The organism is Bifidobacterium olomucense, assembly GCF_012932375.1.
Classification (GTDB): Bacteria; Actinomycetota; Actinomycetes; order Actinomycetales; family Bifidobacteriaceae; genus Bifidobacterium; species Bifidobacterium olomucense.
Genome location: NZ_JAAIIG010000001.1, coordinates 1 through 57671, shown reverse-complemented (window position 1 = coordinate 57671; position 57671 = coordinate 1). Strand labels below are relative to the sequence as shown.

Genomic DNA, 57671 nt, shown 5'->3' with positions numbered 1-57671 from the left:
GGCCATCAGCATCTCAAGAATGAGATCCCAGCCGATGATCCATGCCATGACCTCACCTACCGTGGTGTACGTGAAGGTGTAGGCGGAGCCGGCCACCGGAATCATCGAGGCGAACTCGGCATAGCACATCACGGCAGCGCCGCACACCACGCCTGCGATCAGGAAGCTGATGATGACGGCCGGGCCGGCGTGGAAGGCGGCGGCCTGCGCGCCGACCGAGAAGATGCCGGCGCCCACGGCTACGGCCACGCCCATGATGGATAGATCCCACCATGTCAGGTTGCGCTTGAGCTTGCGCCCTTCCTCACCTGTTTCGGCGATGGTCTGTTCGACGGATTTCGTGCGGAACAGTTGCATAAAGCCTTCTCTTTTCTCTCAAGCGCGCCCAGGCACGCAAAAAACATCGAGAAACGAGTATAGAAGAGGCCACGTGACTTGTCTATTACCTATTGGTAACCGCACTTCATCCCCGACTATGCGTCGACAGAAGATATGGAATCCGAAGATTTCCAGCTTCAGCGCTCCAGAACGTTGACGCAGACCGGCTCGGGCACCAAATCGATACCGAACGCATCATGCACACGCTGCTGCACCGCACGGGCCAACTGTTCGATGTCCGCAGCCGTAGCTCCCCCACGGTTGGTCAATGCCAGTGTGTGCTGAGTAGACAGGCTTGCCGCCGCATGGTCATCGGCTTTGAAGCCCTTATGGCAACCGGCGTGGTCGATCAGCCATGCCGCAGAGGTCTTGACACCCGGCGTGCCATCCGGCAGTTCGGCCGCAAAACGAGGAGCGTCCTCAGGCAGACGAGCAGCCTGATCAGCAGGCAGAATCGGATTCATGAAGAACGAACCGCAACTGTGGCGATTGTAGTCCGGGGCCGGCAGACCGTTCGGCTCAGGAGCGATGCTCGCACCCTCATTGAGTGCGAACAGACGTTTGAGATCCTTGAGGATGTTCTGCTCACGCTTAGTGCCGGCCATCGCATCCGATGCGTAGCGCGTAGGATCCTCCAGCATGCCTTTGGCGGCACGTACCTTGAGCACCGCATCGCGAATCGTTGCGGTATCCATACGGTCCCCGACCTCAACGCCAAGCGCCTTGGCGAGCTGTCCATAGCCCACTGTGCCTTGCTGCGAATGGGTCAAGACAAAGGTGACCGACAGCACCACGTAACGCGGGGTCGGGAAGAACTCATCGGCCGGCCGGCCGGGGGCCTGATACATACTGGATTTCAACGCGGAGGAACGGTATCCGAACTGCAGGTCAGCCGCCGTCATCTCGCTGGTGGTCTTGGTTTTCCGGTCCCATACCTCCACCGACTCCACCGATGTGGCCACTTCCTGCCCATATGCGCCGATGTTCTGCACCACCGAGGCACCGACTGTGCCCGGAATGCCCGAAAGCCCTTCGATGCCCTCCAGACCGAGCTCAACGGTAAACGCCACAAGATCATCCCAATTCACGCCGGCTTCGGCACAGACATGCACGGTACGGTCCCCGCCCTCGACCGGGGCGGCCTCATCCGGTACGGTGATTTGGCGGCGCGCGTCACGCACCACCACGCCGGCGAAGGGCTCGTCGGCAATCAGCATGTTCGAGCCGCCGCCGATCACTATAAGAGGCAGACCTTTGGAGTCGGCATCCTCCACAGCTTCGATAAGCCCGACACGCGTGGTCGGTTCGATGAAGTGGGCGATGGGACCGCCGACGCCCATGGTGGTGATATCTGCAAAGCTGGTCATGATGTTTATCCTACTGGTGTTCTAGACCATCATCGGGGGTTGACGCGTGGGTTCTTGGTAGGTGTTGTGCGACCGTGGGAATCATCGTGGGAATCATATAGGAGCGACACAGCTTTGAGACGGGAGCGGAAAAAACAAAAAACCCGACCGGATGGTCGGGTTTCGAAGCTTGATGCTCTGCGATCAACGGGTCTCGCGATGCAGGGTCTGCTTGCCGCAACGAGCGCAGAACTTCTTGAGCTCGAGACGATCGGGCGTGTTACGACGGTTCTTCGTCGTGATGTAGTTACGCTCCTTGCACTCGGTGCAGGCCAGCGTGATGCCCGGACGGATGTCGGCGCTCTTAGCCATTGTCATTCACCTCTGTGTTCTAGGTCTAATGGGCGCGCCCACCATATGGCGGGCGCAATTTGTAGCGAGGAAGAGGCTCGAACTCTTGACCTTACGATTATGAGTCGTACGCTCTAGCCAGCTGAGCTACCCCGCCAGAGAGCCCCGAGTGAGAATTGGACTCACGACCTCTTCCTTACCAAGGAAGTGCTCTACCACTGAGCTATCGGGGCGTGGCGGATAGTGGATTCGAACCACTGAAGCACGAAGCGGCTGATTTACAGTCAGCTCCCTTTGACCGCTTGGGAAATCCGCCAGTCTGTTTCCCATCTTGGTCTCACCACTTGGCTTGACCTCGTCAGGCAACTTGGCTATCTAAACATAGATTTCCCACTAATGCAAATCAGCACTGCGAAATCATCTACAAACCGTTGCAATAACAGTGTTTTCACGGCGTGTCGTTTCGTTGCGCAAAGCACCGGCTTCCGGTATCCATCGAGGTCCCGTTGCCGCGCGCTGCCGCCGGCACCACCCCACACGAGGTCTTCGCGTTTCTTATAAACGGCTCTTAAAGCCTGCAATAGCGCAGTTTGTCGGCATTTCACACAGCTTGCGCGTCATAACGGGGGACGGCATGCTTAAGACATGACTTCAGATCTTGTACATCATGGACAATCCTTCGATGATCAGCCGCTCGGCTTCGGCACGCTTGCCATCCATCTCGGCAACGGCATCGATGCGGAGACCGGCGCGATTCGTCGCCCGATCACGCTCGCCAACGCCTATGCCCTGCCATACGACCCGTCCGATATCAACTGGTCAAGTTCGGATGTGAATCTCTACACCCGCAACGGGCACCCGAATCAACGGTATCTGGAAGAAAAACTCGCCCGTCTCGAAGGTGCCGAAGACGCAGTGGTGCTCGCTTCCGGAGTCGCAGCCCTCGCTGCGACATTCACCACGTTCCTGAATCGCGGCGATCACGCGATCTTCTCGGACACCACCTATATCGCCGCCTACCGTCTGCTTAACCAGATCCTGCCGGAGAAGTACGGCATCGAGACCTCGATCGTGGACACTTCCGATCCGGAAAACGTGCGCGCCGCCCTCCGACCCAACACCAGGCTCGTACATATCGAGACGCCGGCGAATCCTACACTCAAGGTTTCGGACATCCGCGCCATCGCGCAAATCGCACACGAGGCGAATCCGGATATCCTGGTCTCGGTGGACAACACATTCAACTCGCCGTACAACGTGCGGCCGCTTGATCTGGGCGCGGATATCGTCATCGAATCGCTCACCAAATACATCAACGGCCACGGCGACGCGCTCGGCGGCGTGATCGCCACCACCAAAGCGCGTACCGACGAGATTCGATTCACCGCACAGGTGAACTTCGGCGGCATCATCTCACCGTTCAACGCATGGCTCATCAATCGAGGATCAGTAACGCTTCCCTTACGTATCCGCCAACACAACGCTTCCGCTCTGGCGATCGCTGAGCATCTGGAACGAATTCCGTCCGTGCGGTTCGTCTCATATCCGGGTCTTCAATCGCATCCGCACCATGACGTCGCCGTCCGTCAACTGGCGCGCTCGGATTCCGGATTCGGCGGCGTGCTGGCGTTCGGTTTGGACACCGACCACGAGGGCCACAATAGGTTCGTCTCCAAGCTCAATGTCATCACGTCGGCCGTTTCTTTGGGCCATGATGAAAGCCTCATCGTGTTCCTTGGCGAGGACGACGAACGCCAGTACCTGTATCCGCCGGAATTCCATCGCGGTTTCTTCCGGCTGGCCGTGGGGCTTGAAGACACGGACGATCTCATCCGTGATATCGACCATGCGCTCGTTGCGGCCGGGTTCGAGGTGTGACCTTCTCCAAAAAGCGATCAAAAAAAGCGATACTGCCTCTTCTGGCGCTTCTGCTGCCAAGGCCCAAGGCAGGAGCGCCTTTGTTGTGTCGGTTGTGTCGCGCTCGTTATCGCAAGAAAGCTCTGAACCGACTCGCCAGCCCCTGCACTGAATCGGTGGTGCCGCGGAAGGCGGCGGCCGTGGCGTTACGGGCCGTCAACAGTATGAAATCGGACTGTTCGGGGCATCGCTCGGCAAGGATGCGGGCGATATCCATGTCGGTCTGGCTCGGCTGGAATATGAGACTGGACTTCGCCTGAGTTTTTCCTGAAGACTTTGTCTTGGCCCGCGCTTGCCTTTTCGCCCTAGCTCGCGAGGTCAGAACCACCTCACGCCATGTCATGCGCCAAGCTCTGGCAGACGAATCGCCGTTGTCCTGATGCGCTTGAGCCTGCGCGATAGCCGCCAGCACACGACGCCGACGCATACGACGCCATAATCGCGGCACGCCCAAGCACAGGCCAACCAGCGCAACAGCCGCAAGCAACCCGAGCAATATACCGCGTGTCACCAGCCGCGCATCGAGATCCAGCATCCGCCACAGCATCCATCCGCCATCGTTGCCAGCGTTGCCAGCGGCGTTGTTCGCATTCCGGCGTGAGGCGGAACCACGTGTATCCGACGCATCAGACTGGTCAGAGGCGTCGCCGGAACCATCGGCCGAATCATCGGCGGATGCATCCGGCGTGGCGGTGCCGTCGGCTCCATCGCCGGAATCGCCGGTACCATCGGACGCGCTATCGGCCGCGGCGGAAGCAGCATCGGACGCGGCCGACCCGTTTTCCGCGGTGGCGGGCGTCACGTCAAACGGCACCCAACCCACACCGTTGAGATACGCTTCGGTCCAGGCGTGGAGCTGCTTGGATTGCACTACGAAGAAGCCGTTCTTATCGCGATTGGATACGCCGGCGTTGTAGCCGAGCACAATACGCGTTGGAACGCCGAGAGAGCGGCCAAGTACGGCGAGCGCGGAAGCGTAATGCTGGCAATAGCCCGCATGCCCGTTGTCCGGGTCCAGAAAATCATCAAGTACATCGAGATTGTCTCGCCCGTCGCCGTCCGGCGCATCGAGCGAGTAGGTGAACGCGTTGTCCGGATTGGTGAAATAGTCCACAAGCCAGCGCATGGCACGCACCTGATCGTCATAGGTTCTTCCCTTGATGGGTATGCCGGCGGCTTGCGCCTGGTCGATCACGGATTGCACGTTGGCGGGCAGTTTCTCGGGCAACGAAGTGTATCGGCTCTCGTGGGCGCGTCTGTCGCTGGCGTCCACGTACCACTGCATGCGCGCGATCGACTGATTGGCCCGTGGAATACTGCCGTTGACCACGGTATAGACGGACAGGCTGGTGTTCTTATGCAGGAAGGAGAACACGCGGCCGGCCCATGCATCGGTATCGCGAGACGAGCTCGCAGCGCCGGGAGCGCCAGACTGCGCGTCCGCATTCGCGCTGGACATCGAAGCATCCAGCGGAGTGACGATTACCATGCTGCCGCCCGAGCCAAAGCCGAGTATGTAATTATCCTTGCCGAAGCCCAACTGTTCCACAATCGTATCGTCGAATACCACGCTGGACGGCGTGGGCGCGGACGTACCATCCAGGAACGTCGCCTGTTCGCCTTGGAAACTGCCGGCCCCCAGCCGCCATCCGTTCGCCCCCGTCACGCTGCCATCGCCATTGATCGTGGCCCTGATGACGAGGAAGTCACCGTCCGTATCGCGATGGACTTCGGCAAGACCTGTATCCGCCAGATCACGACGGGCCTGATACCAACGCTGCAGGTCGTCATCGGTGACGTCCGCGTCACCTAACAGGGCGCTCTGCGCGCTTGTGATCTGGGATAGTTGACTGAAACCGGACGATGTGGTGATGGGGTCGATTGCATTGCCGTCTGCACCATATTCGAGGTCCGACGAGGTACCGGTGGTGCGGTTGTACACCGTGCCGTCCTGATAGAGCAGCCAGTCGCCGCCTACGCCATTATCGAGGTGCGTGACGTTTCCGGGCACAGGCAGGAAGCGTGATTTGAGGGTGTCGATGCGAATGTTGGCGTTGACCATGAACCGTTCGAGTGAACTCGTGTCGGTCACTGCAACGTCATATCCGGTATAGCCGAGCGCCGCCATGTAGGCTCCTAACGGGTTCATCATCATACAGTCGTAGCGGGAAAGCTCATCTTCGCTGTTGCGACCGAGTTGGATGCCTGAGCCGTAGAGCCCGGCATCGAGCGCGAATTGACGGTCGTATCCCCAGGTGTCGCCATCGAAATTGTCGAGCGTGGTCAGGCGCAGGTAAAGACGCTTGTAGGACCGGTATGTCAGTACCGTCTCGTCCGAACCGGCGGCAATGTTGCGCTTAAGGTCGATCATCGGATTGACGGTGTTCGAGGTGAACATGCCACCGCCTTCTCCGATGGACAGGGGCACTCGGTACGCCAGCAGCGCGGCAGGACCGGTCAGAGGCAGAGTGATGGCGGCGGCGAGCACGGCGACGGCAAACGAAGCGGCGATGAGCGTGCGGCCGGCGTTGGTGCCGGATGCGCGGATGGTTCCGGACCGTTTCGGCGAAATACGAGGCCTTTCCAGACGCAAAGCGGGATATGACCGCCCCGGATGGGCGGCGAACAAGGCCAGAGGGAAGGCCGCGACGGTCAAACCGATCGCCCACAGCGGTGCCAGATGCCCCACCAACGCATAATCGGCGGCGAGCGCCGCCACCGGCAGCACGACCATGGTAGGAATCAACGGCCGGAAGACGAGAAGGCACCGCACCGCGACGGCGAGCGCCGCCACCGCCAAGATGAGGAACAGGTCGCTGGCTTCGGAGACCTTGAGCGGCGGCAGTTGGATGTTGAGTTGGTCGAATCCGGTGTTGACGACGCCGCCGAACAACTTCCATAGAGGGGAGGAACCGGAAGCGAGATCCGGCGCAATGCTGTATTGCGTGGCCTGCGAGGTCTCTTCCTCGGCGATCTGGGCGTGCGCGGCGGAGGCAATCTGCCGGAAACGCACCGCAGCCAGTGCCGCCGTGGCGAGCAGCACGAACATCGTATAGGCCACGAATCGCAATACGGAACGTATGCGCGTGGTGGATTGTACGACGGCTCCCAGCGCGGCCAGCCCCAGCAACGCAGCCGCGAACCATATCCACATGCCGTCAGGGGAGATAAGGCCGGAAAGGCCTGTGAGCGCCACACCGAAGAACGTCGTCAGCGCCATAGCGCCCGCGAAACGAGGCAGGAGCCGATATGCCAGCCGTGACAGCCGAACACGGCCGACGTTGTCGGGGGACGTCCGTTGCTCGGGAATCTTGTTGAAACCCATTCGCATCGTACGGCCGGCGGGCGAAACCGTCTGCATATCGATATGCCGATATGCAGATGTTGCAGTCGGCTTTGTATCGGCCGGGGCGAGCACCGTGAGCCTGTCGGCGATCGGGCTGTGCCGTAACGCCGTAGCAAGCGCTTGACTGTCGGTGCCGTCGCAGATCAGCACTCGCACCGCTCCCTGTCCGTTCATGGCCGTTCGCACGATGGCGGATGCACGTTCGGGAACACTTGGCAGCTCAGGCTTCTTCACACTGTTCGCTTGCGAGGGCCGCCGGTCTCCGGATGCAGACGATGCCGCCGGTGCAGCATACGGCTGCACGGCCGCGAAAAATCGCTCGAGATTTTCGTCCCCCTCGAACGTCTGCATACCATCGGTGGCAATGAGCCGCTCCGTACGACCGGTGTCTCGCGAAGCCTGTACGTACGGCAGCAGCGCGGCGACCTCGGCATCAAGCTCTTTGACGGTCACGCCGCCCGTGTTGGGCACCAGCACAATGGTGGCGCTCATGTCTCGACTGGATTCGCGGGTCATCAGTTCGCCGCGATGGGCGGTTTGCCGCCAGGAAATAAGCTTCAGCGGATCGCCTGGCGCGTAGGCGCGCACGCCGCCGGAATGCGCGGACTGGTTGGAGCCTACCTGTCGTGCGTTCATCACGGACGCATCGCCCGAAATATGTTCGTCCACGGCGGGCACAATCAACGTCTGTCCTCCACCGGGGACAACTTTGCGAGCCGCAATCAAGCCCAACGGCGACGTCCATCGCACCACAGTGCTTACGGTGACGTACCAGCCGCGACGCTCGGGAAGATCTCCCACCACCCGGCTTACCACAGTACCGTAGCTGTCTCGTTGTTCGATCTGATTGGAAAGGACGGATTGGCCGATGGCGATCACACCGCACCATTGCAGCATCACCAGCACCAATGCGCATACGAACACCACCACGAACGCGATGCTGACATCCATCAGCGTGCGTTCGTCAAGCAACAGTCCACCGAAACAGCATCCGCCTGCCGCCGCAAGCAGCAATGCCCCTCCCCATGTGGGACGAATCAGACCGTGCCGAACCAGTCGGCGATCAGTCAATTCGTGACGGCTTGCGCGGGTCATAGTCACACCTTGGGCACGGAGGTGGCGGATACGATGTCAGAGATGATGTCTCGGGCCCGGTCAAGCGACCCCGAATCGAAGCCGACGTCCCTCAGCACCAGACGATGGGCAAGCACCGGTACGGCCGATGATCGCACATCATCCGGCAGCACAAAATCCCGCCCGTCGATAAACGCATAGGCACGGGCCATAGCCGCCAAATGCAGGCTGGCACGAGGAGAGGCACCGTAACGGATATCTTCACGTGATCGAGTGGCTTGGACGATGGCCACCAGATAATCGGCCACCGCATCACAGAGCGCGACCCTACGCACGGCGGCGCGAATGGCGATCGCCTCGTCTGCGGTGCATATCTGATGCACTCGGTCAAGCGGCCGCGACCAGTCCGAGGAGACGAGCATCGCGGCTTCGGCTTGCGCGGACGGATAGCCGAAGCTGGCACAGGTCATGAAACGGTCAAGTTGCGCCTCGGGAAGCGGGTACGTCCCCTCAAGCTCGATAGGATTTTGCGTGGCGATAACGAAATATGGGTCCGGCAGCACATGGGTGATGCCGTCCACGCTGATCTGGCTTTCGTTCATAGCCTCCAGCATGGCGGATTGGGTTTTGGGATTCGCACGGTTGATCTCGTCGGCAATGACGATATTGGCGAACAACGGCCCTGGATGAAACGCAAAGTCACGCGCGTCCTGCGAATAGATGCTCACACCGGTCAGGTCGCTGGGCAGAAGGTCAGGAGTGAACTGGATCCGGTTCGTCTCGCCGCCGATGGCGCGCCCCATGGCGCGGGCGAGCGTGGTCTTGCCGACTCCCGGCACATCTTCAAGCAGCAAATGCCCACCGGCCGCAAAGGTGGTGACCACAAGATCGATCACCTCACGCGAACAGGACAGCGCCCCTTCGAGCGTATCGGCAAGATGAACCAACATGGACGGACGGGCGATGACAGTTGCGGTGGCAACGGGCGCATCGATCATGACAGCCTCTTTCATAGCGACTTCGATCTGCCCTCCAGTGTACGTGCGGCGTACCGTCATACTCAAATACGCCGAGCGCTAATTGCACTGGCTGCACCGGCCGCAATGTCCCTGTCCGAATACAACAAGACCCCGGCACCAGTCCGGGGTCTGAACGATCACTGCGCGTTCGCTACTCAGCCAAGAATGGCCAGCACGTCACGGGCACCGATGATGAGGTAATCCTCACCCTCGTAGTGCACCTCGGTGCCGCCGTACTTGGAGTACAGCACCTTGTCGCCGACCTTGACATCCATCGGGATACGCTCGCCCTTGTCATCGCGACGGCCCGGGCCAACGGCCAGAACTTCGCCCTGCTGCGGCTTCTCCTTGGCGTTGTCCGGAATGTAGAGACCGGACGCGGTCTGAGTCTGGGCCTCGGCCTGCTTGACGATGATCTTATCTTCCAACGGTGTGAGATTAATCGACACTGTGGGTCACCTCGTATCTGCTTGTAGTTCAGTTCGATAATGCCGCGCCAGAACGCCTCAAGAGGCTGACGATCACTTGCGTTGTCCCTTTGCGCTAGGACACATGGTAGCGCGATTGTTAGCACTCTGCCAACTTGAGTGCTAACGCTGTGAGAGAAAACGACTGCTCAGTTGCCGCGGCGGGCCAGAATGGAATCCAGTCCCATGCCCAAGGAATCAGCCGCCGCCTGTGGCGCATCGACGTCCGCCTGTTCCTCGGTCTTGTGGAAGGCTGCGCGATCCGCGCCGTCGGCGGCCTCGATGTTCACCGCCGTTTCGCTCGCCGCATTCGCCGTGGCATCGGATTCGGCAGCCTGTGCGGCGGATGCCTTGGCATCGTCGGCAGCCTTGACGGCACGTGCCTCATCGACCAAACGCTCCACGACCTCAGGTTCGGCCGGCGTGGCCTTCGACACCTGACGGGTCGACTTGATCTCCAGGCTTTCCGGAGCGTGACCGGACTGGCCGCCCTTGTGCTGTTCACCACCCAGGGTGAAGGAGATGAGATCCTGCGATGTGGCCATGTCGAACACATCCAGCGCACGGGAGGGGTGTACCGAAGCCAATTCAGACGTTGCATCCGACTGTGCCTGATCACGTTCGTCCCGCACGGTCAGGGATGCAGCGGAAACTGCGGCCCTTGCCGCCGATTCGCCCTGGTCGGAAGCGTCGGAAGCGCGATGTTCCGCCACCTCAGAAGGCGTTGATGCAGCGACCGCTTCACCAGACTTGTCCGAGGAGGCAGAGTCATCGTCTGATGCTGTGGAACGGTCGGCGACGGCCTTGCGCATCGCCTTGGCCTTGGCCTGCTCCTGTTCGGCCTGTCGCAGGGCACGACGGATCTCACGCTGCTCCATCACTTCGGTCGAAACGCCGGACGCAGGTGTTTCGTTGCGTGCGACCGCGTCCGACGAGGCCTCGTTGCGAGAGGTCTGCGGTATGGCACCGCTAGCTTGCGCATGAGCCTGAGCGATCTTCGCCGCCTCGACGCGCGCCTGATTCATGGTCTTTTTCTGCGCCGCACGCTTATGCTCATACCGCGACACCCGACGTTCCCAAAGACGAGCATGGCGGGCCGCATTGGCTCCCAGCGCCAGCACACCCGCCAGCAATGCCAAGGGAACCAGCGCGAACCAGGGACTGAACTTCAGCGGAAAGGCGGCGACAAACACCAACACCGTCACGGCAAGCAGGCCGGCCGCCAACATTCTGCGACGACGAATGGAGGCACGACGCAGCTCACGCACATGAGCGATATGCTCAGGTGTCAGCCTCGCTGACGGTGTTGATGCTGGCATTGCTGCCCCTTTCGCCTTGTGCGGCTTGATGTCCCCGAACCGCTCGCCGTTTTCGGCCTCAACAATATGCAGGGACGGCGAATATCGATCCTGCCGGTGCTCGTCCACACGCTTCATGCCATTGGCCGTGCGCACAGGCAACCATACGACGATGATAATCGTCACAATCACCAGCACGATGACAGTGCTTAGTGACTCATAACCCATAGTGTCAAGAATAGGAGAGGTGCCGACGAACTTGAACCTTCCATCCGGGCGTGTCGGGTTCAGACCGCGTCCGGCGCGGGCATCAGCTTCGTCCCCCGGCGAGTCGCGAGGCGAATCCCGAACCTATATCCTCGGCGAACAGGGCGAACGTCACATGGTCACGCCACCTACCATTCACATACATATACCGTTCACGCAACCCCTCATGATGTGCGCCGACCTTACGCACCACGGCCAGCGAGCGCGCATTGTCCGGCAGTATGGCGATCTCCAGCCGGTGCAGGGCCGGCCCGAAAGGATCTCCTAACGCCCAATCGGCGAGCATGGCCAAAGCCATCGGCGCGAACCCGTGCCCTGCATAGCGCTGGTCCACCCAATAGCCCACCACACCGGTGCGCATGGCCCCATACGATATGGCTCCCAAGGAAATCTGGCCGACGATATGCATCTGGTATTCCATGGCGAACAGGGCACCTTCGCCATGCTGCTCGCTGAACCGCTGACGCTGAATCCATTGGTTGAACGTGATGGAGCCGGAATGCATGGGGTCGCCCGACTCCCATGGGGCAAGCCAGTCATTGTTCCGCCAACGCACCTCGTTCCAGTCTTCTTCGTCATCCATGGTCAGCGGACGCAACGCGATGGGAAAAGCCGGGTAGGTCAAGCGAGGCATCCGAATCTGATGCGCCGGATGAAACGCCTGCTTCAGAGACTGATTGATGGACTGGAAAACTGACACGGACCTTATTGTAGCCATCGGTAACATGCTAGGTTGTGCCATATGAGTGCGCATGAGCAAAACGACCGGAACGGATCGGCTGATAACACCGTAGCGACGATTGGCATGGCCGCCGTCGACAACGGTAGCCCCGGTAAAACCATGCTGCGGCATAGGGCGCTTGCACGACGGAAGTTGACCACGCCTGAAGAACGTCGCGAAGCCGGCGAACGATTGGTTCGCCACCTGTCGGGGGAATTGGCATCGCTTTCATCTCATGGCGCACCGTTGACCGTGGCCGCCTATGTATCCATGGGAACGGAAGTGGAGACGCGTCCCCTGCTGCGATGGCTGTTGGAACGCGGGTGCACGGTATTGGTACCGAGGTTGGGCAGCGGTCTGGAGATCGGCTGGAGCAGGCTGGCCTCGGTGGATACGTTGATGACTGTGCCGGGCAAATCTGCGGCAGATGGGGCACATGCAACGCATCTCCGCCCCGATGAGCCGATGGGAGCCGTGCTTCCGCCGGAGGCGTTGCACGAGGCCGATGTTGTGATAGCCCCGGCACTGGGAGTTGATCCACAGGGCTACCGTCTTGGACGCGGTGCCGGCTGGTATGACCGCGCGCTGACCTTGCGACGGCAGGGATGTCCTCTGATCGCCGTGTGCTGGCCATGGGAGGTCATGGACCGGCCGCTGCCCGTTGAACCGCATGATGTGCCGGCCGATGCGGTGCTGACCCCCGACGGCTTTCGTCAGCTGCAAGACGTGCATCGGTCCGGTTCCGGCATCCCGGCCTGATAATCCATCGGCGAAGTGTCATGGCGACGACTAGGATGTGAACGGTTGTACGGCACGGCGCTATCGCGCTTCATGCCCGGCAAATATATGACTTCAACACTTGTGGAGGAATCCGATGCCTACTTATCATTACCGCTGCAAGAACTGCGGCTACGATTTCACCGAACAGCAGTCGTTCACCGACGATCCGATTACCGTATGCCCCAAGTGCGATCAGGAGCAGGTGCGCAAGGTGTTTTCGGCTGTGCCGATCGAGTTCAAGGGCCACGGTTTCTATCGCACGGACAAGTCGTCCAAGTAATCGGTCGGGTAGTCAGCCAGGACAACAATCGCGCCGCACCGCTGTTCGATACGCATCGGACCGGCATTGTGGATAACTCGGGAAGCTGGAACCACATAGGTCCGTTTGGCTTGCGCTGGCATGAACGCCTAGGTCACCATGGTTTGCATGGTGACCTTTTCTGTACTCGGTTCCGCATTTGGCGCGAACCGCATGAAACGTTCGCAGGGATCGTTGCGGCAGCGCCGCGCGCTTCGTACTCTGCGCCGATTGACTGCGGCCATGTGCGTGGGATTCGGCCTGCTGTTCGGGCTTGAAGCCGTGCTGGCCGCAGTGCAAACCGCACCGCTGGTAGTCGCCGTCGAAGACATAGCGCGAGGCGAGACGATTCAACGCGCCGATGTGCGGCTGGTGCATGTCGCACAGACCGCCGCCGGGGTGTCAATGGCTTCGGATTGCACACAGGTGATCGGAAAGATCGCACAGATCGAGATTCACGCTCAGGACCCTATCTCCACTCATATGGCTCGCGATGCGCCGGTAGTGCCGGCCGGGTCCACCGTTATCGACGTGCAGCTGGCAAGCAGCATTCATGGGCTTATCGCGGGCGATTGCGTCGATCTCGTGTCTGCCGCAAGTTGCGATAGCGACGAATGCATACTCGCCGAGAACGCGATGGTGATTCAGGTAGGCGGCGAGGCATCACAGGACGCCATGTCGAATGATGCGCTCGGCGACGCCAGTCGTCATGCGACGATGTCAATGACGCCGGAGCATGCAAGCAACGTGATGCACTGGCAGCAGAACGGCGCGGTTATCGCAGTGATGCGATAACCGCGGGACACGACAGACATGCAGGGCAATCACTGCTTTTCGCTGAAGATGCCCCAATGCGGCGGCAGCTCGCCGAGAATGCGCCGATCATCCTCGGCCTGACGCTGCTGGGCGGTTTGCATGTCTCCAGGTTCGAGTTTCACGCCGTCCGCATCGAAACGTTCGGTTCCTTTCATCACCACGCGTTTATGCGTGCGTGGGGTGCGACGGGTAGCGCTGTACTCCGCCATGATCACTTGACCTCACCGTAGATTTCACCGATGCGAGCCACGATGCGGTCCACTTCCTTGTCCGGGTTCACGAACGCGGCGACGCTCCATACCGTCATCACGTTCCAGCCGAGAGAGACCAAATCCTGGGCGGACAGACGATGACGACGACGTGTGGACTGTACGGACATGAAGTTCGCGTCATCGGTCTGGACGGCCAGCGCGAATGGCCTGTCTTTCACACTGACCACCAGCGGAATGCGGATACCCTTGTCGAACCCGTACTCCACTGCGGCCTGCAGACCGCGAGCGCGCAAGCGTTCAGCGATGTCGCGGAACAGCACATTATCTCCGGCTGCATCGCGCAACGGCAGCACCGGCCTATCGTCGAGCTGTTCGGCCCAGCTCAGCATGGTTTTGAGGAACTTGGGGCCGGACTGGTGCAATCGCTCGGCATCAAGCTCATCTGAGCCAAAGGCCGAAACGATATCGAGATGGCGATCGGCCAATGCCAGCGCATCCAGCAGCAGCTCACGACCACCATCATGCTCCAGCACACCGAACTGCTGGAGCAGACGACCGTGGGAGGTTTTCGCGTAGCACAGCGACAGAATCACGTCGGTGGCTCGCAGACCGGCGACGTCACGCAAGCAGATCAGACGCACATGGCGAAGGAACCGACCCATCGCAGCGGATTTAGCGGCCAACGACTTCAGTTCGGCACCGAGACGAGTACGGAACACATCGGTCAGGCAGACCACAGCCAGACGATAGCTTGACGGCACTACGGCGAATCCGGAGGCGCGCTGCGTAATCAGACGGATCACCTCATCGATCTCCTGCTGGCTCGATTCCACCAGTCCGGAAGACATCACCGGCACGCCGTTGGCTTCAATACGGTGGAACCGCACCTCGCCACCGGACGATCCTGCGGTCACATCATATCGGACATGACCGTATCCTTCGGATTCCAGGAATGCGGCCAGGCGAGGAGCCCGGCGCGACGGCGAGGACGTCACCTCGACCTTGGGCAGCATGCCGATCAGACGTTTGATGCTTTCGCTGGTCACCGTGGCGCAATGCGCGATCACCACGACCTGACGGGCACGGCCGAGTACGGAGAGCAGTTCAATGGCGGGAATATGAGCGCAGGCGTCCAGAATCGCCACATCCGCGAGCGGCGACGGTTCGGTCAGCGAGGCCAATGTGCCAGCGGAAGCCACCAGAATAGGCTTGGCCGCCGCCAGGATCTCAGGATGATCATGACGAATACGGCTCAACGGCACATTGGCGCGTCCGGCGAGCACCGTATGCAGCTGGTTGGCTTCCTGCGTGCGCGAGAATAGCATGTCGCACAGGCGGCGCATCGATTCCTGGGCCACCATCGGACCGATGGAGCGCACATGTTCCACATCGACTTGAGCGAACCGATCGGAGGCGGTCTGCAGCACGGACCCATCCTGATTGGAGATGATGGCGGAAGCCCGCACGATGTCCTCAAACACGGTGGTCCACCATGCGAGTTGGACCTCGCCGCGTACCTGTTCGACGCTCACGCGGCGAGTGCGCAGGTCCTCAACCAATTCATTCAGACCAGCGGCAGCGAACTCCTGTTCCAGACGGCAACGTTCCGGCAACGTATCCAATGCTTTACGATCGTCCAGCAGCGACTTGAGTCTGGCCTCCACGGCGTTGAAATCCTCGGACTCAAGATTGCCGCCGCCCGGCGTAGTGGTGAGCACCGCGTTCAACGCAGTCATGTTGCTCACCAGGGCTTCCTGAGTGGCGATGATCTCATCCAGTTTGACAGGCAGCACCGGCCATCCGCCGTGAGGTACGAACTGATGCCACTGCTCCCCCTGCTTGGCCACCACCTTGAGCGCCTCATGCAGGTCTTCGACCTGTGCGCCCACACGGAGCAGAGCCTTGGCTTCCTTGACATGGCGGCGGCGTTCCCAGAAGCCCATCGAAGTGCCTTCGGCCTTGCGCTGCGCCTTGGGTTTGGTCGCCTCGATCATCGAATCGATGTCACGTTCGAAAATCTCCGGCTGGAACACGTCCAGCACACGCCTGAGATTCTTCAGCACTGTGACCTGACGTTCCCATTCACGTGTGGTCGGCGGCACCGGGAAACCACATTCCCGTACCGTGCGCGCCACCTGTTCGCGGGTGGCTGGCAGGAAACGACGCAGCAGATCATCGACACGCTGGTAGGCGTCCACTGCTTGCTCTTCAGTGGTCAAAGAGGCCTTGTACCAAGCGGTGTCGTCCGGACCGATCGTGAATTCGCCGAGTTCGCCGGCGCGCTCCAGCTTGCCGATCCACGATTCGATGGAGCTGGCGATGCCCAAGGCACTCTGTTCGCTCAGCCGCACATGCGTAGCCGGATGCGTAGGCAATGTGGAGATGCGAGCTAGATTCTGAATGGTCTCGTATGCCGACACGCCCCACTTATCGTTGCCGCCATGCAGATCACCCAGATAACGGGTCAGGCGCGAGCGGACTCCCACCAATTCGTCCGCCAACTGGTCGAACCGCTGCGTGGCGACCCCCGGCTGGAAGCCGACCGCCGCGATCAGCTGCTTGTCGATGGCGGCATTGACATGTTCATCAGCCACATCGAGCACCTGAGCCTTCAGCTCATTGGCGCCGGCCGCCTGCATAAAGGCTCGCTTCTGCTCGGCGGTGCCCGGCACATACAGCACGGAACGACCGCTCATCACGCAACGAGAGGCCACTGCCAGCGCTTGTTCGGCAGTACCCTTCGGGAAAGTGCCGTCCATCACCACGCTGCGGCCGGATGCCGCCAACGACGCGACATAACGCACCGTATTATCGACATCCCCCACCTCGTATTCGGAGTGCGGATCCACATCAAAGGGGCTGTATTGCGGCGCATCGGCGTCGTTCAGCGCAGCCTGTGAAGTCTCGCTACCGGCGAGAGCGTCCAACAGCACATTGCCGGTGGGACCGTTCTCCAACTGGTCGATAAAGCGGCGGCTTTCGCTGATCATCTGCGAGGAAGGATCCATAAAGCAACCGAGCACGATCTGGCGCTCGATGTTGAAATCGGCGATGCGTTCGCTTGCCTCGGCGGAGATTCTGGCGAACATGGCCGAGGTCTCCGGCGTACCGCTTTCATAGCTGGAGCCATCGAACAGGGCGTCCTCGTCGAGGAACACCCCTTGTTCACGCAGCGCATTGACAAACGCCGTATTCAGCGCGACCCGTCCGGTGAACTGAATCAGCATGGACGGATTGTCTGCGGAGGTACTCACATCCACCGGATACAGCAGCACCGGCAACGCATTGCCTTTCCACGTGGCCACGCCCACCACCAAAGAGAGCTCCGCCACACCGGAGACGCGACGTTTGGCGCTCTGATCATCGAGCACACGGCCGACATGGCGCTCGGCCGCTTTCAGCACACCACTATCGCGGAACAGCGAATCAAGACGCACGTGGCCTGAAGCGAACAGCTGGGCGATGCCCGAGGGATGGGCATGGGTCATTTCCAGTTTCGCCGCCAATTGATTGACATCTTCCAGCGGAGATGGCGGTTGCATGCTGCGATACTGATCACGCCAACGGCGAATACGGTTCAGGCCGTCCGTGAGATTTGTGTTCTGGGGCTGACTTTGGGTCATTGCTCGGCTCACTTTCCAACCGCTTCACGGTATTCGCGATAACCTTGGTTATGCTCCAAGGCCTCATCGATGTCGGCCTCGCCGCGGGCTGCGAGCCAGGCATACATATCGTCATACAAATAAGGATTCATGGCAAGGAATGCCATCAGCTCAGGGTGACGGGCGGCTTCGAACTGCACATTGAAATCCTGCGTGGTACGCGCCTCGTCAGAGGTGATGCCGGCAACTTCAATCACCGGCTCGGCGGCCTTCAATTCACCTTTGGCCACACGCTCGAACACGGATCCCGGTTCGAATGCCGGCGTATAGGTACCGGTCGTGTCGGTTTCGCCCACTGCGGCAACGGGACGGTATGCGTCATCCGATGCGCGGTCGGGCATTGCCGCATCGCCATTCGATGCATCCTGCGCATTCAGCGGCGTCTCCTCCGACGATTCCGACGATCGAGCAGCATCTGCCGAAACATCATCGGTTTCCTGCGCGCCCGCTTCCACCGTTGCGGCAGCAGGAGTATGCACGTCATCGGCTGGCGCGGCACCTTCAGCCACAACCATCTCAGACCGTTCCGATTGACTATTCTGTCCAACGTGTGCATCGGTGTGCGGCGTCTCGTCACCCTCCTTGGACGAAGCCTCGGCCGCGGCATCCGGCTCGGCCGCCTGAGTCAGAGCGACGGAATCGGGCATATGACGTACCACGGGATGGGCAATGGCATCAACCGGCACCACGCCAGAAATCGTCACCGGACGTGCATGCGCCGGCTGCGTAGATGCCGGCTTCTGTTCCGCCGGCGGCGCATCATGAGAATCCTCGTTCTCCGCAGGTTTCGGCGTTTCCTGCGCATTCGCATCATCGAGATTCTGGGCCAACGCATCGGCGAACAGGTCACGCGGCAGGGCGGGCTCCTCGGGCTTCACCAGCGGTTGAGTGACGGTAAGCCCTTCCAAAGAGAGCTCCCCCACTTTGCGCCTGACATTCTCGGCGCTGAAAATCGCGGTCGGCTCACCGGCGCGCAAATCCAGAATGTCATCCACGGACATATCGGCGGCATCCGGTTCCTGAGGCGCCTCCCCAACGGCATACCCGAACAGATTCGGTACCGAATCGGGTTCCTGCGGCACATGTTCGAGCTCAATGAAATCGGCAGGCACATCACCGAACTGCATACGCATCGGAGAAGACGGCAATATGAACTCGGCGTGGGGCGGCAGACGCAGCAGATCGCCATTGTCTCGTACCACGTACGATCCATTGGTGGAGCCGAGGTCACGGATGGATGCCGTACCGTCCTCTTTCACCTCCAGCACGGCGTGACGCTTGGACATCGACTTGGTCCGATCGGCGACATCGAGACGAGCGTTGCCGTCACTGGCAAGGGGACGTAACGGTTTACGACCGATTTCCAGACGCTCACCCGGCTTGACATTCGCCTGGTCCACACCGTTGATCCTCACCGTCCACTCACTCACCGTGGCTGCCTCCCTCAACACGCTCCGGGCCAACATGACATAGGCCAAGTCAATACACTATGAGCCATTGTGTCATCTTTTACCGGCTTTCGGCGTATTACCGAATACGGAATCAACAACTTCCACTCATTGTCCGACGGCGATGCGTCCGTCAATTGCTTACGTTCCTTCAGTCTACTCAGTGATATCTACGCTGTGGCACGCATGCGCACCGTACAGGCTCCACAGATTAGCTCAAGTCAGATCACGGAAAATGCGAGAAACCCCGCAACCTGCATATACAGGTGCGGGGTTTCTCGAAAGCTGATGATTCGCGGCTGATGCCGCACAAATCACTTGAGCTCGACGGTGGCGCCAGCCTCTTCCAGCTGGGACTTGGCCTTCTCGGCGTCTTCCTTCTTGGCCTTCTCCAGAACAGCCTTCGGAGCGCCGTCGACGAGAGCCTTGGCCTCAGCCAGGCCCAGGTTGGTGATGGCGCGGACGGCCTTGATGACCTGGATCTTCTTGTCGCCGACGGCGGAGAGGATGACGTCGAACTCATCCTTCTCTTCCTCAGCAGCGGCAGCAGCCGGAGCAGCGGCAACGGCAACAGCGGCCGGGGCAGCAGCCTCGACGTCGAACTTCTCCTCGAAGGCCTTCACGAACTCGGAGAGCTCGACCAGGGTCATCTCGCCGAAGGCTTCCAGCAGCTCATCGTTGGTGTACTTAGCCATTATGGCTTCCTTTCAAATCTTGGCAGTGAACGAAGTGGAGATTCACCGCCTAATAAACCTTGTGTATTGAATTATCGAAGCATCTGATTCAAGCCGCGATGGCGAAAATCAGGCAGCCTTCTCCTGCTTTTCGCGCAGGGCGTCGATCGTACGCACAGCCTTGGTCGGCAGGGCGTTGAACAGGTACGCGGCCTTGGCCATCGTAGCCTTGACGTCGCCGGCGAACTCGGCGAGCAGCTGCGGGCGGGACTTGAGGTCCGCCAGCTTCTTGGCACCCTCAGCATCGTAGACAGTGCCGTCAGCGGCAGCACCCTTGATGATGAGAGCCTTGTTATCCTTGGCGAAGTCACGGATGACCTTCGCAGCCTCAATGAAGTCGCCCTTCACGAAGGTGATGGCGGTCGGGCCGGACAGGATCTCATCGAGACCCTCGATACCCGCTTCCTTGGCGGCGATGCGAGCCAGCGTGTTCTTAGCCACAGTGTAGGAAGTATCGCGGCCTAGCTTTTCACGCAGATCGGAGATCTGCGGAACGGTAAGCCCGCGGTACTCGGTCAGGTAGACAGCGTCAGCGTTACGGAACTGTTCCGTAAGCTGGGCGACCACCACTTCCTTTTCGGGCCTCTTCATGGCGTTCCTTCCTTAGTCGGCCGTTGACTTTTCGGGTTCGGAACGTGCTGCTGGGCAATAAAAAAGCCCTGCGCACAGGCAGAGCAACATAAGCTCGCGAAGCGAACTTGTCAGCCCTTAACGGGCTTACATCTCTCAACCTGCGCTGGCTTGGCGAACCAAACTTCGGAACTGCGCTTACGCACACTTCAACCAACGGTCTGTGGTTTACGGTCTGATAATTTACGTGCGGCAGACGACAACATCACCCTTCGGCGTGTCGCGAAGCATAAGTCCCCTCTGGAAAACGTACGACAACAACCCGATCACAACGTAGCGGCGTACTGCGCCACCGAAGCGGTGACTTCCTTGAGATAATCCAGCGAGCGACGCCAATGGCCCGGCACCTCGATGGAATGATTGGCGTCCGGATATTCATGCACATGCGGGGTCAAGGCGTTGGCACGGATACGATCGAAGAACGGGTCGGCGGTGCCGGCGCAGATCAATGGCGCGGGGCCTGCGTACCGTGAACCACGCGCATGCGAATCCCCGGCATGTTCCGAACGAATCACCTGAGCCGCATCGTCCACGCTCGGCGCTTCATCCTCGCCCACAATGTCATCGCCCACAGCCGGCACCGGAATTACGCGGGCGGACGGATCGAAATCAGCGTGATGCAGCACAGGAGTCAGCAGCACAAACGGCAGCCCATAGTGCGAAGCCACATGCGGATAGGTCATCGTAGTCAGCGATTTGCCGATCAGCAGCAGTCGCTCGGCCTTCACCGACGCAACCCAACCATCAATGGCGTCGTTCAACACGGGAATAACGGTGGACAGATCGTCCGAAGCATTGCGCACATTCATGCGGTCGATGCGCCATCCGGACTCCGCCAGAGCTTGAGCAGCCCAATAGAGCAGCGGACGATCACAGTTGTATCCGGTACCCGGCATCAGCAGCACCCGTCCATGCTCCTGCCCTGCCTTGACCGTGTTCTTACGCCACGAAGTAATACTGACTTCCACCGGTGTCTTCGTCATCTTCCGCCTCGCATTCCAATCCCCTGTGTTCTATTCGCACGAAAAGTACGCAAAACGGCCTCATTCCGCCTATTTCACGTACGATTCGCGCGAAAAGCACGCAGAGAGGCTCATATGCACATGCCTCCCGCACTTTTCGCGCGAAAACGCAATAGATGGATTTCAGTGTAGCTCGGTTTTTCGCACCGCGGTTTCACGATATGCACACAGGCTATAATCGGCGATGGTTCTGATTGGGTGGCTGTGCCGCACGCGCGCAGACAGGTCGATCAGGGCGAGTCGCAATTCTCGCCGGGGCAACCACGTCCAGCACCACCCACGCAGTATCCAAGCGGTCGAACAGCCATTGGCGCAACAGCACGATTCCATGGATCGGCCTCTGCGTGCCGTGCCCGCTTCACGCGCGGACCCCGCACAACCCAAGGAAGTAGAGAGCAATGGAGAAGTTCTTCCATTTGAAGGAGAACAACACGACGGTCTCGACCGAAATTCTGGCCGGCCTGACCACGTTCTTCGCGATGGCGTACATCATCGTCGTCAACCCGCTGATCCTGTCCCAGACCGGCATGCCCTGGGGCGGCGTGTTCCTCGCCACCATCATCGCGGCCATCATCGGCACCCTGGTCATGGGCCTGTTCGCCAACGTGCCATATGCACAGGCTGCCGGCATGGGCCTCAACGCATTCTTCACCTACACGGTGTGCTTCGGCCTGGGCTTCACTTGGCAGCAGACCATGTGCATGGTGTTCCTGTGCGGTCTGATCAACATCATCATCACCGTCACCAAGATCCGTAAGATGATCATCATGGCCATCCCCGAGGTGCTGCAGCAGGCCATCGGCGGCGGCATCGGCCTGTTCGTGGCGTACGTGGGCATGCTGAACGTCGGCCTCATCAAGTTCACCCCGGGTGATCCGAAGGCCGCCGCCAAGGGCGGCGCCGTGGCCGCGACCCCGGGTCTCGCCACGTTCAACGACAAGGTGCTGTGGGTCTTCCTCATCGGTCTGGTGCTGGCCATCGTGTTCACTGTGATGAAGGTCAAGGGCGGTCTGCTGCTGGCCATCGCCATCACCACCGTGATCGGCATCCCGTTCGGCGTGACCAACTTCGGCTCCTCCGTCTCCATCTCCGAAACCTTCTCTCAGCTGCCGCAGACCTTCGGCGCCATCTTCAGCGCCGACGGCTTCCCGGCCCTGTTCTCCGACCCGGCCAAGCTGCCGCTGGTCATCGTGACCATCTTCGCCTTCTCGATGTCCGATACGTTCGACACCCTAGGCACCTTCATCGGCACCGGCCGCCGCACCGGCATCTTCTCCGCAGCAGATGAAGCGGCTCTGGAGAATGGCCACGGCTTCTCCTCCAAGATGGATAAGGCGCTGTTCGCCGACTCCATCGCCACCTCCATCGGCGCTATCTGCGGTACCTCCAACACCACGACCTACGTGGAGTCCTCCGCCGGTATTGCCGCAGGTGGCCGCACTGGTCTGACCTCTGTGGTCGTGGCCGTCTGCTTCGCGCTGTCCGCATTCCTGGCCCCGCTGATCTCCGCTGTGCCGTCCGCCGCCACCGCAGGCGTGCTGGTGATCGTGGGCTGCATGATGGCCGCTTCTCTGAAGGAAATCGATTGGGCCAACATCGATGACGCGATTCCGGCGTTCTTCGCAGCCGTGTTCATGGCCTTCTCCTACTCCATCTCCTACGGCATCGCCGGTGGCTTCATCATGTACTGCATCGTGAAGACCTGCAAGGGCAAGGCCAAGGAAGTGCACCCGATCCTGTGGATCGTCTCCGCACTGTTCATCCTGGACTTTGTATGCATGGCGATTCTGTGATGTTCATGGTCGCGAATCACTAACGATTCGCGCTATGGACTGCTACACGGCTGGGCTCCTCAATGAGTCCAGCCTTTTTTGATGCGCAAGAGGTGATTTGAAGGGAGTTCTGTGTAATTCTAGACTGCCGAGACCGTCAATCCCTGTCTCAGCAGTAACGGCAAACGATTGATTCTGGGATCGGGACAATACGTTGTGTCACAACACTAGTTTTGGACGATTCTGGCGAGTTGTGGCAATGCCCTTCCAACTACGGTAACCATTTTCCGCCGTTGTACTTGCCACAACAGCCATGATTAGGCTGAATGAATCGATTGTGGCAAAAAGAATTGTCACGACCTTGCAAAGCATAGGAAATCCGTAAGTTGTACCACAGCATATTGCCATAACAGCAACATCGAACGATTGATTCCAAGGTTGTGCCAGAGACTGCGCCAAACCGTTGAATCTTCGCACCAGCAAACCTCGCAGAAGGACCGCTTGCGAATAAAAGCGACTACCTGCGAATACGGGAAGGTCCCGCATGGAATAACCATACGGGACCTTCTATAGCGATGAACCTTCGAGTTGCACAATTCATGCCGCTCGAAGGGACGGATCAGCCAAAGCGGCCGGAGATGTAGCGCTCGGCTTCGTCGTTCTGCGGGTTGTTGAACATCGTGGTGGTGTCCGCGAAGTACTCAAGGTGACCGGGCTGGCCCACGGCCTTCAGGTTGAAGAAGGCGGTGTAGTCGGCGATACGGGCGGCCTGCTGCATGTTGTGGGTCACGATCACGATGGTGTAATCGCTCTTGAGCTCGTTGATCAGATCTTCGACGGCCAGCGTGGAGATCGGGTCGAGAGCGGAGCACGGCTCATCCATCAGCACGACCTGCGGGTGCACGGCCACGGCGCGTGCAATGCACAGACGCTGCTGCTGACCACCGGAAAGACCGATGCCCGGGTTGTCCAGACGGTCCTTGACCTCGTTCCACAGGTTGGCACCACGCAGGGCCCACTCGACCAGATCGTCGGCGTCGGACTTGCTGATGTGCTTGTTGTTCAGGCGAACACCGGCGAGCACGTTCTCGCGGATGGACATGGTCGGGAACGGGTTCGGGCGCTGGAAAACCATGCCGACGTCACGACGCACGGATACCGGATCCACGTCCTTGTCGTACAGGTTCTTGCCTTCGAGCAGCACCTCACCTTCTACACGAGCACCGGGAATAAGCTCGTGCATACGGTCGAGCGTGCGCAACACGGTGGACTTGCCGCAACCGGATGGACCGATGAAGGCGGTGACCTTGTTGGCCTCGATGTTGATGTTCACATCTTCTACAGCAAGGAAGTCGCCGTAGTAGATGTTCTCGTGGTTGACGTCAATACGTTGTCCCATGATGATTCCTTATTTCTTTGTCTTACGGTTACGGCTTAACGCTCGGTCTTGACGGCGAAGACCTTCGCCACCAGACGGCCGATGAGGTTGAGCACCAGAACCACGATGATCAGCACCAGAGCGGCGGCCCACGCGCGTTCCATCGGAATGGTGGTCACGCAGGTGGCGTCCGCGTTGGCCGGGCAATTCGCGGAAAGCTTGGAGTACTCCTGATAGACATACACCGGCAGCGTGGTCATCTGCCCGGAGAACAGATTGACGTTCGTGCTGGCGATGAAGCCTGCGGTCATCAGCAACGGTGCGGTTTCGCCAATCACACGCGCGATGGCAAGAATGCAGCCGGAAACGATGCCGGGCAGGGCCGTACGCAACACGATCTTGGTGATGGTGCGCTGCTTGGTGACGCCCAGAGCCAACGACGCCTCACGCAGGTCGTTCGGCACGATTTTCAGCATCTCTTCGCAGGACTTGACCACAGTCGGCAGCATCAGCAGCGAGAGTGCCACGGAACCCTCAAAACCGTTGATGGTACCGGGACCGAACGCGATGGTGAACATCGAGAACGCGAACAGACCTGCGACGATGGATGGAATACCACTCATCACATCGACCAGCAGGGAGATGGTCATGGCCAGCTTGCCGCCATGCGCATATTCGACCAGATACACGGCGCACATCACACCGATCGGAATGGAGATCAGCATGGCGCCACCCGTGATCTCCAATGTGCCGATGATGGCATGGAGCACGCCGCCGTAACCGCCGGACGGGGTCTGGTTGCCACCGATCACGCCGGTCATGTTGTAGGTCAGGAAATTGAGGTTGAGTCGCTTGATGCCGTTTTTGATGGTGGTATACAGTACGGAGATCAGCGGAAGGCAGGCGATGACGAAGGCCAGGGCGATCAGTCCTGCCATGAACAGGTCCTTGGCCTTACGACGCTTTTCGGTGCTGGGCTTGACACGGAACTTGTCGAAGTCGATAACGGGCGCACCGTCCAGATTGCTCTTTGGCGCTTGAGCTTGTGCTTCAGTCATCATGCACTCGCTTTCTCGGTGATCTTACGGGCGACGAAGTTCACGACGAAGGTGATGAGGAACAGGATCAAACCGGTTCCGATCAGCACGGATACGCCGAGGTCGTCAGCTTCCGGATACTGCGCGGCGATGTTGGACGCAATGGCGTTGCTCTGCGAAGCCTGCAGAATCTTGAAGGAGTAGCCGGTGACGCTCGGGGAGAGAATCATCAAGACAGCCATCGTCTCGCCCAACGCACGGCCCAAAGCCAGCATGGAAGCGGAAACGATGCCGGACTTACCGAACGGCAGTACGGCAAGCTTGATCATCTCCCATTTGGTGGCACCCAATCCATAGGCGGCTTCCTGCTGCAGGGACGGAGTCTGCAGGAAGATGTCGCGGGACATGGAGGTGATGATCGGCAAGACCATCACGGCCAGCACCACGGCCACGGTAGCTACCGTACGCTGCGGGTTGGCGGCCGGGCCGGCGAACAGCGGGAACCAGCCGAGGTGGTTGGCCACCCAGTTCCAGAACGGGTAAATGGCCGGCACCAGAATCAGACCGCCCCACAGACCGTAGATTACGGAAGGGATGGCGGCGAGCAGATCGATGACGTAGCTTAGCGCAGTGGCGACCTTCTTCGGCGCGTAGTGCGAGATGAACAGTGCGATGCCGATGGATACGAAGAAAGCGATAAGCAGCGCCAGCACGGAAATCAGTACCGTACCGAACAGCAACGGCAGCACGTAGCCCCAGAAGCTGGAAACCTTGCCACCGGTGAAGCTGGAGATGGTGGCACTGTTGGCGGCCTGATCGCCACCGATAAGCGGCCATGCGCGGAAGAAAAGGAAGAGGAACACGGCGGCCAGTACGACCAGGATCAGGATGCCACAGGCATAAGCAATGCCTTTGAACACCTTATCCGCCGTTTTGCCGCCGGCCGGCGCCATAACCGCCGGTGTATCTTGCGAACTCACGGATTCTCCTTAGAGGTTGGAACAAGCAACAGTCTGTAGTGGAGCGACACACGCCGTACAAACCATCATGCGTGGCCTCCCGTAGGGCGCATATGCCCTGACCCGCTTTGAGCCGCAGCCGTTATGCTGACGACTGCGGCTCAAAGACTGGCTGCAGAAATCTCCACAGCCGGATATTCAGTTATCGATCACGAGGTCAGGGCCTTGCAGCTATTGCGCCCTCACGCTCACTTGGTCTTGATGGCCTCGATGGACTTGGTGACCTTCTCGGTCAGGCTGGACGGCAGCGGAGCGGAGCCGGCGGCGTCCTGAGCAGCCTTCTGGCCCTCAGCGGAAGTGACGTAGGTCAGCCAAGCCTTGGCGAACGCACCCTGCTTGGCGTCCTTGTAGGCCGGGCACACGATGTCGTAGGAGACCAGCACGATCGGGTAAGCACCGTCGGCAGTGGTGGAGTGGTTGATCTTGACAACCACGCGGTTGTCGCCCTTGGCGGAGTCATCCAGCGGGGAATCCTCGATAACCTTGGAGCCGCCCTCAGCGGAAATCTCGTTGTACTTGTCGCCGACCTTGATGGCGGCGGTGCCGAGATCACCAACCTGGGAGAAGTCAGCGTAACCGATGGTGCCATCGGCCTGCTTGACGGTGGAGATCACGCCGGAAGTGCCCTTGGCGCCCTGACCGACCTCGTTCGGCCAGTTCTCAGACAGGTCGTAGGTCCATGCGTCCGGAGCCGCATCCTTGAAGTAGGAGACGAAGTTCTGAGTGGTGCCGGACTTATCGGAACGGTGCACCACAGTGATGGCGGTATCCGGAAGGGTCAGATCCTTGTTCTGATCGGCGATGGCCGGATCGTTCCACTTGGTGATCTTGCCGTCGAAGATCTTGGCGGCGGTAGCGGCATCGAGGTTGATGTGCTTGCCGGCGTCAGACACACCCTTCAGGTTGAAGACGATGGCGATCGGGGAAATGTACACCGGCACGTCGAAGGCCTCGCCCTCGGCGCAAACGGCCTTGGACTTGGCCAGATCATCGTCGGACAGGGCCTTGTCCGAGCCTGCCCAAGCGGTAGCGCCAGTCAGGAAGGTAGTCACGCCTGCACCGGAACCGGTGGGGTTGTAAGCGATCTTGGCGCCATCGTTGGCGGCTTCGAAGCCGGCGATCCATGCTTCGGTGGCAGCCTGCTGGGAGGTGGCACCGGCACCCTGATAGTTGCCAGTGACCGGAGCGGTCTTGGAGGCGTCGGTGGAAGTGGAAGAGCTGGAAGTGGAGGCAGTGTTGTCGCCGCAGGCAGCGACAGTGGCGAGCATCGCGATGCCGGACAGAGCGGCAAGGGAGCGAACGAAAATGTTCTTCTGCATGATTGTTTCTTATTCCCTCTATCAATTAAACACGGGCTAGATTATGAAGCCCGGTCAACTCATGACATCTACAAGCGTATGGGCGATTGAACGGGCTGAGAGACGAAATCAGTAAACGGAAGATGAACACTTGCTAATGAATACGACTACGTCCGCACTACGTAGTTTGGGAGACGGTCGATCCAGCTGTCGTAACGCTTGTCCGGCCGCGCTCGCCGTATTCATCTGGATTCGCCGAAGGAAGGAACGACGACAAAGGGCGGCCCACCAGGGCCGCCCTCGCATTGTCCTATTTGTCCTATATCGCGTCCGATTTCACTCGGCAGGCGTATCGATTTTGTATCCAAGGCCGCGCACGGTGGTCAGATACTTGGGATGCGCCGGATCCTCCTCGATTTTGGAGCGCACGCGCTTGACGTGTACGTCGAGGGTTTTGGTGTCGCCCACATAATCGGAGCCCCAGATGCGGTCGATCAGCTGGTGTCGGGTCATGACACGGCCCTTGTTCTGCATCAGGTATTCCAACAGCTCGAATTCCTTCAGCGGGAAGAACACGGTTTCACCTCGCACGGTGACCTGATGCTGACCCACCTGCATGGAGATATCGCCACACACCAATGGAATATCGTCGTCCACCGAACCAGGTGCTTCTGCGGAAGCCTGATTGCGGCGCATTACCGCACGAATGCGGGCGAGCAGCTCACGGAACGAGTACGGCTTGGTCACGTAATCGTCCGCACCGATCTCCAGACCCACCACCTTGTCGATTTCAGCGGATTTCGCCGTAAGCATGATGATCGGCACACGGCTCTGTTCACGAATACGACGGCACAAGGCAGTGCCATCGATGCCGGGCAGCATCAAATCGAGCAGCACCAAGTCGATACCGCCCTTGGTGAACAGCTCCAATCCTTCTTCGCCGGTAGCCGCAGCAGACACGTCATACCCCTCACGTGTAAGCTGGTATACCAACGGTTCACGATAGGATTCCTCGTCTTCCACGATGAGAATACGTGTCATGCTGGCCTTTCTTGGGTATGTGCCCGTACGCGACAATACAAAATTTCCTGAATCCATCGTAATCATCCGTTTCCCGTTCGCCTGTTGTTTGCCTGAAGTTGCCTGAAGTACGTAATTTCTTTGCTTCGACTACACAGGTAGGTTATGGCCGAGGCGAGATTGAATCAGTCGGTTCAACAGTGTCGCCCGTGTCATCACTTGCGTTACCGCCGGCGTCTGTCGGTGCCTGAGGCATCTCGATGGTGAACGTGGACCCCTCCCCTTCACGGGACCATACCGAAATCCGTCCACCGTTCTCCTGTACGCAGTGCTTGGTAATGGCCAATCCCAGACCTGAACCGCCGGTGGCACGAGAACGGGCCGGATCAACGCGGTAGAACCGTTCGAAAATACGATCGAGGGACTTTTCCGGGATGCCGATGCCTTGATCGACTACACGAATAATCACCTTGCCATCGTGTTCGCTGACGCCAACAGCCACCGTGGTGTGTTCAGGAGAGTAATGGATGGCGTTCTCCACCAGATTCTTGACGGCGGTACGCATCGCCTCGCGGTCAGCCATGATCATCGGCTCAGACTTGACCGACTCGTTTCCGCCTTTACCTTCTGTGGTCGGAGTTTCAGGCTGTTCCTCATCATCCTCGGATGCCGACACCGGCCGGCCGTTAACGCTCAACCGAATATCCACATGCCGCGCTTCGGCCTGCACATGATTTTCGGCGATGGCGGCACGCGCCACGTCCACCGCGGACAAGCGTTCAACATCCATCACCCCCTGCGAGGCCTGCGCACGCTGCAAATCGATGAGGTGTTGCACCAATTCGGTCAATCGCTTGGATTCCTTGGTCACACGGCCGGCGAAATACCGCACGGCATCCGGATCGTCGGCCGCATCTCCGATGGTTTCGGCAAGCAGGGCAATGGCCCCGGCCGGAGTCTTCAGCTCGTGCGACACATTCGTGACGAAATCACGGCGCACAGCCTCGAAACGACGCTGCTCAGACACATCGGCAATAAGGATGACATACAGATCGTCGCCGATATCGCCTATGCGCACGCGCAGATACAGCGTATTTGAGGGCAACGATTGCCCGGCTTCAATGCCTTTGCCGTCAAGCGGAGGAAAGATGCTGCGCTTCAACGGCAGCTGGACCTCACGCTCACGTACGCCGCCGTCGGCCGCAGCCTGGGTAAGAATATCCTCGATCTCCCGGGAATTGAGGCGTCCGCCCGATATCAACCCCAGTTGCACCGAACCTGGACTGGCATAATGAACCTGCCCGTTGCGATCGGTGACGATCACCGCCTGAGGCATCACCTCAATCAATCGCTGTTCAGTAGGCCGCACAGGCACGTCGTCGCCGAACAGCGAACGCGTGTCTTGATTCTCGGCCGCCATCTCCTGAGCAGCCGTCCGCCCGGCTGCGCGGCCCTTGTTGTAGGCGATGAGCGCGGCCCACGCCACAACAAGCACGGCGAGCGCCGTCAATACCACGATCTTCCAGATACTCATGATTCTCAAGAGTAGAACGCGGAGTATGTAGCATCACTGTGGAACTACGTAAGTTCGCCTATTGTTCATTTTTATCTGACGCTCATTGCGCATATACGTCGAATGGCTCTCCTCGGGTGAGGAGAGCCATTCGACTATGCCAAGTTATCAAGTCGCGCCTTATCAATCGCGCATCGCTGACAACTCTATGCTCTATGCCTTGCGTTCGGCTGAGAGCTCGCGGATCGCATCACAGCTCGTAATCCTTGTCCTTGCTTTCCTTGATCAGGAACAGCGCAAGCAGGGCGAGGGCGGCCATGATGGCCATGTACCAGCCCACACCGGCCACGCCGAACTTGGAGGAAACCAGGGCCTGGGCGATGGTCGGGGCGAATGCGCCACCGAAGATGGCGGCGAGGTTGTAGCTCAGGCCTGCGCCAGAGTAGCGCACGTGCACCGGGAAGAGCTCAGGCAGGTAGGCGCCGCATGGTCCGAACAGACCGCCCATGAGCACGAAGCCGACGCACAGGAAGATCATGATGTGAGCCGCGGAGTGCACGAGCAGCAACGGGGTGAAGAAGCTGAAGATCAGCGTGCCGGCGGTTACCAGCATGAGCACCTTCTTACGGCCCACCTTGTCGGCGTAGACGCAGGAGACGATAATGAAGATGGCGAAGAAGACCACGGAGGTCATCTGCATGAGCAGGTACTCGCCCTGGGTGAACTTCAGGCCCTTGACGCCGTATGCGAGGGACCAAGTGCCGAGCACGTAGAACAGCGTGTAGGTGATGCCCATGGCAACAGTGCCGAGGATGACTTCCTTGGTGTACGGCAGCAGGTCACGCAGCGGGTGCTTGGAGGTGCGCTTCTCCTCGGAGGCCTTGCGGAACACCGGGGTCTCAGACATGCGGGCACGCACGTACAGGCCGATGATCACCAGCACGGCGGAGCACAGGAACGGGATGCGCCAACCGAAAGCCACCATCTGCTCCTGGCTCAAGTTGGATTCGAGCAGCAGGTTCAGGCCGTAGGCGCAGAAGAAGCCGATCGGAGCGCCGAGGTTCGGGAAGGAACCGTAGAGAGCACGCTTGTCGGCCGGAGCGTTCTCGGTGGCGACCAGCGCGGCACCGGACCATTCGCCGGCGAGACCCACACCCTGGCATGCACGGCAGATGCACAGGATCACCACGGACCAAGCACCGATCTGGTCATAGCCCGGCAGGCAGCCGACCAGGAAGGTGGCGATGCCCATGGTCATCAGGGCGATCACCAGGGTCTTCTTGCGGCCCATCTTGTCACCGAAGTGGCCGAACAGCATAGAGCCGAACGGACGGGCCAGGAAGGAGACAGCGAAGGTGACGAATGCCATCAGCGTGGCCAGCGCCTGATTGGACTTGGCGACTTCGGTGAAGAACACCATACCGAAGTAGCTGGCGGCTGCGATGGAGTAGCAGTAGTTATCGTAGAATTCGATGGCCGTACCGACCATGGAGGCGGCGATGATATCAGGAACCGAATCCTTCTTCACCGTTTTCGTCATCGCCGCAGTTGCGCTTGCAGACATGTTCTTTCTTCCCCTCATGCTGCGCGTATTCCGCCTCATTCATGCGGAAATCCGTATTCATTGAAAAAATGAAGCACAACGACCGGCATGCAGAGGAAGGGTGGTATGGCTTGTGGCCCCAGCGACATCCCCCACACATCGCTGTGCCTGACGCATGAGTATGGCGCAAGCGACGGTGGAGGTGGCGGGAACGCTCACATAGTGAACATCACATCTATGAAACGGACAGTAGCTACAGCCGCTTCACGATATCCACGGCCAGACGGGCGGCGGTATCGGCGTACTCGGAAATATCGAACTCCTTGAACACCTCATAGTCGGTGTCTGCGTTGTCGGAAAGCGCGCGGATCACCAAGACCGGCACTTCGTTGCGCGCGGCCACCTGAGCCACCGCAGCACCTTCCATTTCCACGGCATCCGCGCCGGTCAGGCGAATAACCTCTTCGACCTTTTCCCGAGTGTCTACGAAATAGTTACCCGAGGCGATAATGCCGGTGATATGGGTGATGCCGGCGGCGGAAAGCGCCTGATCGGCCACGTCGAGCAGTCGGTCGTCGGAGTGGAATTCAGTGACGGGCTCTTGGGCAGTACCCGGCTTCCACTGCCCCACCAGACGCATATCGGTGTCGAGATAGCGCAGCGTGCCGCCGAGCACCACATCGTTGATATGCAGGTGGGTGTTGAGGTTACCGGCGATGCCGGAGAAAATCACGGCATCCGGAGCGAACTCGCTGATCAGCAGCTGAGTGGTTGCGGCCGCGTTCACCAATCCCATGCCTCCCACAGTGGCGACCACCTTGATCACATGAGCGCCAAAGGAATCCACCGTGCCGGAGACGATGTCGAGACTGCCTTTGGCGATGTGGGTGACATGTGTGAGCGAACCGGCGATCAACGCCACTTCCTCATCCAACGCGCCGATGATCACAACGGTTTTCATACCCATAATGGTTCCTTTCGCGAAAGAGGTAGCAGATGTCCCGCCGTCCAATCCGGCAGGGGCATCGCTGAAATCGTTTACTTCCAGCGGCGAGTGGCCACAGCTTCGGCAAGCTCGCGCAACAACGACTCAGTGTCGGGCCAAGAGATGCATTTGTCGGTAATGGACTTGCCGTAGACCAGCTGATCGAGCGGCGCGGCCTTTTGATTGCCTCCCTCGATGAAGCTTTCCATCATCACACCGGTGATCCCCTGCTCCCCCGATGCGATACGCGCGGCGATGTCGCGCACCACCTCGGCCTGACGATGCTCATCCTTGCCGGAGTTGCCGTGCGAACAATCCACGATCAATCCATGGGCGGCAGCGGATTCCTGCGGCATCAGCGTACGGATCGTCTCCAGCGCTTCACTGACCGAAGCGGCGTCATAGTTCGGGCCATGGCTCGAACCACGCAGGACCACATGACAGTCCGGGTTACCGAGCGTTTTGACCACGGCGGCACGACCCATGTGGTCGATGCCGAAGAACGTATGCTGCTGAGCGGCGGCAAAACAGGAGTCGGTCGGCGCCTTGATGGAGCCGTCGGTGGCGTTTTTGAAACCGATCGGCATCGACAGGCCGCTGGCCAGCTGACGATGCACCTGACTTTCGGTGTTGCGCGCACCGATGGCGCCCCAGCTCACCGCGTCGGCGATGAACTGCGGACTGGTGGGTTCCAGGAACTCGGTGGCGGCGGCCAAACCGGTACCCAGTACATCAAGCAACGTCTTGCGGGCCAGCAGCAGACCCTTCTTGATATTGCAGGAGCCGTCGATATCCGGGTCGTTGATCAGACCCTTCCAGCCGACCGTGGTACGCGGCTTTTCGAAATAGACGCGCATGACGATCAGCAGTTCGCCGCCGAGCTCATCCTTCAGCTTGGCGAGACGACGGGCATAGTCCAGTGCCGCTTTCGGATCATGGACCGAGCAGGGGCCGACGATCACCAGCAGACGATCATCCTGACCGTACAGGCAAGCGCGAATCTCATCGCGTGAATAAGCCACGATCTCCTGTGCTTCAGGCGTCAGCGGCTGATCAGCCAACACCTGTGCCGGGGTGGGCAGTACCTCGAATTCCAGCACACGACGATTGACGATGCGACTGATACCGACCTGATCCTCCCAGCGCGGCACATCCGTGGCGATAAGCGGGTTCTTGCCCTCTTCCATCGCCTCACGAATAGCCTTGAGGTCCTCCGGGCGGTTCAGCGGCCGCATGTGGGCGTCCTGTTGTTGCATGGTTTGCTCTCCTTGGGAATACTGCTCCCCAAGAATACCCAACAGTGACGGCAAGCGGCACCGACATGCACGATGGCATCCGCCTATGCAGTGTGCAAGCGACTAACGGATGCCGTGCGTCAGACGTCGTATCAGGAACGATTCTCGCCTAGCGCACGACGAGTGGCGATGGCGTCGGCGAGCGTGTGCAACAGCTCGTTGGTACGATCCCACGGCACGCAGGCGTCCGTCACGGACTGACCATAGACCAGCTGATCGAGCGGTGCCGGCTTTTGATGACCGCCCTTCAGGAAGCTTTCCATCATCACACCGGTGATACCAGGCTCGCCCGCAGCCAAGCGAGCGGCAATCTCCTCGACGACCTCAGCCTCACGATTCTCATCCTTGCCGCAGTTGCCGTGCGCGGCATCGATGACCAAGCCATGCTCGCTCGGACCGGACGCTTTGGAGGCTCGCAAGGCTTCCAGCGCTTCGCGAACGGATTCGGCATCGTAGTTCGGGCCCGAACTGGAGCCGCGCAGTACCAGATGGCAGTCCGGGTTGCCTTTGGTTTCGGCGGAAATCACGCGACCGTCCAGATTGATGGACAGGAAGTGGTGCTCGAAAGCGGACGTATAGCAGGAGTCCGCGGCGGCCTTGATGGAGCCGTCGGTGGAGTTCTTGAAGCCCACCGGCATCGACAGGCCGCTGGCCAGCTCGCGGTGCACCTGGCTTTCGGTGTTGCGCGCACCGATGGCACCCCAGCTGATGGCATCGCAAATGTACTGCGGCGTGATCGGATCAAGCCATTCGGTGGCAGCGGGCAGGCCGAGGCTCAGCACATCGGTCAGCACCTTACGGGCCAGCCACATGCCTTTGCGGATGTTGAAGCGGCCATCGAGATCGGGATCGTTGATCAGGCCCTTCCAACCGATCGTGGTGCGTGGCTTTTCGAAGTAGACGCGCATGACGATGACCAGACGGTCTTCCAGTTCGCGCTTGACGGCAGCCAGCTTTTCGGCATACTCATGCGCGGCTTTCGGATCGTGAATCGAGCAGGGGCCTACGATTACCAGCAGTCGGTCATCGCGACCGTTGAGCACGTCGCGAATCTCCTGACGCGAGTGGAGCACCAGTTCACTCATCGCATCGGTCAGCGGCTGCTCTTTCAGGAATGCGCGCGGCGCAGGAATCGGGTCAAGCTGACGGATGTTGATATCGACCGTCTCCGGAAAGACGGCCTGCTCCCCCAAACGACGTTCGTCCTCGGAACTATCCGGACCACGAAGTGCTGCCATGCCGACTCTCCTCTCTTGCCTTGACGTATCGGTACGCATACAAAGGCGATAGTTTACCTATGGATAGCGGGATATGGAAACCACCCGGCCGTTTTGTGGACGTCCTCAGGTGAATGCCGGGACGGGAGCAACGTTGGTTGGGTTGCGGCGCTGTTCTTCAGCCGGCCCGGACTATTCGAACCATTCGCGAGAACCGTTCATAAAGCTAGCTATATTCAGTTATATAACGTGAGAGGTGCCTGCACCCATCGGATCGATGGACGCAGGCACCTCACGCTGATCACGGCAACGACTCAGGCGTCACTTGAGATGATGGCGACGAGCCAGTACAAAGGCGAGACCGGCCACGGCAAGCATGACAGCCGTTGCGGCGGCGACAGCCACCGAGGTACCGGAGATTGCCAAATGTTGGCCGTTCCCGTTGACGGCATTGCTCCCGTGCTGGTTTCCGGTCGGCTTGGAGGCGCCGCTCTCGGAAGTGCCATTCCCGGAGTTGCCATTCCCGGAATTGTCAGGAGTGGACGGCTCCTCGCTGGGCTTGTTCGTGTCATCCTTATCCGTGTCGCCAGTGCCCGGCTTATCGGGGTCCGGCGTGGGCTCGGGGTTCGGCTCCGGATTCGGGTTCGGCTCCGGCGTGGAATCAGCCTCGAAGTAGACCTTCACTACGCCATCTACGGCCACCGCGCCCGGCACCGACGGATCGGTGGAAACCAGATGGAAGCCGGCATACTTATCGGACTGCACATCGGATGCCGTGACGGCAATCAATGTGTCCGTACGCTTCACCGTCTTCGTGATCTTCACCGTATCGGCTTGTACGCCATTCTTGTAGTACACCACAGTGAACGAACGCTCCACGGTCTCCGGTTCAGGCTCCGGATCGGGATCCGGAGTGGGATCCGGGTCGGGATCCGGCTTGGGCTCGGGATCGGGAGTCGGATCAGGATCAGGAGTGGGATCCGGGTCCGGCTCAGGCTCGGGGGTTTTGTGTTCGGTCCAAGAACCGGTAAACGAGACATCCTTGGCGGGCATCACGAACACGCCACCAGAGACGGTCACATCACCGCTCTTCCAGCCGTCAAACGTCCAACTGCTTAACTTCGCCCCGACGGCATCCGGAGCCGAAACCTCGGGAAGCGTCACCGTCTCACCGAACTTCGCAGTGACATCCTGCGGTGCAGTCACGCCATCGGGAGCGTTCCGGTAGGAGAACGACACCTTGTACGAGTTGCGCGTGTAGTACGCCTTCAATACCAGCGAACCATCAGCGGCAACCGTACCGGACAGCACGTTGCCGTCATGATTTGCGGCAGCCGAGAAGCCTTCATAATCCTTGTCCGGCACCGTGACCTTGGCATCGGTGGTACCGGTCAGCCGCTCGACCGACACCATGAACGAACCGTCGAGCTGCTCCAGATACCGTTCGACAACGTATCCGGTGTCGGTATTCGGCACGAAGTAGGCCTTGACCACGCCACCCGAAACGGCGACGGTACCCGGCACGTCAGGGGTGACGGAATCCAGATGATACCCGGCGAACTTCGCTCCATCGACGTCCTGAGCGGTGACAGGAATAGTGTCGTCATGGAAGCCGATGCGCTTGGTGACCGTGACAGTGTCCGTCTTTACGCCGTTCTTGTAGTACTCCACGGTGAACGAACGCTCCGCAGTGGCATTGGTATCCTTCGTCCACACGCCGGTGAGCGTCACGTCCTTGTCCGGCATCGTGAACGCATTGCCGGAGATAGTGGCGTCATCAGTGGTCCACCCTTGGAAGATATAGCCGGCAACCGGCTGCACTTCAGGAAGCTCGGTCTTGTCGCCGAACTTCACCTCCGCGGACTGCGGAAGATCGGGGGCACCCTCCGGCGCATCCTTGTATGCGTAGCTCACCGTGTGCTCATTGGCCTCGTAATAGACCTTGACCACGCCATCCACGGCCACCACGCCCGGCACCACCGGATCGGTGGAAACCATGTGGAAGCCGGAATACTTATCGGACTGCACATCGGCGGCCTCGACAGCGATGGCGGTGTCCGTACGCTTCACCGTCTTCGTAACGGTCTGCGTATCAACCAAAACGCCATTCCTGTAGTACGCCACCGTAAACGAACGCTCCACAGTCTCCGGCTCAGGCTCCGGGGTCTTGTGCTCGGTCCAAGAACCGGTAAACGACACATTCTTCGCGGGCATCACAAACGCGCCGTCAGCAACGGTCACATCACCGCTCTTCCAACCGTCGAACGTCCAACTGCTCGACCCACCGGCATCCGGAACCTTGACATCGGGAAGCGTCACCATCTCACCGAACTTCGCAGTGACATCCTGCGGCACGGACGCGCCGTCGGGAGCGTTCTGATAAGAGAACGACACCTTATAGGAATTGCGCGTGTAGTACGTCTTCAACACCAGCGAACCATCAGCGGCAACCGTGCCAGAGGACACGCTTCCCTTGTGATCCTTATCGAGGGAGAATCCCTTATAGTCCTTGCTCGGCACCGTGACCTTGGCATCCGTCGCACCGGTCAAACGCTCGACCGACACCGTGAACGAACCGTCAAGCTGTTCCAAGTACCGTTCGACAACGTATCCAGTGTCGGTATTCGGCACAAAGTAGGCCTTGACCACGCCACCCGAAACGGCGACGTTCCCCGGTACCGACGGATCGACGGAATCCAGATGGTATCCGGCATACTTCGCATCATCAATGTCTCGGGCGGTCACGGGAACCGTCGTGTCATGGAAGCCCACACGCTTGGTGACCGTGACAGTATCCGTCTTCACGCCGTTCTTGTAGTACTCCACAGTGAACGAACGATCCACGGTAGCGCCGTCATCCTTCGCCCACACGCCGGTAAGCGTCACGTCCTTGTCCGGCATCGTGAACGCATTGCCAGAGATGGTGGCGTCACCGGTGGTCCAGCCCTGGAAGACATAACCGGCCACGGACTTCACCTGAGGAAGCTCGACCTTTTCGCCAAACTTCACCTGCGCGGACTGCGGCAACGCGGGCGCGCCGGCAGGTGCGTCCTTGTACGCATAGCTCACCGTATGCTCGTTCGCCTCGAAGTAGGCCTTGACCACGCCGCCCTCAGCCACCGTGCCCGGCACCGCAGGATCGGTGGATGCAAGATGGAAGCCGGCATACATGTCGGACTGTACGTCGGACTCTTCGACCGGGATTGACGTATCCGTACGCTTCACCGTCTTCGTAACGGTCTGCGTATCAACCAAAACGCCATTCCTGTAGTACGCCACCGTAAACGAACGCTCCACAGTCTCCGGCTCAGGAGTCTTGTCCTTCGTCCACGTACCGGTAAAAGTGACGTCGGTGTTCGGCATGACGAACGTACCATCAGAGGCGACCGTCACATCGGTCGTAGTCCAACCACCGAACTGATAGCCGGACACTGCCTCCGGATCGTTCGCCTTGGCGATCTTGGCCCCGAAACGTACGTCCTGAGTCAGGACCTTATTGGCTCCTTCCGGCACGTCACCGGTGGATTGATAGGTGACCGTGTGCACATTGCGGTTGTAGTACACCTTGAGTACGAGATCATCATTGTCCGGCAGTACCGAGGATTCCACAGACTGCGCGATATCCACCTTGGTGAAGCCCGTGTAATCCTTTGCCTTGGCCTTGACGAGATCTCCCGTAGTGGCGGTCAGACCGGTTTCGGTATCGGCGAGCGTATAGTCGTCGTCCTCAGCATTCTGCTGGTAGTGCTCCACCTTGTAGGCGTGCTGCTTGGGAGCCGGCTTCGGAGCAGGGAACTTACGCACGGAAACACTGCCGGAGTTGCTGCTGCCGGACACCACGATCACATTGCCGCCAACGATTTGGCTAGAGACACTGGATCTGCCAGAGTCCACTTGTTCGCCAAGCTGCTTGGGACTGATAGAACCGGCGTTGAACACTTCATCCGTCAAATCGCTGAGTGCAATCGTGTACGTATGGACTGCGCCAGTGCTTTCCACACCGGTTACGTACAAGTGATCGGCGTCTGCGGTGAGGCTTCCGTCACTCGACAGATTCACGTCCTTGAGCGCAAGTGTCTGCTGCTTCAAGGCACCATCGACGTTGGTGAGCTTCACCAGAACCGGGGATTTCCCAAATGCAGAGAGCACGGTATACGTGGAACCGCCTACCGTTGCGCTACCGGTAATGCTGGCCGCGCCATTGAAGCCGGAGATGGTTGCGATGTTCCACGCGCCATTGATGTATCGTGCGACTTTGGTTGCGACGATCCAAGGATTCACTGTGGTATTAGTGTCCCCATAGATTACAGCCGGAACACCGTCCATCTCCACGATAGAGGGACCAGATACCGAAGCTCCTAGCGCATCGCCCATCTTGACGAGTGAACTGCCGCTCAGCATATATGCATTAGCATCGGCAACCACTACCAGATTGCCGGCTGCAGACGCCAGCGACAGCGCATTAGTGAACGAAGCATCGGGCAAGGTGGTAACCGTATCCCACTTGCTGCTTGACGTATTCCAAGCAAACAGGCCAATCCCCTTGCCGGTGTACGAAGCGGCAGCCAAATACAGTTTGCCGTCGTGCCAAGCCAGGGCAGCGGCGTTGTATCCGGTGATCGATGAAGCATCAAGCGTAGTCCAGTTGGCACCGTCGAACTTACGCACCTGAGGTATGGCAGGATTCGTCTGACTCATGCCCAAAACATAAAGATTCGTGCCATCGGTTGCGCTGCTGGTTTTCGGCGACTGTATCGTAGTGCCGTCGAAGCCCTGTCCATTGTTGCCATCGGTCACGTGATTCCACAGATCAAGGTTGTTGTAATCGACGTGGGTCACCTTGAAGGTAATCGAGCCATCATCCTGTCCGGTGACTTCAAAGGCCAAACCGGAATTGCTGCCATCGGCAAGCGTCACCGCGCCGTCGGCAAGGCCCTTGCTCATATCAGTAGTGCCGATGGTCGTGCGCGTGGCACCGAAAGCAGGCAGACCGGCCTGCGCATTCAGCGCATCCGCGTTCTTGTAGCCGCCGTTCGGGCGGAACACGTACTGGTAGTCCTTACCTTCGATATTGGTGTGGTTCTCCACCTTGGTATCGATGCGGTAGACGATGATGCCGTTACCCTTGAGCGATCCATCGGGCTTGGCGATGGAACCCTGCTTGGTGCGGTATTCGACCACGAAGTATTCGCTGGACGACAACGGCGAGCGGAAGATCATGGCCTGACCGGATTTGGTCATCGTATAGGATTCACCGTCTGCGGCACCGAGCGTTTGCTCGGTCATATCGACCGGCCAGCCGATGTCTTTCTTGGTTTGCGCGGTGGGCCAGGATAGACCGTTGGCGGTGCCGGCCATGATATCCCAAATACCCACAGGAATATCGGCGGATACGTCGGAGCTGTAACGATAGAGGTCGGGGGCACCGAACGTATGAATGAACTCGTGGGCCACCAGTCCGGAGGTGGGACCGTACGGGCGCAGGCTCAAGGCCGTCGACGGGCTGTACAGCGAGTAGACCATGTTGTAGGAACTCACCTTGAGCCCGGTGGTGCCGATGGTCTGGCTTTCGTCGGAGAACGTGGCCTCGTGGCCGAAGAATCGTCCGACATTGGGCGTATTAGTGTTGGCGACCGAACCGATGATGGTCAGGTTGTCCAGATAACCGTCACCGTTGCGATCAAGATCGGCTTTGGTGAAGCCCATGGCTTTGGACTTGGCGACGACCTCACGAATGATGCTGTCGTCTGCGTTCTGCTGAATGTAGTAGTCGGCATCATGGTCGAGGGTGATGTATTGGACCTTGCCGTCCTGCTGAGTCTGCGGGAAGGAGTTCTTCACGTCGACCGTACCGCCCGATGCTTCGGCGATGTATTCCCTGAGGCTCGGAGGCGTGTTGACGCCCGACGTCTCGGCATCGTAGGTCTCGTCGGTGAACCGCTGCCAGTAGGTGTCGCCGGCATGGGTGAATCCGTTGGGTACGATCGCGTTGAAACCGGTGGCATTGTCGCCTACGGTGTCGCCTGGGTAACGCACCACGAACACCAGGTTGCCGACCTCGGTAGTGCTGGCGAAAGCGGTAGGCGCGATGAATGCGGTGGCCATGACGGCCAAGGCCGCAAGGAATCCTATTATGGCGTTGGGAATATTACGAATGCCGTGATTGGCGCGTGCAGCATTCACAGTGGAAACGCTGGTGCCTTCGACATTGCCATTCTGCTTCTGCGCATGATGCATGGTCATACTTGCGCTGCTCTTTCTTCTTCTCTGCACCCTTGTGCAAGGGCAATCTGCCCATCTGCGCTCCATAGTAGCGATAGGTCTAGGAAAACGGGGACAAAGAGGGGGCAGCGCAGTATGAACGAGGGCTGTCGATGAGACCTCCCGTGGCGAACGTATCGATACGTTACTTATCGATGGAGCAAGCGGCGGTGTCAGTGGTGACGCCGGGATCGGCCCAGCCCATCGGCGTTTGGTCAACGGTCAGGTCGGAGACGGCCTTGGTGGAGGTAGTCACGTCGAAGGAGTAGGTGACGGATTCGCCGGGAGCGATGGTGGCGATGCTGGCATACACCGTCTTTCCGTTCAATGTTTCCTGGCGGCTATCGGTCACCGATCCGCCGGAGGTTTGTAGATTCGTCAAGCTGCCGCCGGCAGGGGCATAGATAAGCGTCTTCTCTACGCCTTTGCCATACTGGTCCTGATTTGCGCCACGGATATAATCGATCAACGACCAGACCTGATCGCTGGTCAGCACATTGGTCATCGTGTATTCCACATGGTAGGTCTGTGAGCCATCGCCATTGCAATTGGAACGCGTGATCTTGGAAGTACGGTGGATATACCAACCCATCTTTGACGGATTCTGCTCCGTGATATACACACCCACCTGCGGATGTTCCTCACTGCTCGGGGTCTGCGCGGTGAATCCGGCTTCGTTGATGGTTTTCTGTACGGTCTCATCAAACGAGTACATCGAGAAATGACGTCCCTTGGCCATGCTGCCCATCAGCTGGGCCACCTTGGTCAGACGGGTCAGATCGATATTGGAGAACATGCTGCCCACCGTCTGTTCGGCCACTTGCTGGAAGTAGGCATCCGTCTCGGCGATCGGATAATCCATATACACCGTATTCAACAGGAACTCGGCGGTGTTGCTGCCGTCCAGCACACGACCGTCAGACAAGGTGATGTTGCCGCTGATATTGGTGAGCTCCTGCAGGAACACCGGATCCACCAGCAGCACGCCATCCAGCTGAGTCTCGGCGCCCCACGGCGTGCGCTGCCAGATGGCACGCATGCCTTCGGCGGTGCGTGAGGTGTCCGGATAGGCAGCCAAATCACGCACGTCGAAGGACATATGCAGAGGTCCCCATGTGGTGAAGATACGGCTCTCATCACTGGTGGGATCGCCTGAGCCATAAGGCACGTAATCACTGTTGGAGCGGAAGTCACCAATGCTGATCTTGCCGTTATCCGTAGTGACCATTCCCACGGAACCGATCAAACCGCCGGAGGAACGTTCCTCAGACGTGGTCATGGCCATCAGCGCATAGTGGCGAGGCTCGCCGGAGCCCAAGAAATCCGGCAGAATCTGGAAGGTTTTGGACATCTGATCGATGGTATCCGCCATCTTGGTGAGCTTCGTGTTGCCCTGCTCATAGGCGCTTTTCACCATATCGATATGGGCCGTAGGCAAGTCGCGGTAGCGCTGTACCTGCTTCTGTAGCGACGTATTCGCCGCGGTGATGCTCTTCTGCGCTTCGAGAATGGGCTGCAGGTTGAGCTGCCCGTCACCGGAGGTCAGCTGCGAGTTCTTCAACGTGTTCAGCGTATCCATGAACTGTGGCACCGAATCGCTGACCAGTGAATCCACCACGGAAGTCATGCCCTGTACGGTGGTGATGTCGTCGCCATATACCGGCAGCTTCGACGCCAGATTCCAGAGGCTGCCGTGTGCAATGGTGTTCGCGGCGGAAGTCTCAGCTTGCGCTTTAGTGACCTGCTGGCTGACCGCGTCGATGTTGTTGAGATTACTCAGATCGGACACCTGTCCGAGCAGCTGCATCGCCTGTTCTTCATGCACCTTGACCTGCTTGGCCTCGTTGTAGAGCTTCCAGCCGCAGCCACCGACCACGGCCAGCACCAGCATGAGCAACGCCAGAATCGATACCACCCACGGCCATACGCGATGCCTGGTGTGTCGTGCCACCGCCATATGGCTTGCCCTACGTCTGCTCATATTCTCGTCCTCGTTCCCGAAACCGCTGTTTTCCTTCATATCGCTATCAATGCGCGACCACGATTCGCGGCCGCATTTACCGCCTACGCAGAACCTACGTATTCTCTTACGCGGCACACCAATCGCCTATTATGCCCCGAGCGGCTGAACAGATACATGCTGCTCGCCACTTCTGCACATATTCGGAACCAACCCGGCACCGACGGCACCCGCCGCCCACACGAACATCGGCAGAGCGTAGAACGCATATCCCTCGAACTGCACATACAGGTAGATCACGAGCACAAGCCAGCACACCATGGTTTTATTCCATGCGCGATTACGCCCCACATGCCACAACACCATCACCACCAGCACCAGCGAAGCCAACGCCCCGAATTCCACGAAGAAACTGGTATAAGCGCTCATAGTGAACATATTGGTGGGCGTCACCTGCGCATACCACCCTTTGGGAGCCGATGCATTGAGACCCAATCGTTCCAACGCATGCACTGCAGCGTCGGCACCTTCATGGGTGGCATCGGAAAGATTGCCGGCACCGTACCCGAACAGCAGCCGCATCGGATGCTTCAGCACACCGGCCGCCGGCCCCAGAGACTGCCACAGACGGGCATAGAACGAACCATCACCGTCAAACCCAAGCTCGGCAATCGAACTCAACCGATGATTCACAGATACACTGAGCGCGCCCAGCACCGCCGTACCGATCAGCTCAGCACAAGCCATAAGACGTCCGCGCCACGTACGCCAAGCGTTCGCCTCGATAATCACAATCATCAACGCGATAATCGAATCCAAAATGATCCGTACGCCAGCGCCCATCAGCACCGAGCCCACGGCGAATACCACCACCAGTACACGCAGACGGTTCGCACGCGCGCGATCACGCCCACGCAACAGCCAAATCAGCGGCAGCAGAATGCCGAACAGATGCATGCCGATATAGCTGGGCTCGGCAAACAGGAACTGTGGGCGGCCTCCTCCCCACTGCGAGGCATCCGTCAAATACTGCCGACTCATCAGACGCACGAAGAAATCACGCACGTAAGTCCAGTCGAACATAATCGACAGCCGTTGCAGTACACCCACGGCGAACGCGAACCAGTAGACGATAACCAGCAGATCCACCATGCGACGCCAGGACAGTCGCTTGATACGCAGCGCAATATCAAGCGAGATCAGGCAAGCCAGCGCACCGATCACACCGGAGAACGAGATGATCACCGGCAGTCGGTGGAAAGTCACCTGACTCCAGTCGAATACGGACAATCCGACCAACAGTAGTGGAAACAGGAAGAACACACGGAACCGGTGCCAGACTTGCGGCAGGCGACGCCAGTTGGCCACCGCATACGCCAGAAACAGCCACGGGGAAAGCGGAGTCCAGAACGGCATATACGGCCCAGCCACCGTGCCATCGATCGGCAAAGCCGCCAGTGCGGCATAGAACAGGAAGTCGGAGGCGTCGGTCAGTACCGGCTCACGATCGAGCGAGACACCGGCACGGCTGAAATCGGCTTCGACAAGGTCCGTATCGACGGTATCCGCACCATGGCTCGCTGCGGATTGTGGTGTGGCCTGCGTTTCGTGTTGCGTTGCGGTTCGTAGTTCAGTATTGGTCACTGTAGTCACCGATCAATTCCCGTCATTCATCGTTCGTTCTCGCCCGTTCATCAATATTCAGCATCAACATTCGGCGATATTGCGATACCTTCATCCATTTCGTCCACGGATACTGTAGTCGAACAGTATCGGGCAGAAGGTAAAGCCGTGTGAATATGGTGCGAGGATACGGTGAAAATATAAGAACGACCCGCATCATGCATTCATCGATGTTGCGGGTCTGTTCCTCGGCCGCCGCTACTTCAGTAATGTCCAGCCAGTACTTTCAGACGGTGTACGCGTACTGGCTGGTAATCTGAGGGCGGACGGGTGCCTCCTCCACACGATAATGTTTGCGCATACTGGTGAGGATGGTACGCAGCGCCTTGTTGGTCTGCTCGGCGGCGATACGAAACTTGCCATACTCCTTGCCGTGCGGATCCTCGATATCCGCAGGTTCAGGAAGCATCGGACGAATGATGGAAGAAGCGTCAATCACCGACTGCAGACGTTCCTGAATGGTCAGGCCTTTGACCAGACCGTTGCGGGCGCAATACTCACACATATTGGCAAAGTCGCCCAACAGGAACGTATAGCGCACCGCAGTCGGCGCCAAGGTGACGATATCCTTGCGCTGATCTTTCTCAAAGCACAGAATCAGATCTGCGGAGCGGGCCATATCCTGCGTCAGTCGGCGGGACCGGAAGCCGCTCGGCTCGATGCCCACGCTTTGCATCAGCGTGGCGCTCGAAGGATCCATCTGATGCATCGGCAGACCGTGAGTGCCAGCGCTGGACACGCGAATCGTGGTGCCGGCCAGATATTTGGTGAGCAGGAGTTCGCCCATAGGAGAACGACATATATTGCCGGTGCAGACGAACATAATATGCATGGGCTTAGTCTTTCTCTTCGTGTTCCTGGGCGGTAGCGCTTGCAACGCGCTACATTGCGGCCTGCGTGCAAACCACTAGCAGCTCATTCTACTCAAAATCTGGAGAACATCACACCGCAATGGCAACAATATCTCTTGATCTATCTCTTGCTCTCTTGAGCAGACTCGGAATGCGCCTCAGTACGCGCCACGATGACTGAGTACTGCGCCGACTGTGCGGAACAGCAGCACAACGTCTCCGGTGATCGACCAGTTCTGTACATAAGCCACGTCCAACGCCTCGCTCTCCTCCTCGGACAGGTCGGAGCGTCCCGAAACCTGCCAGGGACCGGTAATGCCGGGCTTGGTGAGCATACGCGTGGCGTACAGCTTGCTATAACGCGCATATTCCTCGGGCAGCGGTGGACGCGGTCCCACTACGGACATGTCTCCCAGCCACACATTGAGGAACTGCGGCAATTCGTCGATGGAGAAGCGGCGAATGAAATGACCGACCTTGGTGATGCGCGGATCATTCTTCATCTTGAAGATGAAACGATCGGTCTGACCGCTTTCCTCAGCCAGTTTGGCCTTGAGCTCGTCGGCGTTGACCACCATCGAACGGAACTTGTACATCTGGAACGGCTTGCCGCGCAGGCCCAGACGGGTCTGCTTGTAGAACACCGGACCGCCGTCGGTCACCTTGATGGCGATGGCCACCGGAATCGTGACGATCAGAGAAACAAGAATCGCCAAGGACGAAACCACAAGGTCAAACAAACGCTTGGCCAGGCGACGGGCCGGGGTGTACTGCGCCAGCCGCTGGGTCACGACCGTAACGCCCTGCAGGTATCGAATCTGGAGCTCATGGTTCGTGGTGTCCGCAGCGGAAGTCACCGTGGCGATCTCCAAGCCCATCGATTCCATACGCACGGAGAAAATGTTGTAGTTGTCGGAATAACGGTGCAGTTCATCGGCAACCATTACGGTCTGGGCATTCATGTTCACGATGTTCTGCGCCAGATGATGATCGCTGTATTCCAATACCGGCAGATAGGAACCCCACTCCTTGCGAATCGCACGCTGCAGGGCCTCAATGTCCTCCACCGATTCAACGGCGTCAGTCACGGTATTCAGATGGATCGGGCATACGGCCACCGGTCGATAGCTGAGCTGCTGCCGGGGAGCCAGGAACTTAAGCGTGCGAATGATGCCTTCGGGCGATCCCACGACCACCGTGTCATACGCGTATTCGCCTTTGCGACGGTCCCTCGTGATCATCATGCGGGTGATCACACGCTCGATCATGGTCAGCAGCCATCCGGCGATCACCATCAGGCACAGCGAGGTGAGCGTCAGATCGAAGTTGAAGAAGTAATTGAAGGCGCACTGCACCACCCAGCACACCACCATGCCTTTGACCAGCAGCACATTGATCTGATACCCATCGCCAATGATGTGACGGTGATATATGCCCACCGCCCGGAGCGAATACACCCAGATGAACGCAGTGATGATCAGATACACTGTGGTGTTGAGCGTGAAATCAAAGCGCGGAGTGTAAAACGGCTGCGCCTCGTCGCGGATGCCGAGCACTGCGGCACTGGCGATCATAAACATGGCCGCATCGCATAGCATCAGCGCCAGATTGATGAAAAATCGCCAATACAGGACGTGAGAGATCTGCTCCTGAGGGATGTCACCGAGTTGGCCGCCGGACCGCACGCCAGTGGCTTTGCCCCTAGAGCCAGATCGTTTGACGGAGGAGGATTCTGCGCCTCTCGCTGTTGACGACGTCTCTTCAGACATCTGCTTTTCCTCTTTTACTTCTCACTCAACTGTTCTGCATGTAGCCGTTCGCCTTGCGAATCCCGATGAACATCATATACGTCGATGCTCGGTACCGCCACAGCCCAAGTAACCAAACTTTGGTATCCGACAGCACGATAAGCATCGTGACGCTCCACGAAACCACTGGGAGGACAACACTTCTCAGCATCCTACAAGCTGCCCCCCGACGTTTTTCTATTCGCACGATGCGGACGCGCACGCCGCGCTGGCGCCGTTGAACGCATGACAAGCCCAGCGCGATGGCACAAATTATGGGCACCCCTGGGCGTAGGGTATTGGCGTGAATTTTCAGGAATTGCGGCGGGACCTACCCCGAGAAGAAGCATATGTCGATGGCAAGCTGACCCATGCAGCGTTCATCTCAATCGCGATTCTCACGTTCATTACCTTCGTCGGCAACTTCACGCAACTGCAGCTGAGTTCCGCACTGCCCATCATCGTCGCCGAATTCGGCATATCGGTGACTACAGGCCAGTGGCTCACCTCCATATTCCAGCTGGTCATGGGCGTAATGGTGCCACTGACCGCGTTCCTGACACGACGATTCTCCACTCGCGAAATCGTGATCTGCTCGATGGCCGTCTTCACGGCAGGCTCAGTACTGGCATGGCTGGGGCCGAATTTCGTATGGGTGCTGGCCGGCCGCGTGCTGGAAGCGGCAGGTACCGGCGTGATGTGGCCGGTGTTGCAGATCACGGTATTCTCCATTTATCCGTTGGCACGACGTGGCTTCGCCATGGGCACCGTGGGCATGGCGATGAGCGTGGCACCGGCGATCGGACCCACGCTGGGAGGTTGGCAGACCGACGCGAACGGGTGGCGCTCGATTTTCCTGACCATGACCGTAATAGGCGTGATCTCGCTGTTGGCCGCCGTGTTCGGACTGCACAACTTCGGCTCGCATGATGCCACAGCACGCGCCGACTTCTTCTCGGTGGCGCTGTCGGTCATCGGCTTCGGCGGATTGATGTTCGGATTCACCAATTCGGAGGGCTACGGATTTGCCGCTCCGGTGACATGGGTTCCCATGGTTGTCGGACTGATGGGCATCATATGGTTCGTGGTGCGTAACGTGCGTCGTGGCAGGGCTTACCGCGCTGCGAAGGCAGCACAGACAGACCCTTCCGGTGCGCTCCCCCAGCCGCCGCTGCTGGACTTGGCCGTGCTGAAGAACCGCTCGTTCACGATTGGCACCATCACCGCATCGCTGGCGTTCTTCGCCTTCAGCTCGATTCTGGTGATCATGCCGCTTTACATTCAGACCGACCGAGGCTACACGGCCACGATGAGCGGACTGATCATGCTGCCTGGCGCGATCGGACAATGCGTGTCGCAGTTCTTCGGCGGACGCGCGATGGATCGGTTCGGCGCACGTCCTGTTGCCTTGTTCGGTTCAATCGTGCTCACCATAGGCACGCTGGGTATGTCGTTGGTGGCCATGGATACGTGGATCTGGTGGGTGTCGATCTGCCAGTTCGTACGACAGATCGGCATGGGATTCCTGTTGATGCCCATCACCACATGGTCGCTGAATTGTCTTAACGGGCCGGACGAAGTGTCGGCAGGTTCGTCGGTGACGAATACGGCACGTCAGATCGCCGGTGCCGTGGGCGCACCGGTGCTGGTGATTCTGATGGAAACGTTCGCCATGTGGAATCGGCAAAGCGGTACGTCGTCGGTCGCAGCCTCGATTTTCGGCATCCAGTGGGCGTTGCGCGTCTCCGCGCTGTTGTGTTTCGTGATGGTGCTGATGGTGGCGTTCGGTGTTCGTGGAGACGGTGCCGGACGCGCCCGCGACGCCATCTCACTGACCGTGTTGCGCCGTCGGTTGCATGCCGCCCGCCGATAGATACCTGACGAACAGATACCTGACGAACACTCGGCAGACGTTTGCCGGCAGCGCGACGTAACGCACATTCCTCTGTCTGTCAGCCGATCAACCGTGTACAGTGACGTGTAGTCATAGCAAGACGAGCAGCAGCGCAGAAAGGAGCGGCAGATCATGACCAACGGTCATATCAATCCCGCCAACGTACCGGACATCGCTTTGAAGGATGGCCATTCCATTCCACAGATCGGCCTGGGTGTGTTGCGTATCGACGACGAAGGCGTGGGACCCGTCGTCGAATCCGCTCTGGAAGCCGGCTACCGTCATATCGATGGCGCAGCGGGCTACAACAACGAAGCCGGCGTCGGACGCGCTCTTGCCGCAACCGGCTACAACAAGGGCGCACAACGTGAAACCTTGTGGGTCACCACCAAATTGCGCGACTCCCAGCAAGGGTACGATTCCGCACTACGCGCCTTCAAGGACTCCCTGTCCAAGCTTCAGCTCGACTACGTGGACATGTACATGATCCACTGGCCCACCCCGTTCGATTGGCGCAGCACCGACACGTGGAAGGCGTTCGTCAAGCTGCGCGACGAAGGCTTCGCCCGTACGCTGGGCGTGTGCAACTTCATGCCCGCCGATCTTCAGCGCCTGTACGAGGAAACCGGATCGTGGCCGGCAATCAACCAGATCGAGCTGCATCCCACTTGGCAACAGCGCGAAGTGGTGGCGTTCTGCAAAGAGCATGGCATTGCAGTGGAAGCATATTCGCCGATGGCACGCGGTGCCGACCTCAACGCCGGCAATGGCACGATCGAACGCATTGCCGCCGCACATGGCGTCAGTCCTGCACAGGTAATTCTGCGTTGGCATGTCGAAAACGGCACGATCATCATTCCCAAGTCCGTTCACGCCGAACGCCAGCGGGAAAATCTGGATCTATTCGGTTTCGCGCTGACGGCCGACGAGCATCAGGCCATCGATGCCCTTGACGGCCCCACCCGTGCAGGCCATGATCCGGCTACCTTCACATACGCCTGATCGCGTTCGTTTTCGTTTTCACGATCCGCCCACCCCACCCTGATCGATGACTCGACGCAGATATTCCGTTCGCTTTCGCCGCCGGCGCTTCAACGCGTCCGGCCCGCTTGAACGCATACTGATTCTCGCCGTTCTGGCACTGGCCATAGGCGTGACCATCGGCCTTTTGCTGCCTGAGGTCAGTTCCGATACCGCTCGTGCGGTCGGTCGATACACCGCCACCGGGTCCGCGGCAGACACGCTCGCCACCCTCGCCGTCGACGACAATCAAAACTCGGCGGGCTATGACCGCAATGCGTTCGGTTTCCGTGAAACCGATACGGACGGCGATGGATGCGACGTGCGCGAGGACGTGCTTGCCCGCGATCTGACCGACGTCACGTATAAGACCAGCGGCAGCTGCGTGGTGCAGTCGGGGACTCTCGCTGATCCGTACACCGGCAAGACCATCGACTTCACGCGAGGACGTACCACATCCTCCGCGGTACAGATCGATCATGTCGTGGCATTGGAAAATGCATGGCAGTCCGGCGCGCGCGACTGGGACAACGCACGACGTCGCGAATTCGGTAACGACCCATACAACCTGCTGGCCGTCGACGGTCCCGCCAATCAGGATAAGGGATCTGCCTCAGCCGCCTACTGGCTGCCCACCAACAGTGGATACCGGTGCGCGTACGTGGCCCGGCAGATTGGCGTCAAAGACAAGTACGGCTTATCCGTCACCTCCGCCGAAAAGGATGCGATGCTCGCCGTCCTGCATTCCTGCCCGGGACAGGCCGTACCGGAAGACTGATGGGCCGGTTGGCGCACGCAGCAAATACAGTCGATAGCACGATTCAGGCGGGAAACGTCGATCCGATATCAGTGAATATCCCGGTAGCAAAAGTAACAATCGAACGCTATACCTTATCTCTGGAACAAGGTGAAGGTAGAAACGCAAGATCATGAGCGCGAACAGCAACGATACGAATCAAGAGACACGCAACAATCAAGACACATCAGCCAATCAGACATATGCCGGCAGCCCGACCATAGCCAATGGCAATCGTCACGGCCGCGGCTACGGGCGAATGCACACCATCGACAAACGCCGGACCATTCATCCCGAAACCACACGGCTGGGACTTGATCACCCGGATATCAATCTGCTGGACGCAGAAGCAGTGGCGCAACGGGATCGCGGCGAAGCGGAAATCGACAAGGAGCGTCGCGCGGCCTCCGTCGACGCTGCCGGCTCCAAGAAAGCCGCCCAGCATGGGCATGCGCTGGCCGGTATCCTCGGACCGGCATTCGTAGCTGCCGTAGCCTATGTGGACCCCGGCAACGTGGCCGCCAATATCACCTCCGGCGCACGGTACGGGTACCTTCTGGTATGGGTGCTGGTACTCGCCAATGCAATGAGCGTGCTTATTCAGTACCAGTCCGCAAAACTGGGCATCGTGACCGGCAAATCGCTGCCCGAATTGTTGGGCGAGCGTATGGGGGACGCCGGTCGATTCATGTTCTTCGCCCAAGCTGAGGTCATCGCCATTGCCACCGATCTTGCCGAGTTGATCGGCGGTGCCATCGCGTTGAATCTGCTTTTCGGTCTGCCGTTGTTCGTCGGCGGTTGTGTCATCGGTGCGGTTTCCACCGTGCTGTTGCTGTTCGAAGGCGGCAAGACGCACCGCATGTTTGAGAAAATCGTCATCGCGCTGCTGCTGGTGATTACCTTCGGCTTTATCGCGGGACTGTTCATCGCCCCGCCGAACCCGTCCGATGTGGCAGGTGGTCTGATTCCACGCTTCACCACCACGGACTCGGTGCTGATGGCCTCCTCGATGCTAGGTGCCACGGTGATGCCACATGCCATCTACTTGCATTCCACGCTGGTCAACGATCATTACGCCGGCGGCCAGGCGAAGCCTACGATCAAACGACTGCTGGACGGCTCCAAAATAGATGTGGTGTGGGCATTGCTGCTCGCCGGTACGGTGAACCTGAGCCTGCTGATTTTGGCCGCCAACTCGCTGTACGGCATGAGCGGCACCGACTCCATCGAAGGCGCGCAGCACGCGATTGTCTCGGTGCTTGGACCGGTAATCGGCACGATTTTTTCCATCGGTCTGCTGGCCTCCTCCCTGAGCTCGACTTCGGTGGGCACATATGCCGGCTCCGAGATCATGCACGGTCTGCTGCGCATCAAAGCCCCGATGTGGGCTTGCCGCGTGGTGACACTGGTGCCAGGACTGATCGTGTTGTGGTTTGCTCCGAATCCTACAGAGGCACTGGTTATTGGTCAGGTAATTCTTTCCGTGGGTATTCCGTTCGCCATCATCCCGCTAATGCGGTATACGCACAGTAAGGAACTCATGGGTCAGTGGGTGGATGGCCCGGTCAAGCATGCGTTGTTCATCGCAGTGGCTGTGCTGATCATAGCCCTGAACGTGCTGCTCATCGTGCTCACGTTCCTGGGCAAGGCGTAAAGATCAATACGCGTCGCGTGCTGAAAGGTGCGCAGCGTCGCGTATACGCTAACGCGTTGTACGCGACGCACGCGTTGCTGCGCACCTTATGCAGCCCATAAGCCTGTGCCGGACGTTCAACGGGTTGTGGCGCGGGCGATCACTTGAGACGTGGTGGTCAACAGCTCCGGCGCGGTGATGCTTCCCCGGATGCGCCCCAAAATGCGCCCGACCGCGGTCGGAGCGGTCCAATCCAAACGGGAATCCATAGTGGTGAGCGGAATCTGAAGATACGGAGCCTCTTCATTATTGTCGAATCCGATGACCTGCACCTGATCAGGCACCACATAGCCCGATGTGCGCAGAGCGGTAAGTGCGCCGATGGCCAACTGATCGTTCAACGCCACCACGCCATCGAACGGCACTCCAGAATCGATAAGCCGCTGGGTCACGCGAGCGCCCGCACCGATTGTCCAATCCTGATCGGTGGCCCCGATCAATCGGGGGTCGATTGCAAGCCCGCGACGATGCGTTTCCTCGATCACGCCCCGCAAGCGCAATTGTGCGTTGCCCTCCACTGCCGCAAGCAAAGCGGATTCGTCATATGCGTTGCGGGCGCCTACTACGGCAAGACGCGAAGAACCATGATCGTAGAGATATCCGGCTGCGCTTGCCGCGGCGGATACATCGTCGGGAGTCACGTGGTCTGCAATGCCCCACGTGGTACGGGCACCGACCACAACCAATGGAAAATCAACGTTCAGATCTTCGGGTGTGATGTCCTCGACCTCACTCATCGATAGGATCATGCCGTCAGATACGGTGGAGTTGAATTTCTTCAATACGTCGCGAGCGCCTTTGGCTGATCCTTCCGCATAGGTGGTGACATATACGGAATAATCCTGTTGACGGGCGGCATCGATAATGCGATTCGCCAGTTCAGCAAGGTATGGCGGCGTAAGAGAAGGCACGGCAAGAGTGATGAATCCGGTATGGTTGCGGTTCAGATTACGCGCAGCCACATTGACCTGATAGCCGAGATCCTTGATGACTTGCTCAACCTTGGCGCGAGTCTCATCGGTCATTCGCCCGGATCCGTTGATCACATTCGAAGCGGTTTTGAGCGAAACTCCGGCGGCCTGAGCCACATCACGCAACGTGACACGTCTCTTGATGGTATTCGCGCCGCTCATTTCCGCTCCGTTCCTCCGACTGCGTTCCGTATCTCCCTATAAGGGGCACTTCGGCGCCTTCGGGAAGATCTATCTGCCTTACAAGGGGCTCATCAGTGACATTCCGCCAAGTATCAGCGTTGCAATTGTACGGCTGATACTTGTCACATTCCCGCTAAAGCGCCCCTTGTAACGCAGATAGATGTTTCCTGAAGTGGAAATCGGCCCTTCGTAAGACAGATACCATGTATTCCGCACACGGCACCCACGAAATACGGCTGGGCGGCAACCAACGCTTCCCTGCTCAGCGTTCACTGCGCATAATGAGAACACTGTTGCGCATGAGGGCATAAGACCCTTTGGCAACCGACTCGCAACGATACGCGACAACCGGCTCGCCGTGGACGCCCGTAATCTCCGTCGGCTGCCCGGAACGGTTGAGATAGCAATCGAAGCGCACACAGCCGTCGGCGGATCGACGAACGGTGTGCAGAATACGTGCATCGTATGTTTGAGATGAATCGGCGGCTGTCTGGTCGCTTGGTGCAGGCAACTCGTCAGACAACAAGCCAACCAGGTGAGCGATGTCTTGGCGGTCCAGGTCACACCCGATGTAGATGGCCTTTCCCGCACCGTATACGTGACTGGTGATGGCGGGGGTACCGTCGAGTTCCCAGTCTGCGGCCGCGCTCCCCTGATACGTGGCGATGATCTGGGTATCCGGGGCGATGGAGGTCACATCGTTTTGCCAGAGGCGCGTGGTCATTCCATTGGACAAGGTGATTCCAGCGGGCTCGCCTTCCGCCTCAGAGCCAAGGATATTGAATTCCTCGGAACGAATGCCAAGCATCTGACGCAACAGTCCATTGCCAGCACCGGGATAACCGCCTAATCCGACATGGAAATGCTCATCGATGAGACCGGTGGCATAGCCGATAATCACGGTGCCGCCGGCTTGAGCGAAGTCGACGATGCGACGCGTATCCGTGTCGGACAGCGCCAGCACGGTAGGCAGGATGATGATCTTATACTGCGACCAGTCGTAGGCGAGCGGCACAACATCAGCACGGCGTCCGGCGTCCAAAAGTCCGCGATACCAGTCACGAACGTCATGCCAGTGATTGAGCTTCATGCTTGGCAGGGTCTGGCAACGTGTAGCCCATTCCGATTCGGCGCTGAACAGGATAGCCGTATCCGACCGCTCCAGTTCCGTGCCCTGCAATCCCGCATCGGACAGCAACTCCAAAACAGCGCCCAGCTCGCATACGCCTCGGAACACCTTCGAATCCTCACCGGCATGGGGCACCATTGCGGAATGGAACGCCTCCGCACCCGAGGAGGACTGTCGCCACTGGAAGAAATTGATGGCATCCGCTCCCATGGCCACATGGGCCAACGCGTCGCGGACAAGCTCGCCATGGCGTTTGCGCATGTTCAACGGTTTCCATTGGACGGCGGATGTGGAGTGCTCCATCACATACCATGGTTTGCCAAGCGCCAGCGAATCCATAAGCGCATCCGAACAGGCGAGCTCGTCCAAATGGGATTCACCCTCGTGGAAATAGTGGTCGTTGGATACGAAATCCACCTCGTTCGCCCACTTGGCATAGTCCATCGCGCATTGATCGGTGGAGACCATGAAATTGGTGGTGAACGGTTTGCCGGGGCAGATCTTCTCGATGGCATCGCGTTCGGCCCTGTAGAAATCGAGCAGCATATCGTTGCCGAATCGTTCGTAGTCGAGTTGCTGGGCTGGATTGACCATCGCGTCGCCGCCCATATGACGAGGCAACAGGACTTCCTCGAAACTGTTCACGTGCTGGGACCAAAACGCTGTGCCCCATGCTTCATTCAGCTGCTCGACCGTGCCGTATTTGTCTTTGCACCATAGACGGAACGCCTTGAGGGCGTTGTCGGAGTAATCGTAGCGATTGTTCCACCCGTACTCGTTGCCCATATGCCATGCGGTCACATATGGATTGCGTCGGTAATGCTCAGCCATTGCGCGGCATAGACGGAGCGCGTACTCCTTGAACACCGGGCTCGTTGGCTGCCAGGACTGTCGGGAGCCGGCGTTGACGATATGTCCATATCGATCTACCGGCAGTACTTCAGGATGTTTGGCATACAGCCAGATCGGCGCGGCGGCCGTAGCCGAGGCAAGGTCCACCGCGATGCCAGCGGTTCCGAGCTTGTCGATGACCATGTCCAGCCAGTCGAACGTGAATTCGCCTTCGCGGGGCTCGATCTTGTCCCAGCTAAAGATAGCGAGGGCAACGGTATTGACATGCGCCTTACGCATGAGACGAATATCGTCGTCAATGACCTCATCTGGCCACTGGTCCGGGTTGTAGTCCCCGCCGAAGGCGATGCCGCGACCGGTCGGGGTCAGCAGTGCCGGCCACTTGAACGATCTGCGCTCAGTCATGGTCTTCATTTCCTTATGTTGTCAAGCTTTTCCTATTATCAATGGAACAAGACGGCGCGATTCTCCCGAACGTCCTCCGTCCCCGCAACCGTTCCCCGTCACCGTTCCCTGCGGCCGTTCCCCGCGGCCGTTCCTCGTCACCGTTCCCTGCGGGCGTTCCCCGCGGCCGTTCCCCGCGAATATGTACCACTGACGAGGAGCCACAGAGACATATTCACCCCCCTCCCGTGAAAATGACTCACTGACGACAAGTCACAGAGACATATTCGCGAGAGGGGCTACGGAGGGGCGAGGCTACGGGAGGGAGGCGAGGGGGCTACGGG

The 57671-nt window shown here is 59.1% G+C and carries 40 protein-coding genes and 3 tRNA genes (1 of these 43 running past the window's edge); 9 read left to right on the top strand and 34 right to left on the bottom strand.

All coding sequences use genetic code 11. The features are described 5' to 3' along the window. From G1C97_RS00215 to G1C97_RS00190, 6 genes are all read right to left on the bottom strand, one after another. Nucleotides 1–357 carry the 5' end (the start) of an amino acid permease gene (locus G1C97_RS00215; protein WP_169240023.1) on the bottom strand. 1170 nt of this gene lie to the left of the window's left edge, so 357 of the gene's 1527 nt are visible here — the first part of the coding sequence; the start codon lies at nt 355–357; its stop codon lies off the left edge, out of view. 158 nt (nt 358–515) lie between these two features. Next, the gene (locus G1C97_RS00210; RefSeq protein WP_169240022.1) at nt 516–1745 is read right to left on the bottom strand and encodes a UDP-N-acetylmuramate dehydrogenase; all 1230 of its coding nucleotides are present in this window, start codon (nt 1743–1745) and stop codon (nt 516–518) included. A gap of 183 nt (nt 1746–1928) precedes the next feature. Next, nucleotides 1929–2096: a 50S ribosomal protein L33 gene (gene rpmG / locus G1C97_RS00205; protein ID WP_165775840.1), complete on the bottom strand. Its 168-nt coding sequence runs from the start codon at nt 2094–2096 to the stop codon at nt 1929–1931. A gap of 62 nt (nt 2097–2158) precedes the next feature. After that, nucleotides 2159–2232: transfer RNA gene (locus G1C97_RS00200), tRNA-Met, on the bottom strand. 4 nt (nt 2233–2236) lie between these two features. After that, nucleotides 2237–2308 (bottom strand) — tRNA-Thr (locus tag G1C97_RS00195). A 1-nt stretch (nt 2309) separates the two neighbouring features. Next, a tRNA-Tyr gene (locus tag G1C97_RS00190) sits at nt 2310–2391 on the bottom strand. A 329-nt stretch (nt 2392–2720) separates the two neighbouring features. Here G1C97_RS00190 and G1C97_RS00185 point away from each other — a divergent pair. After that, the gene (locus G1C97_RS00185) at nt 2721–3953 is read left to right on the top strand and encodes a trans-sulfuration enzyme family protein (RefSeq protein WP_169240021.1); all 1233 of its coding nucleotides are present in this window, start codon (nt 2721–2723) and stop codon (nt 3951–3953) included. Between the two features lie 106 nt (nt 3954–4059). Here G1C97_RS00185 and G1C97_RS00180 read toward each other — a convergent pair whose 3' ends face one another. The 5 genes from G1C97_RS00180 to G1C97_RS00160 form a co-directional block, all read right to left on the bottom strand. Beyond that, on the bottom strand, nt 4060–8433 hold the full coding sequence (locus G1C97_RS00180) for a transglutaminaseTgpA domain-containing protein (RefSeq protein WP_169240020.1): 4374 nt from the start codon (nt 8431–8433) through the stop codon (nt 4060–4062). A 2-nt stretch (nt 8434–8435) separates the two neighbouring features. Next, nucleotides 8436–9425, bottom strand: coding sequence for an AAA family ATPase (locus tag G1C97_RS00175; protein WP_240950924.1), 990 nt, complete (start codon nt 9423–9425; stop codon nt 8436–8438). A 161-nt stretch (nt 9426–9586) separates the two neighbouring features. After that, nucleotides 9587–9880 carry a co-chaperone GroES gene (gene groES, locus G1C97_RS00170; protein WP_100496332.1) on the bottom strand — a complete coding sequence of 98 codons (294 nt, stop codon included), beginning with the start codon at nt 9878–9880 and terminating at the stop codon, nt 9587–9589. Between the two features lie 167 nt (nt 9881–10047). Then, on the bottom strand, nt 10048–11424 hold the full coding sequence (locus tag G1C97_RS00165) for a hypothetical protein (protein WP_169240019.1): 1377 nt from the start codon (nt 11422–11424) through the stop codon (nt 10048–10050). An 82-nt stretch (nt 11425–11506) separates the two neighbouring features. After that, nucleotides 11507–12181, bottom strand: coding sequence for a GNAT family N-acetyltransferase (locus G1C97_RS00160; protein ID WP_169240018.1), 675 nt, complete (start codon nt 12179–12181; stop codon nt 11507–11509). An 87-nt stretch (nt 12182–12268) separates the two neighbouring features. Between G1C97_RS00160 and G1C97_RS00155 the strand changes: the two genes are divergently transcribed. The 3 genes from G1C97_RS00155 (at nt 12269) to G1C97_RS00145 (ending at nt 14057) form a co-directional block, all read left to right on the top strand. Next, entirely contained in the window at nt 12269–12943 is a 675-nt protein-coding gene (locus tag G1C97_RS00155; protein WP_169240281.1) for a 5-formyltetrahydrofolate cyclo-ligase, read from the top strand. A 115-nt stretch (nt 12944–13058) separates the two neighbouring features. Further along, the gene (locus G1C97_RS00150; protein WP_100496336.1) at nt 13059–13244 is read left to right on the top strand and encodes an FmdB family zinc ribbon protein; all 186 of its coding nucleotides are present in this window, start codon (nt 13059–13061) and stop codon (nt 13242–13244) included. A gap of 192 nt (nt 13245–13436) precedes the next feature. Then, the gene (locus tag G1C97_RS00145) at nt 13437–14057 is read left to right on the top strand and encodes a flagella basal body P-ring formation protein FlgA (protein ID WP_169240017.1); all 621 of its coding nucleotides are present in this window, start codon (nt 13437–13439) and stop codon (nt 14055–14057) included. Between the two features lie 29 nt (nt 14058–14086). Here the strand turns inward: G1C97_RS00145 and G1C97_RS00140 are convergent, their stop codons facing one another. The 6 genes from G1C97_RS00140 to G1C97_RS00115 form a co-directional block, all read right to left on the bottom strand. Next, complete coding sequence (locus tag G1C97_RS00140) at nt 14087–14287, bottom strand: hypothetical protein (RefSeq protein WP_169240016.1); 201 nt, start codon at nt 14285–14287, stop codon at nt 14087–14089. Between the two features lie 2 nt (nt 14288–14289). After that, nucleotides 14290–17913, bottom strand: coding sequence for a helicase (locus tag G1C97_RS00135; protein ID WP_169240015.1), 3624 nt, complete (start codon nt 17911–17913; stop codon nt 14290–14292). 8 nt (nt 17914–17921) lie between these two features. Beyond that, a complete protein-coding gene (locus G1C97_RS00130; protein ID WP_169240014.1) occupies nt 17922–19382 on the bottom strand; it encodes an FHA domain-containing protein in 1461 nt (486 codons plus the stop codon). 332 nt (nt 19383–19714) lie between these two features. Next, nucleotides 19715–20095, bottom strand: a complete 381-nt coding sequence (rplL, locus tag G1C97_RS00125) for a 50S ribosomal protein L7/L12 (protein ID WP_100496341.1) — start codon at nt 20093–20095, stop codon at nt 19715–19717. Nucleotides 20096–20203: 108 nt separating this feature from the next. Further along, on the bottom strand, nt 20204–20725 hold the full coding sequence (rplJ, locus tag G1C97_RS00120) for a 50S ribosomal protein L10 (RefSeq protein WP_100496342.1): 522 nt from the start codon (nt 20723–20725) through the stop codon (nt 20204–20206). A gap of 305 nt (nt 20726–21030) precedes the next feature. Beyond that, nucleotides 21031–21747 carry a hypothetical protein gene (locus G1C97_RS00115; RefSeq protein WP_169240013.1) on the bottom strand — a complete coding sequence of 239 codons (717 nt, stop codon included), beginning with the start codon at nt 21745–21747 and terminating at the stop codon, nt 21031–21033. Nucleotides 21748–22184: 437 nt separating this feature from the next. On the opposite strand from G1C97_RS00115, the gene G1C97_RS00110 reads away from it, so the two are divergent. Further along, nucleotides 22185–23579, top strand: coding sequence for an NCS2 family permease (locus G1C97_RS00110; RefSeq protein WP_100496344.1), 1395 nt, complete (start codon nt 22185–22187; stop codon nt 23577–23579). Between the two features lie 598 nt (nt 23580–24177). Here G1C97_RS00110 and pstB read toward each other — a convergent pair. From pstB to G1C97_RS00035, 15 genes are all read right to left on the bottom strand, one after another. Next, a complete protein-coding gene (pstB, locus tag G1C97_RS00105; protein ID WP_100496345.1) occupies nt 24178–24957 on the bottom strand; it encodes a phosphate ABC transporter ATP-binding protein PstB in 780 nt (259 codons plus the stop codon). 35 nt (nt 24958–24992) lie between these two features. Further along, nucleotides 24993–25997, bottom strand: coding sequence for a phosphate ABC transporter permease PstA (gene pstA / locus G1C97_RS00100; protein ID WP_165775842.1), 1005 nt, complete (start codon nt 25995–25997; stop codon nt 24993–24995). Further along, the gene (pstC, locus tag G1C97_RS00095) at nt 25994–26953 is read right to left on the bottom strand and encodes a phosphate ABC transporter permease subunit PstC (RefSeq protein ID WP_100496346.1); all 960 of its coding nucleotides are present in this window, start codon (nt 26951–26953) and stop codon (nt 25994–25996) included. The genes pstA and pstC overlap by 4 nt, the downstream gene beginning before the upstream one ends. 227 nt (nt 26954–27180) lie before the next feature. Beyond that, a complete protein-coding gene (gene pstS, locus G1C97_RS00090) occupies nt 27181–28311 on the bottom strand; it encodes a phosphate ABC transporter substrate-binding protein PstS (protein ID WP_100496347.1) in 1131 nt (376 codons plus the stop codon). A gap of 315 nt (nt 28312–28626) precedes the next feature. Next, nucleotides 28627–29331 (bottom strand): response regulator transcription factor, encoded by a 705-nt coding sequence (locus tag G1C97_RS00085; protein ID WP_165775843.1) that lies wholly within the window; start codon nt 29329–29331, stop codon nt 28627–28629. 142 nt (nt 29332–29473) lie between these two features. Continuing rightward, nucleotides 29474–30844 (bottom strand): sensor histidine kinase, encoded by a 1371-nt coding sequence (locus G1C97_RS00080; protein ID WP_169240012.1) that lies wholly within the window; start codon nt 30842–30844, stop codon nt 29474–29476. A 229-nt stretch (nt 30845–31073) separates the two neighbouring features. After that, the gene (locus G1C97_RS00075) at nt 31074–32387 is read right to left on the bottom strand and encodes an MFS transporter (RefSeq protein ID WP_169240011.1); all 1314 of its coding nucleotides are present in this window, start codon (nt 32385–32387) and stop codon (nt 31074–31076) included. 232 nt (nt 32388–32619) lie between these two features. Further along, the gene (mtnN, locus tag G1C97_RS00070) at nt 32620–33333 is read right to left on the bottom strand and encodes a 5'-methylthioadenosine/S-adenosylhomocysteine nucleosidase (protein ID WP_205832450.1); all 714 of its coding nucleotides are present in this window, start codon (nt 33331–33333) and stop codon (nt 32620–32622) included. 71 nt (nt 33334–33404) lie between these two features. Continuing rightward, complete coding sequence (locus G1C97_RS00065; RefSeq protein ID WP_100496352.1) at nt 33405–34607, bottom strand: 3-deoxy-7-phosphoheptulonate synthase; 1203 nt, start codon at nt 34605–34607, stop codon at nt 33405–33407. Between the two features lie 131 nt (nt 34608–34738). Then, a complete protein-coding gene (locus G1C97_RS00060) occupies nt 34739–35884 on the bottom strand; it encodes a 3-deoxy-7-phosphoheptulonate synthase (protein ID WP_169240010.1) in 1146 nt (381 codons plus the stop codon). Nucleotides 35885–36184: 300 nt separating this feature from the next. After that, nucleotides 36185–42106: an InlB B-repeat-containing protein gene (locus G1C97_RS00055; protein ID WP_169240009.1), complete on the bottom strand. Its 5922-nt coding sequence runs from the start codon at nt 42104–42106 to the stop codon at nt 36185–36187. Nucleotides 42107–42269: 163 nt separating this feature from the next. Then, nucleotides 42270–44105 (bottom strand): DUF4012 domain-containing protein, encoded by a 1836-nt coding sequence (locus G1C97_RS00050; protein WP_417852188.1) that lies wholly within the window; start codon nt 44103–44105, stop codon nt 42270–42272. Nucleotides 44106–44234: 129 nt separating this feature from the next. Beyond that, on the bottom strand, nt 44235–45728 hold the full coding sequence (locus G1C97_RS00045; protein WP_240950923.1) for a hypothetical protein: 1494 nt from the start codon (nt 45726–45728) through the stop codon (nt 44235–44237). Nucleotides 45729–45993: 265 nt separating this feature from the next. Next, nucleotides 45994–46599, bottom strand: a complete 606-nt coding sequence (locus G1C97_RS00040) for an arsenate reductase/protein-tyrosine-phosphatase family protein (RefSeq protein ID WP_100496354.1) — start codon at nt 46597–46599, stop codon at nt 45994–45996. Nucleotides 46600–46776: 177 nt separating this feature from the next. After that, nucleotides 46777–48387, bottom strand: coding sequence for a sugar transferase (locus tag G1C97_RS00035; protein WP_169240008.1), 1611 nt, complete (start codon nt 48385–48387; stop codon nt 46777–46779). Between the two features lie 322 nt (nt 48388–48709). Here G1C97_RS00035 and G1C97_RS00030 point away from each other — a divergent pair, with 322 nt between their 5' ends. From G1C97_RS00030 to G1C97_RS00015, 4 genes are all read left to right on the top strand, one after another. After that, the gene (locus G1C97_RS00030) at nt 48710–50278 is read left to right on the top strand and encodes an MDR family MFS transporter (RefSeq protein ID WP_335341313.1); all 1569 of its coding nucleotides are present in this window, start codon (nt 48710–48712) and stop codon (nt 50276–50278) included. Between the two features lie 153 nt (nt 50279–50431). Beyond that, on the top strand, nt 50432–51301 hold the full coding sequence (locus G1C97_RS00025) for an aldo/keto reductase (RefSeq protein ID WP_169240007.1): 870 nt from the start codon (nt 50432–50434) through the stop codon (nt 51299–51301). Between the two features lie 46 nt (nt 51302–51347). Next, nucleotides 51348–52097, top strand: coding sequence for an HNH endonuclease family protein (locus G1C97_RS00020; protein WP_169240006.1), 750 nt, complete (start codon nt 51348–51350; stop codon nt 52095–52097). Nucleotides 52098–52248: 151 nt separating this feature from the next. Beyond that, nucleotides 52249–53769 carry an Nramp family divalent metal transporter gene (locus G1C97_RS00015; protein ID WP_240950922.1) on the top strand — a complete coding sequence of 507 codons (1521 nt, stop codon included), beginning with the start codon at nt 52249–52251 and terminating at the stop codon, nt 53767–53769. A 116-nt stretch (nt 53770–53885) separates the two neighbouring features. On the opposite strand, the gene G1C97_RS00010 is transcribed toward G1C97_RS00015, so the two are convergent. Further along, nucleotides 53886–54941 carry a LacI family DNA-binding transcriptional regulator gene (locus tag G1C97_RS00010; protein ID WP_169240005.1) on the bottom strand — a complete coding sequence of 352 codons (1056 nt, stop codon included), beginning with the start codon at nt 54939–54941 and terminating at the stop codon, nt 53886–53888. Nucleotides 54942–55224: 283 nt separating this feature from the next. After that, nucleotides 55225–57348 carry a beta-galactosidase gene (locus G1C97_RS00005; protein WP_169240004.1) on the bottom strand — a complete coding sequence of 708 codons (2124 nt, stop codon included), beginning with the start codon at nt 57346–57348 and terminating at the stop codon, nt 55225–55227. Nucleotides 57349–57671 lie beyond the last annotated feature (323 nt).

Excerpts from the sequence above, each read along its gene's own strand:
- G1C97_RS00040 (WP_100496354.1), bottom strand. The coding sequence starts at position 46,599 with ATGCATATTATGTTCGTCTGCACCGGCAATATATGTCGTTCTCCTATG.
- G1C97_RS00065 (WP_100496352.1), bottom strand. The coding sequence starts at position 34,607 with ATGCAACAACAGGACGCCCACATGCGGCCGCTGAACCGCCCGGAGGAC.
- G1C97_RS00010 (WP_169240005.1), bottom strand. The coding sequence starts at position 54,941 with ATGAGCGGCGCGAATACCATCAAGAGACGTGTCACGTTGCGTGATGTG.
- G1C97_RS00020 (WP_169240006.1), top strand. The coding sequence starts at position 51,348 with ATGACTCGACGCAGATATTCCGTTCGCTTTCGCCGCCGGCGCTTCAAC.
- rplJ (WP_100496342.1), bottom strand. The coding sequence starts at position 20,725 with ATGAAGAGGCCCGAAAAGGAAGTGGTGGTCGCCCAGCTTACGGAACAG.
- G1C97_RS00115 (WP_169240013.1), bottom strand. The coding sequence starts at position 21,747 with ATGACGAAGACACCGGTGGAAGTCAGTATTACTTCGTGGCGTAAGAAC.
- pstS (WP_100496347.1), bottom strand. The coding sequence starts at position 28,311 with ATGCAGAAGAACATTTTCGTTCGCTCCCTTGCCGCTCTGTCCGGCATC.
- G1C97_RS00050 (WP_417852188.1), bottom strand. The coding sequence starts at position 44,105 with ATGAGCAGACGTAGGGCAAGCCATATGGCGGTGGCACGACACACCAGG.
- G1C97_RS00145 (WP_169240017.1), top strand. The coding sequence starts at position 13,437 with ATGAAACGTTCGCAGGGATCGTTGCGGCAGCGCCGCGCGCTTCGTACT.
- G1C97_RS00175 (WP_240950924.1), bottom strand. The coding sequence starts at position 9,425 with ATGAAAGAGGCTGTCATGATCGATGCGCCCGTTGCCACCGCAACTGTC.
- G1C97_RS00210 (WP_169240022.1), bottom strand. The coding sequence starts at position 1,745 with ATGACCAGCTTTGCAGATATCACCACCATGGGCGTCGGCGGTCCCATC.
- G1C97_RS00005 (WP_169240004.1), bottom strand. The coding sequence starts at position 57,348 with ATGACTGAGCGCAGATCGTTCAAGTGGCCGGCACTGCTGACCCCGACC.
- G1C97_RS00180 (WP_169240020.1), bottom strand. The coding sequence starts at position 8,433 with ATGACCCGCGCAAGCCGTCACGAATTGACTGATCGCCGACTGGTTCGG.
- G1C97_RS00055 (WP_169240009.1), bottom strand. The coding sequence starts at position 42,106 with ATGACCATGCATCATGCGCAGAAGCAGAATGGCAATGTCGAAGGCACC.
- G1C97_RS00075 (WP_169240011.1), bottom strand. The coding sequence starts at position 32,387 with ATGTCTGCAAGCGCAACTGCGGCGATGACGAAAACGGTGAAGAAGGAT.
- G1C97_RS00080 (WP_169240012.1), bottom strand. The coding sequence starts at position 30,844 with ATGAGTATCTGGAAGATCGTGGTATTGACGGCGCTCGCCGTGCTTGTT.
- G1C97_RS00035 (WP_169240008.1), bottom strand. The coding sequence starts at position 48,387 with ATGTCTGAAGAGACGTCGTCAACAGCGAGAGGCGCAGAATCCTCCTCC.
- G1C97_RS00155 (WP_169240281.1), top strand. The coding sequence starts at position 12,269 with ATGGCCGCCGTCGACAACGGTAGCCCCGGTAAAACCATGCTGCGGCAT.
- G1C97_RS00185 (WP_169240021.1), top strand. The coding sequence starts at position 2,721 with ATGACTTCAGATCTTGTACATCATGGACAATCCTTCGATGATCAGCCG.
- G1C97_RS00060 (WP_169240010.1), bottom strand. The coding sequence starts at position 35,884 with ATGGCAGCACTTCGTGGTCCGGATAGTTCCGAGGACGAACGTCGTTTG.
- G1C97_RS00165 (WP_169240019.1), bottom strand. The coding sequence starts at position 11,424 with ATGGGTTATGAGTCACTAAGCACTGTCATCGTGCTGGTGATTGTGACG.
- G1C97_RS00135 (WP_169240015.1), bottom strand. The coding sequence starts at position 17,913 with ATGACCCAAAGTCAGCCCCAGAACACAAATCTCACGGACGGCCTGAAC.
- pstB (WP_100496345.1), bottom strand. The coding sequence starts at position 24,957 with ATGGGACAACGTATTGACGTCAACCACGAGAACATCTACTACGGCGAC.
- G1C97_RS00025 (WP_169240007.1), top strand. The coding sequence starts at position 50,432 with ATGACCAACGGTCATATCAATCCCGCCAACGTACCGGACATCGCTTTG.
- pstA (WP_165775842.1), bottom strand. The coding sequence starts at position 25,997 with ATGATGACTGAAGCACAAGCTCAAGCGCCAAAGAGCAATCTGGACGGT.
- G1C97_RS00160 (WP_169240018.1), bottom strand. The coding sequence starts at position 12,181 with ATGGCTACAATAAGGTCCGTGTCAGTTTTCCAGTCCATCAATCAGTCT.
- G1C97_RS00015 (WP_240950922.1), top strand. The coding sequence starts at position 52,249 with ATGAGCGCGAACAGCAACGATACGAATCAAGAGACACGCAACAATCAA.
- G1C97_RS00140 (WP_169240016.1), bottom strand. The coding sequence starts at position 14,287 with ATGGCGGAGTACAGCGCTACCCGTCGCACCCCACGCACGCATAAACGC.
- G1C97_RS00110 (WP_100496344.1), top strand. The coding sequence starts at position 22,185 with ATGGAGAAGTTCTTCCATTTGAAGGAGAACAACACGACGGTCTCGACC.
- G1C97_RS00150 (WP_100496336.1), top strand. The coding sequence starts at position 13,059 with ATGCCTACTTATCATTACCGCTGCAAGAACTGCGGCTACGATTTCACC.
- rplL (WP_100496341.1), bottom strand. The coding sequence starts at position 20,095 with ATGGCTAAGTACACCAACGATGAGCTGCTGGAAGCCTTCGGCGAGATG.
- mtnN (WP_205832450.1), bottom strand. The coding sequence starts at position 33,333 with ATGGGTATGAAAACCGTTGTGATCATCGGCGCGTTGGATGAGGAAGTG.
- G1C97_RS00085 (WP_165775843.1), bottom strand. The coding sequence starts at position 29,331 with ATGACACGTATTCTCATCGTGGAAGACGAGGAATCCTATCGTGAACCG.
- rpmG (WP_165775840.1), bottom strand. The coding sequence starts at position 2,096 with ATGGCTAAGAGCGCCGACATCCGTCCGGGCATCACGCTGGCCTGCACC.